Origin of the sequence: Frigoribacterium sp. MEB024 (assembly GCF_000878135.1) — a bacterium.
Taxonomy (GTDB): Bacteria; Actinomycetota; Actinomycetes; order Actinomycetales; family Microbacteriaceae; genus Frigoribacterium.
Genome location: NZ_JXQZ01000017.1, coordinates 1 through 57,671, shown reverse-complemented (window position 1 = coordinate 57,671; position 57,671 = coordinate 1). Strand labels below are relative to the sequence as shown.

At 71.3% G+C, this 57,671-nt stretch carries 50 protein-coding genes, 1 tRNA gene and 1 pseudogene (1 of these 52 running past the window's edge); 38 read left to right on the top strand and 14 right to left on the bottom strand.

Features of this window, described 5'->3' with window-relative positions:
- On the bottom strand, positions 1–551 hold the 5' portion of the coding sequence (locus SZ60_RS04360) for an alpha/beta hydrolase (protein WP_043593990.1). The gene continues 229 nt to the left of window position 1, outside the view; only the first 551 of its 780 coding nucleotides appear in the window; the start codon lies at positions 549–551; its stop codon lies beyond the left edge, outside the window.
- 97 nt (positions 552–648) lie between these two features.
- Here SZ60_RS04360 and SZ60_RS04355 point away from each other — a divergent pair, with 97 nt between their 5' ends.
- Positions 649–1,941 (top strand): mechanosensitive ion channel family protein, encoded by a 1,293-nt coding sequence (locus SZ60_RS04355; protein WP_082059870.1) that lies wholly within the window; start codon positions 649–651, stop codon positions 1,939–1,941.
- A gap of 69 nt (positions 1,942–2,010) precedes the next feature.
- On the opposite strand, the gene SZ60_RS04350 is transcribed toward SZ60_RS04355, so the two are convergent.
- Positions 2,011–2,190, bottom strand: a complete 180-nt coding sequence (locus tag SZ60_RS04350; protein ID WP_043593989.1) for a hypothetical protein — start codon at positions 2,188–2,190, stop codon at positions 2,011–2,013.
- A 122-nt stretch (positions 2,191–2,312) separates the two neighbouring features.
- Here SZ60_RS04350 and SZ60_RS04345 point away from each other — a divergent pair, with 122 nt between their 5' ends.
- Positions 2,313–3,467, top strand: coding sequence for an SLC13 family permease (locus SZ60_RS04345; RefSeq protein WP_043593987.1), 1,155 nt, complete (start codon positions 2,313–2,315; stop codon positions 3,465–3,467).
- A gap of 71 nt (positions 3,468–3,538) precedes the next feature.
- On the opposite strand, the pseudogene SZ60_RS16795 reads toward SZ60_RS04345, so the two are convergent.
- A pseudogene (locus SZ60_RS16795) lies at positions 3,539–4,267 on the bottom strand (sugar phosphate isomerase/epimerase family protein); the annotation flags it as partial.
- 83 nt (positions 4,268–4,350) lie between these two features.
- On the bottom strand, positions 4,351–5,391 hold the full coding sequence (locus tag SZ60_RS04340) for a magnesium transporter CorA family protein (RefSeq protein WP_082059869.1): 1,041 nt from the start codon (positions 5,389–5,391) through the stop codon (positions 4,351–4,353).
- Positions 5,392–5,409: 18 nt separating this feature from the next.
- Between SZ60_RS04340 and SZ60_RS04335 the strand changes: the two genes are divergently transcribed.
- From SZ60_RS04335 to serA, 17 genes are all read left to right on the top strand, one after another.
- A complete protein-coding gene (locus SZ60_RS04335; RefSeq protein ID WP_082059862.1) occupies positions 5,410–6,180 on the top strand; it encodes a fructosamine kinase family protein in 771 nt (256 codons plus the stop codon).
- A 108-nt stretch (positions 6,181–6,288) separates the two neighbouring features.
- Complete coding sequence (gene otsA, locus SZ60_RS04330) at positions 6,289–7,794, top strand: alpha,alpha-trehalose-phosphate synthase (UDP-forming) (RefSeq protein ID WP_052505148.1); 1,506 nt, start codon at positions 6,289–6,291, stop codon at positions 7,792–7,794.
- Complete coding sequence (gene otsB / locus SZ60_RS04325; protein ID WP_043593986.1) at positions 7,791–8,570, top strand: trehalose-phosphatase; 780 nt, start codon at positions 7,791–7,793, stop codon at positions 8,568–8,570. The genes otsA and otsB overlap by 4 nt, the downstream gene beginning before the upstream one ends.
- A gap of 141 nt (positions 8,571–8,711) precedes the next feature.
- Positions 8,712–11,714 carry a Na+/H+ antiporter subunit A gene (locus tag SZ60_RS04320; RefSeq protein ID WP_082059861.1) on the top strand — a complete coding sequence of 1,001 codons (3,003 nt, stop codon included), beginning with the start codon at positions 8,712–8,714 and terminating at the stop codon, positions 11,712–11,714.
- A complete protein-coding gene (locus SZ60_RS04315) occupies positions 11,711–12,241 on the top strand; it encodes a Na(+)/H(+) antiporter subunit C (protein WP_043593985.1) in 531 nt (176 codons plus the stop codon). The genes SZ60_RS04320 and SZ60_RS04315 overlap by 4 nt, the downstream gene beginning before the upstream one ends.
- The gene (locus SZ60_RS04310) at positions 12,238–13,875 is read left to right on the top strand and encodes a Na+/H+ antiporter subunit D (RefSeq protein WP_082059860.1); all 1,638 of its coding nucleotides are present in this window, start codon (positions 12,238–12,240) and stop codon (positions 13,873–13,875) included. Before SZ60_RS04315 ends, SZ60_RS04310 begins: the two co-directional genes overlap by 4 nt.
- Positions 13,872–14,492, top strand: a complete 621-nt coding sequence (locus SZ60_RS04305; protein ID WP_043593984.1) for a Na+/H+ antiporter subunit E — start codon at positions 13,872–13,874, stop codon at positions 14,490–14,492. The genes SZ60_RS04310 and SZ60_RS04305 overlap by 4 nt, the downstream gene beginning before the upstream one ends.
- Positions 14,489–14,752, top strand: coding sequence for a monovalent cation/H+ antiporter complex subunit F (locus tag SZ60_RS04300; protein ID WP_043593982.1), 264 nt, complete (start codon positions 14,489–14,491; stop codon positions 14,750–14,752). Before SZ60_RS04305 ends, SZ60_RS04300 begins: the two co-directional genes overlap by 4 nt.
- Positions 14,749–15,309 (top strand): monovalent cation/H(+) antiporter subunit G, encoded by a 561-nt coding sequence (gene mnhG, locus SZ60_RS16790; protein ID WP_231567047.1) that lies wholly within the window; start codon positions 14,749–14,751, stop codon positions 15,307–15,309. Before SZ60_RS04300 ends, mnhG begins: the two co-directional genes overlap by 4 nt.
- A gap of 53 nt (positions 15,310–15,362) precedes the next feature.
- Positions 15,363–17,075, top strand: coding sequence for a dihydroxy-acid dehydratase (ilvD, locus tag SZ60_RS04290; protein WP_043593981.1), 1,713 nt, complete (start codon positions 15,363–15,365; stop codon positions 17,073–17,075).
- 106 nt (positions 17,076–17,181) lie between these two features.
- On the top strand, positions 17,182–19,074 hold the full coding sequence (locus tag SZ60_RS04285) for an acetolactate synthase large subunit (RefSeq protein ID WP_082059859.1): 1,893 nt from the start codon (positions 17,182–17,184) through the stop codon (positions 19,072–19,074).
- Positions 19,071–19,577 carry an acetolactate synthase small subunit gene (ilvN, locus tag SZ60_RS04280; RefSeq protein ID WP_043593980.1) on the top strand — a complete coding sequence of 169 codons (507 nt, stop codon included), beginning with the start codon at positions 19,071–19,073 and terminating at the stop codon, positions 19,575–19,577. Before SZ60_RS04285 ends, ilvN begins: the two co-directional genes overlap by 4 nt.
- Before the next feature lie 72 nt (positions 19,578–19,649).
- Positions 19,650–20,675: a ketol-acid reductoisomerase gene (gene ilvC / locus SZ60_RS04275; RefSeq protein WP_043593978.1), complete on the top strand. Its 1,026-nt coding sequence runs from the start codon at positions 19,650–19,652 to the stop codon at positions 20,673–20,675.
- A gap of 101 nt (positions 20,676–20,776) precedes the next feature.
- Positions 20,777–21,916 (top strand): mannitol-1-phosphate 5-dehydrogenase, encoded by a 1,140-nt coding sequence (locus SZ60_RS04270; RefSeq protein ID WP_043593976.1) that lies wholly within the window; start codon positions 20,777–20,779, stop codon positions 21,914–21,916.
- Positions 21,913–22,413 (top strand): hypothetical protein, encoded by a 501-nt coding sequence (locus SZ60_RS04265; RefSeq protein ID WP_043593974.1) that lies wholly within the window; start codon positions 21,913–21,915, stop codon positions 22,411–22,413. The genes SZ60_RS04270 and SZ60_RS04265 overlap by 4 nt, the downstream gene beginning before the upstream one ends.
- Positions 22,410–22,805 carry a hypothetical protein gene (locus tag SZ60_RS04260; RefSeq protein ID WP_043593972.1) on the top strand — a complete coding sequence of 132 codons (396 nt, stop codon included), beginning with the start codon at positions 22,410–22,412 and terminating at the stop codon, positions 22,803–22,805. The genes SZ60_RS04265 and SZ60_RS04260 overlap by 4 nt, the downstream gene beginning before the upstream one ends.
- Positions 22,806–22,965: 160 nt before the next feature.
- Positions 22,966–24,555 carry a phosphoglycerate dehydrogenase gene (gene serA, locus SZ60_RS04255; protein WP_043593971.1) on the top strand — a complete coding sequence of 530 codons (1,590 nt, stop codon included), beginning with the start codon at positions 22,966–22,968 and terminating at the stop codon, positions 24,553–24,555.
- Between the two features lie 73 nt (positions 24,556–24,628).
- Here serA and SZ60_RS04250 read toward each other — a convergent pair whose 3' ends face one another.
- Positions 24,629–25,264: an MBL fold metallo-hydrolase gene (locus tag SZ60_RS04250; RefSeq protein ID WP_043593970.1), complete on the bottom strand. Its 636-nt coding sequence runs from the start codon at positions 25,262–25,264 to the stop codon at positions 24,629–24,631.
- Between the two features lie 102 nt (positions 25,265–25,366).
- Between SZ60_RS04250 and SZ60_RS04245 the strand changes: the two genes are divergently transcribed.
- Positions 25,367–25,442, top strand: a tRNA-Glu gene (locus SZ60_RS04245).
- 149 nt (positions 25,443–25,591) lie between these two features.
- On the opposite strand, the gene SZ60_RS04240 is transcribed toward SZ60_RS04245, so the two are convergent.
- The 7 genes from SZ60_RS04240 to SZ60_RS04210 form a co-directional block, all read right to left on the bottom strand.
- Positions 25,592–26,575 (bottom strand): carbohydrate ABC transporter permease, encoded by a 984-nt coding sequence (locus SZ60_RS04240; RefSeq protein WP_043593968.1) that lies wholly within the window; start codon positions 26,573–26,575, stop codon positions 25,592–25,594.
- The gene (locus SZ60_RS04235; RefSeq protein WP_043593966.1) at positions 26,572–27,711 is read right to left on the bottom strand and encodes a carbohydrate ABC transporter permease; all 1,140 of its coding nucleotides are present in this window, start codon (positions 27,709–27,711) and stop codon (positions 26,572–26,574) included. Before SZ60_RS04235 ends, SZ60_RS04240 begins: the two co-directional genes overlap by 4 nt.
- 128 nt (positions 27,712–27,839) lie before the next feature.
- A complete protein-coding gene (locus SZ60_RS04230) occupies positions 27,840–29,198 on the bottom strand; it encodes an ABC transporter substrate-binding protein (protein ID WP_043593965.1) in 1,359 nt (452 codons plus the stop codon).
- 129 nt (positions 29,199–29,327) lie between these two features.
- Positions 29,328–30,359, bottom strand: coding sequence for a LacI family DNA-binding transcriptional regulator (locus SZ60_RS04225; RefSeq protein WP_043593963.1), 1,032 nt, complete (start codon positions 30,357–30,359; stop codon positions 29,328–29,330).
- 87 nt (positions 30,360–30,446) lie between these two features.
- The gene (locus SZ60_RS04220) at positions 30,447–31,091 is read right to left on the bottom strand and encodes an alpha-ketoglutarate-dependent dioxygenase AlkB (protein WP_043593961.1); all 645 of its coding nucleotides are present in this window, start codon (positions 31,089–31,091) and stop codon (positions 30,447–30,449) included.
- A gap of 53 nt (positions 31,092–31,144) precedes the next feature.
- A complete protein-coding gene (locus SZ60_RS04215) occupies positions 31,145–32,590 on the bottom strand; it encodes a hypothetical protein (protein WP_156155482.1) in 1,446 nt (481 codons plus the stop codon).
- The gene (locus SZ60_RS04210) at positions 32,587–34,086 is read right to left on the bottom strand and encodes a PQQ-binding-like beta-propeller repeat protein (RefSeq protein WP_043593958.1); all 1,500 of its coding nucleotides are present in this window, start codon (positions 34,084–34,086) and stop codon (positions 32,587–32,589) included. Before SZ60_RS04210 ends, SZ60_RS04215 begins: the two co-directional genes overlap by 4 nt.
- 219 nt (positions 34,087–34,305) lie before the next feature.
- On the opposite strand from SZ60_RS04210, the gene leuC reads away from it, so the two are divergent.
- From leuC to SZ60_RS04180, 6 genes are all read left to right on the top strand, one after another.
- Positions 34,306–35,802, top strand: coding sequence for a 3-isopropylmalate dehydratase large subunit (leuC, locus tag SZ60_RS04205; protein ID WP_043593956.1), 1,497 nt, complete (start codon positions 34,306–34,308; stop codon positions 35,800–35,802).
- Positions 35,802–36,398: a 3-isopropylmalate dehydratase small subunit gene (leuD, locus tag SZ60_RS04200; RefSeq protein ID WP_043593955.1), complete on the top strand. Its 597-nt coding sequence runs from the start codon at positions 35,802–35,804 to the stop codon at positions 36,396–36,398. The genes leuC and leuD overlap by 1 nt, the downstream gene beginning before the upstream one ends.
- Entirely contained in the window at positions 36,399–37,766 is a 1,368-nt protein-coding gene (gene murA / locus SZ60_RS04195) for a UDP-N-acetylglucosamine 1-carboxyvinyltransferase (RefSeq protein WP_043593953.1), read from the top strand.
- 7 nt (positions 37,767–37,773) lie between these two features.
- Positions 37,774–38,556 carry a 1-acyl-sn-glycerol-3-phosphate acyltransferase gene (locus tag SZ60_RS04190; RefSeq protein WP_043593951.1) on the top strand — a complete coding sequence of 261 codons (783 nt, stop codon included), beginning with the start codon at positions 37,774–37,776 and terminating at the stop codon, positions 38,554–38,556.
- A 73-nt stretch (positions 38,557–38,629) separates the two neighbouring features.
- Positions 38,630–39,643 (top strand): NAD(P)H-dependent glycerol-3-phosphate dehydrogenase, encoded by a 1,014-nt coding sequence (locus SZ60_RS04185; protein WP_043594016.1) that lies wholly within the window; start codon positions 38,630–38,632, stop codon positions 39,641–39,643.
- A 91-nt stretch (positions 39,644–39,734) separates the two neighbouring features.
- A complete protein-coding gene (locus SZ60_RS04180) occupies positions 39,735–40,919 on the top strand; it encodes a D-alanine--D-alanine ligase family protein (RefSeq protein WP_082059857.1) in 1,185 nt (394 codons plus the stop codon).
- 28 nt (positions 40,920–40,947) lie between these two features.
- Here SZ60_RS04180 and SZ60_RS04175 read toward each other — a convergent pair whose 3' ends face one another.
- Positions 40,948–41,511, bottom strand: a complete 564-nt coding sequence (locus SZ60_RS04175) for a DUF3515 family protein (protein ID WP_043593950.1) — start codon at positions 41,509–41,511, stop codon at positions 40,948–40,950.
- A 24-nt stretch (positions 41,512–41,535) separates the two neighbouring features.
- Between SZ60_RS04175 and thiL the strand changes: the two genes are divergently transcribed.
- Positions 41,536–42,555, top strand: coding sequence for a thiamine-phosphate kinase (gene thiL / locus SZ60_RS04170; RefSeq protein WP_043593948.1), 1,020 nt, complete (start codon positions 41,536–41,538; stop codon positions 42,553–42,555).
- Positions 42,556–42,583: 28 nt separating this feature from the next.
- On the opposite strand, the gene rsmD is transcribed toward thiL, so the two are convergent.
- Positions 42,584–43,159, bottom strand: a complete 576-nt coding sequence (gene rsmD / locus SZ60_RS04165) for a 16S rRNA (guanine(966)-N(2))-methyltransferase RsmD (protein WP_043593946.1) — start codon at positions 43,157–43,159, stop codon at positions 42,584–42,586.
- Positions 43,160–43,330: 171 nt separating this feature from the next.
- Between rsmD and SZ60_RS04160 the strand changes: the two genes are divergently transcribed.
- The 11 genes from SZ60_RS04160 to SZ60_RS04110 form a co-directional block, all read left to right on the top strand.
- On the top strand, positions 43,331–45,037 hold the full coding sequence (locus tag SZ60_RS04160) for an acyl-CoA dehydrogenase family protein (protein WP_043594012.1): 1,707 nt from the start codon (positions 43,331–43,333) through the stop codon (positions 45,035–45,037).
- Between the two features lie 73 nt (positions 45,038–45,110).
- Entirely contained in the window at positions 45,111–47,321 is a 2,211-nt protein-coding gene (locus SZ60_RS04155; protein ID WP_156155481.1) for an ATP-dependent DNA helicase RecG, read from the top strand.
- Between the two features lie 81 nt (positions 47,322–47,402).
- Complete coding sequence (gene coaD, locus SZ60_RS04150) at positions 47,403–47,885, top strand: pantetheine-phosphate adenylyltransferase (protein ID WP_043593942.1); 483 nt, start codon at positions 47,403–47,405, stop codon at positions 47,883–47,885.
- Between the two features lie 29 nt (positions 47,886–47,914).
- Positions 47,915–48,946 carry an AAA family ATPase gene (locus SZ60_RS04145; RefSeq protein ID WP_369700689.1) on the top strand — a complete coding sequence of 344 codons (1,032 nt, stop codon included), beginning with the start codon at positions 47,915–47,917 and terminating at the stop codon, positions 48,944–48,946.
- A 47-nt stretch (positions 48,947–48,993) separates the two neighbouring features.
- Positions 48,994–50,277 carry a DUF58 domain-containing protein gene (locus SZ60_RS04140; RefSeq protein WP_043593941.1) on the top strand — a complete coding sequence of 428 codons (1,284 nt, stop codon included), beginning with the start codon at positions 48,994–48,996 and terminating at the stop codon, positions 50,275–50,277.
- A complete protein-coding gene (locus SZ60_RS04135) occupies positions 50,270–52,591 on the top strand; it encodes a transglutaminaseTgpA domain-containing protein (protein WP_043593939.1) in 2,322 nt (773 codons plus the stop codon). The genes SZ60_RS04140 and SZ60_RS04135 overlap by 8 nt, the downstream gene beginning before the upstream one ends.
- A 47-nt stretch (positions 52,592–52,638) precedes the next feature.
- Positions 52,639–53,190 (top strand): DUF177 domain-containing protein, encoded by a 552-nt coding sequence (locus SZ60_RS04130; RefSeq protein ID WP_369700688.1) that lies wholly within the window; start codon positions 52,639–52,641, stop codon positions 53,188–53,190.
- A gap of 71 nt (positions 53,191–53,261) precedes the next feature.
- A complete protein-coding gene (gene rpmF, locus SZ60_RS04125; RefSeq protein ID WP_043593937.1) occupies positions 53,262–53,465 on the top strand; it encodes a 50S ribosomal protein L32 in 204 nt (67 codons plus the stop codon).
- Positions 53,466–53,502: 37 nt separating this feature from the next.
- Positions 53,503–54,255: a ribonuclease III gene (gene rnc / locus SZ60_RS04120; protein WP_043593936.1), complete on the top strand. Its 753-nt coding sequence runs from the start codon at positions 53,503–53,505 to the stop codon at positions 54,253–54,255.
- A 2-nt stretch (positions 54,256–54,257) separates the two neighbouring features.
- Positions 54,258–55,274, top strand: a complete 1,017-nt coding sequence (locus tag SZ60_RS04115; RefSeq protein ID WP_043593934.1) for an Fpg/Nei family DNA glycosylase — start codon at positions 54,258–54,260, stop codon at positions 55,272–55,274.
- A gap of 140 nt (positions 55,275–55,414) precedes the next feature.
- Positions 55,415–57,671, top strand: a 2,257-nt coding sequence (locus tag SZ60_RS04110; RefSeq protein ID WP_043593932.1) for a chromosome segregation SMC family protein, incomplete at its 3' end; no start/stop codon positions are given.

Below are 57,671 nucleotides of genomic sequence, written 5' to 3'. Positions count from 1 at the left end.
AGGACCGCCAGCTCGTCGTCGTCCGAGAGGTCGGTGGTCGCGCAGTACGAGCCGAGGAGCACCAGCGCGTCCACCGCCCGGTCGTCGGCGGCGTACTGACAGGCGCGCACGCCGCCGAGCGAGTGGCCACCGACGGCCCACGTGTCGACCTCGGGGGCGAGGTCGGTGAAGGTCGACAGCGGACGGGGGTCGAGGATGCCGAACCCGAGAGTGGGTCGTTCGACGACGACGGTGACGCCGGTGGCGACGAGCCCCGCGAAGGTCTGCTCGTAGGCCTGCGGGTCGACCCGGGCGCCGGCGACGAAGACGAGACCCTGGCCGGTGGCGGTCGTCTCGGCCGGTCGCATCACGACCGTGTCGGGCCTGCTCGTCACCTCGACCCGGTCGTCGGCGGACACCGAGGCGAGCGAGGCGGCCGTCGCCGACATCGGCGTCTTGGCCCAGACGAAGAACCCCGTGGCGGCGAGCACCACGACCGCGAACAGCCCGAGGGCCACCCCCTTGAGCACGCGTCGTCGTCGTGACCGGTGACGCACGGGCGTCGACGGCATGGCGGACTCGTGACGGGAAGCTGTGGATCGTCTCACCGTTCCATCGTCCCAGGGTCGAGCCGGGACGGAGCCGTGCGTCATGCGTCAGGCTCGGGGGATGCCCTGGATACAACTCGTCATCTCGCTCGTCGCCGCCGTCGTCCTCACCTTCGTCGTCTCGGCCGTGGTCGGTGCGGTCGTCGGAGTGGTCGCGAAGCGCAAGGAGTGGGCGCAGGCGTTCGTGAAGCGCATGCGTCGCCCGTTCCGCGCGACGCTGCTCGTCGTGCTGCTCGTCATCGCCCTGACCACGTCGTTCGACTCGCTGCTGCCCGCGGACTACCCGGGGGAGGGCTGGGTCTCGCAGTCCTTCCGGTGCGCCATCATCGTCGTCGTGGCCTGGTTCGTGGGTGCCCTCGCGATCTTCTTCGAGGACCTCGGTCTGTCGCGCTACCGGGTCGACACCCCCGACAACCGGGTGGCCCGTCGCGTCCGGACGCAGGTGCTCATCCTGCGCCGGTTGACCGTGGCCCTGATCGTGATCCTCGCCGCGGGCACCGTGCTGCTCGGGTTCCCGGGCGTCGAGGCGGTGGGCGCGAGCGTCCTCGCCAGCGCGGGACTGGTCTCGGTCGTCGCGGGCCTCGCGGCTCAGTCGACGCTGGCCAACGTCTTCGCCGGCATCCAACTGGCCTTCAGCGACGCGATCCGCATCGACGACGTCGTCGTGGTCGAGGGGCAGTGGGGCCTGATCGAGGAGATCACGCTCTCGTACGTGGTCGTGCACGTCTGGGACGACCGCCGACTCGTGCTGCCGTCGACCTACTTCACGACCACGCCGTTCGAGAACTGGACGCGGCGCAACAGCGAGCTGCTCGGCGCGGTCGAGTTAGACCTGGACTGGCGGGTCGACCCGGGCGCCATGCGGAAGGAGCTCGACGTGATCCTCGCCGGCACCGACCTCTGGGACGGACGCACCAAGGTGCTGCAGGTCACGGACGCGCAGGCCGGCTACGTGCGCGTCCGCGTGCTGGTCACGGCGAAGGACGCCCCGACCCTGTTCGACCTGCGCTGCCTCGTGCGCGAGGACCTCATCGCCTGGCTGCACGCGAAGAGCCCGCAGTCGATCCCGCGGACGCGGGTGCAGATGGTCGAGGCCGAACCGGTGCCGACCGGGCGGGCTCCCCGCTCGACGTCGGACGCCTCCGGTCTGTTCAGCGGCGACAACGCGGACTCCGAGCGCACCGCGCTGTTCACGGCCGCCATCCCGATCCACGACATCGCCGAGTACGAGGCCTCGCTCGGTGCCGAGGCGGAACACGACCCGCACGTCGCGGGCCGGCCCGGGGGCCCGCCCGTCGGCCGTCCCGACGGCGACCCTGCCGGGCCGACGCCCGGCGTCGACGGGCGTCGCTGAAGCGACCACACGGACGAGGAGGCGCGCCCCGCCAGAGCGGGACGCGCCTCCTCGGTGTCTCGGCGGACGTCAGTCGTCGTCGTTCGCGGCCTCGATGACGTTGCCCACGGCGATCGCGGTGGACGCCGCCCAGCTGATCGCCATGAGGGCGAGGCGCCAGTCACGCGGCCCGGCGCTCAGGCTCTTGAGGAGGCTGATGCCGGAGAAGATCGCGCTGATGATCGCGCCGTTGAAGAGGAATTTGCGCACGGTGGGGCTCCCAGGGGTCGTTTCGACCACGGTACCGCGTGACGTCGCACGAGTCCGGGTGGGGGTAAGTTGAGCTGCCCGGCGTCCCGTGCCGGTGCGTCCCGCGGTCGAAGGAGAATGCCGTGCGCACTGCCGTGCTCGGAGGACTGTTCGTGGCGCTCGGCCTCGTGGCCGTCGTCACCGGAGTCCTGACCGGCGACGAACTCCTCGCCCTCGTCGAGCGGGTCGCGCCCGTGCTGGGGTTCGTCGTCGGCCTCACGATCGTCGCCGAGTTGGCAGCGGAGGCCGGCCTCTTCGCCTGGTTGGCGTCCGCCTCGGCCCGGCTCGCCGGAGGCCGGGTGTTCGTGTTGTGGCTCCTGGTCGTGGCGCTCGCCGTGCTCTGCACGGTGTTCCTCTCGCTCGACACGACGGCCGTGCTGCTCACGCCGGTGGTCGTGATCGTCGCTCGGCACGCGGGCCTGCCGCCGATGCCGTTCGCCCTGACCACGGTGTGGCTGGCGAACTGCGCCTCGATGCTGCTGCCGGTCTCGAACCTCACCAACCTGCTCGCCCTGCACGAGCTGGGGTCGCCGGCCCCCGTGCAGTTCGCCGCCCTCGTCGCGCCGGCCGCCGTGGTGGGCGTCGTCGTCCCGGTCGTGGCGATCGGACTGCGCTACCGCCGTCAGCTGGTCGGCCGGTTCGAGGCGCCGTCGTCCGAGCCCGTGGCCGATCGCGTGCTCTTCGGCGTCGCCGCGGTCGCGACGGGACTGCTCGTGCCGGCCCTGGTCTCGGGCGTCGAGGTGTGGATCCCCGCGGCCGTCGCGGCGCTCGTGCTCGTCGTGGCCACGGCCGTGCGGCGCCGGGGCGTCCTGCGGATCGGGCTGGTGCCGTGGGGCACCCTGCTCTTCGCCGGCGGGCTCTTCCTCGTCGTCGAGGCCGCCCATTCGCTCGGCCTCGCCGACCTGCTCGGTGCCGTGGTGGGCACGGGTGACCAGCTGCCCGACCTGCTGCGGCTCGCGGGCGGCAGCGCCGTCGCCGCGAACGTCGCGAACAACCTGCCGGCCTACCTCGCCCTCGAACCGGTCGCCGGATCACCGTTGCGGCTCGTGGCCGTGCTCGTCGGGGTGAACATCGGCTGCCTCGTCACGCCCTGGGCCTCGCTCGCGACGCTGCTCTGGCACTCCCGGTTGTCGTCGATGGGCGTCGAGGTCGCGTGGGGACGGTTCGTGCTCGCGGGGCTCGGGGTGGCGGCGGTCGCCGTGCCGCTCGCGGTCGTCGCGACGGTCCTGGTCGTCTGAGGGGGCCGGTCGACGGCGCCCGACGTGGGTGTGGTCGCCAGGTGACGACGCGCGAAGGCGAGCGTCCGCCTCAGCTGGCCGAGCCGCGCCTCCTCGTCCCCGGCGGTGTGCACCTCGGCGGCGACGACGCCGGACCAGCCCGACCGGGCCAGATGGGTCAGGACCTCGGCGACCGGCTGCGTGCCGTCGCCCGGTACGAGGTGCTGGTCGTGCAGCCCGCCCGGCCGGGACGACACGACGCCGTCGGTCAGGTGGACGTGGCGCAACCGGGGCCCGAGCGCCAGGGCGAGGTCGAGTGCGTCGCGACCGGCGACGGCGGCGTGCGAGAAGTCGAGGGTGGCCGCGTCGACGTCGGTCGCCACGGGGTCGGGCCCGGGGCGGTAGGCGTCGAACCCCACCGGCCCGAACCGGAGGGGGAACATGTTCTCGACCGCCAAGGTGACGCCCGTCTCCGCGGCGATCTCGCGGACGACGTCCACGAATCGGGCCGCGAACGACCTCTGCCAGACGAACGGCGGGTGGACGACGACGGTCGAGGCGCCCAGCTCGCGGGCCAGCTCGGCCGACCGGCGGAGCTTGTCGACGTGGTCCCGGCCGAAGGCGAAGTGCGCGACGGGCAGCACGGGGGCGTGCACCGAGAGCACGGGCAGGCCCCAGCGCGCGGTCGCCGCACGGAGCAGGTCGGCGCGCCGGGTCGTCCGGTCGGCCGTCACCATCACCTCGACCCCGTCGAAGCCGGTGAGCCGAGCGAGCCGGAAGGCCTCGTCGGTCGACAGCGGGAAGACGCAGGACGTGCTCATTCCGACCGTGATCACGCGGCCAGGCTACGACCGGTGCGGCAGAGCGGCGTCGACCCCGCGGTGAACAGTGCGGGAACGGCGGACTACAGCCAGTCGCGGCGCTTGAACTGCCACCAGAGCAGGCCGCCGATCGCCACGATCAGCACGCACGACGTGACGAAGCCCGCGGGGGACTGGAACCCCGGGTACGGCACGTTCTGCCCGTAGAACCCCGTGATCGCCGTGGGGACCGCGATGATGGCGGCCCAGCTCGTCACCTTCTTCATGATCAGGTTCATGCGGTTGGACTGCAGGTTGAGGTTCGTGTCGAGGATGGTCGAGACGAGGTCGCGCAGCGAGTCGTTCTGCTCGGCCACGCGCAGCACGTGGTCGTAGACGTCCTGGAAGTACGGCTGCATGTCGGCGTCGACCTCCTTCAGGTCTCGGCGCAGCAGGGTGTTCAGCACCTCGCGCATCGGCGACGCCACCCGCCGCAGCTGGACGAGGCTCTTGCGCAGGGCGAAAGAGCGCTTCTGCACGTCGATGGTGCGGGGCGCCGGGTCGAAGAGGTCGTCGGCGATGCCCTCGATCTCGTCGTCGAGCGCGTCCGTGGCGTCGAAGTGCCGGTCCACGACGCAGTCGAGCAGCCCCCAGAGGAAGTACGAGACGCCGTGCGACGCCAGGTCGCGGTTCTGGTCGAAGGTCGCCTGCAGCCGGGCGACGTCGAACTCGGGATGATGGATCGTCACGAGGGCGCGCTCGGTGATGAACGCCTTCACCTCGCTCGTGTCGAGCACGCCGCTGGCACGGTCGAAGCGCACGTCGTAGAGCGCCGTGAACAGATGGTTGTCGTAGCGGTCGATCTTGGGCCGCTGTCCGTCCTGCAGGGCGTCCTCGACGGCGAGCTCGTGCAGGCCGAGCTCGTCCTCGAGCGCGGCGAGGTCACCGGCGGTCGGGTCGGTGAGATCGATCCACACGTGGCAGCCGTCGGTCTCGAGGTGGTCGCTCACCTCGTGCAGCGGGAAGTCGTGGGCGATCAGCTCGCCCGCGCGATAGGCGCGCGTGACGATGGTCGTGTCGGACTGGTCGCCCTCGTCGGCGGTGCCGTGGGGCCCCTCGGTGCGCGGGGGACGGGTGTCGGTCATGAGGCGCATGCTATTCCCGTGACCTCGTACACGAAGCAGCGTGCCGACGCCCCCGCCGGGTTCTTCGAGGCCGAGGCGGCCGGGCTCGCCTGGCTCGCCGAGGCCACGCCCCGAGGAGGCGCGCGCACGGTGGGCGTGCAGTCCGCGTCGCCGGGGCGCATCGACCTCGATCCCGTGCACGAGGTCCGACCCACGGCCGAGGCCGCCCGGGCATTCGGCGAGGCGCTCGCGGTGACCCACGCGAGCGGCGCGGACGCGTTCGGCGCGCCTCCTCGGGGGTGGACGGGCCCGTGCTTCATCGGCAGCCGATCGATGACCGTGCGACCGAAGGCGACCTGGGGCGTCTTCTACGCCGAACAGCGGGTCCTGCCGTACGCCCGCGTCGCCGTCGAGGCGGGCAGCCTCGACCGGGCGGGCCTCGAGGTCGTCGAGCGGGCGTGCCGCGTCGTCGCCGACGGTGCCTTCGACGACGACGTCCCGCCGGCTCGCCTCCACGGCGACCTGTGGGCCGGCAACGTGCTCTTCGACGGCGGGGGAGTCGTGCTGATCGACCCGGCGGCCCACGGCGGGCACCCCGAGACCGACCTGGCGATGCTGGCGTTGTTCGGCTGCCCGCACCTCGACGACGTGCTGGCCGGCTACGAGACGCGCTCGCCGCTGGGGGAGGGATGGCAGGGTCGCGTGCCGCTGCACCAGCTGCATCCGCTGGCCGTGCACGCCGCCGGTCACGGGCCGAGCTACGGCGTGGCGCTGGTGCGGGCCGCCGAGGCGACCCTGCGCCTCGTCTGACCGGCGCCGCAGAGGGGTACGCCGGCCGCCAGGGGGCGTCTGGGCGCCGCTGATAATCTGGCCGTCCCGCGTCCGTGCGGGCGATCCGACAGGAGCTGACCCACCCCCATGCCTGACACCCCCGCACGCTACGGCTTCGTCGTCGTCTCCAACCGCCTCCCCGTCGACCGGGTCGTCGCCGACGACGGTTCGGCGTCCTGGCAGCACTCGCCCGGGGGTCTCGTCACCGCCCTCGAGCCGGTCATGAAGGCCAACGACGGTGCGTGGGTGGGCTGGGCGGGACAGCCCGACCTCGAGTTCGAGCCCTTCGAGGCGGACGGGATCGAGATCGTCCCCGTGCCGCTCAGCGCCGACGAGGTGCAGCGCTACTACGAGGGCTTCAGCAACGACACGCTGTGGCCGCTCTACCACGACGTCATCGCGGCACCGACCTACCACCGGGTCTGGTGGGAGTCCTACGTGCAGGTCAACCAGCGCTTCGCCGACCGGGCCGCCGAGATCACCGAAGAGGGCGGCACCATCTGGGTGCAGGACTACCAGCTGCAGCTCGTGCCGAAGATGCTGCGCGAGGCCCGACCCGACGTCACCATCGGGTTCTTCAACCACATCCCGTTCCCGCCGCTCGGCATCTTCTCGCAGCTGCCCTGGCGGCAGCAGATCGTCGAGGGCCTGCTCGGCGCCGACGTCATCGGCTTCCAGCGGGCCGACGACGCGTCGAACTTCTCGCGCGCCGTCCGACACCTGCTCGGCTACTCGACGACGCGCCCCTACATCGAGGTGCCGGTCGACGACGAGTCCGCGCCGGTGTCGCGCCGCGGCACGAAGGTGCGCCGGGTGCTGGCGAAGCACTTCCCGATCTCGATCGACGCCGCCAGCTACGAACAGCTCGCCGCCCGACCCGACGTCCAGGCCAGGGCCCGCGAGATCCGCGAGGGCCTCGGCAACCCCAAGACGATCATGCTCGGCGTCGACCGTCTCGACTACACCAAGGGCATCCGGCACCGCATGAAAGCCTTCGGCGAGCTGCTCGCCGACGGTCGGCTCAGCGTCGAGGACGCCACGCTCGTGCAGGTCGCGAGCCCGAGCCGCGAGCGGGTCGAGACGTACAAGCAGCTGCGCGACGAGATCGAGTTGACCGTCGGCCGCGTGAACGGCGACTACGGCACCATGAGCCACACGGCCATCAGCTACCACCACCACGGTTACCCCCGTGAAGAGATGGTGGCGCTGTACCTCGCCGCCGACATCATGCTGGTCACGGCGCTGCGCGACGGGATGAACCTGGTCGCGAAAGAGTACGTGGCGGTTCGTCGCGACAACGACGGCGTGCTCGTGCTCAGCGAGTTCGCCGGCGCGGCCGACGAGCTCAAGAGCGCCCTGCTGATCAACCCGCACGACATCGGCGGCCTCAAGAACACGATCATGCGTGCCGTCGAGATGCCCAAGCGGGACCGCACCACGCGCATGCGGGCTCTCCGCCGCCGCGTGCTCGAGAACGACGTGGCCAAGTGGTCGGCGTCCTTCCTCCAGGCCCTCGAGAACGTGCGACCGGGGCAGCAGATCACCCCGGCCCCGGCCTCGGCCTCGGACGCGACGGGCGGCGACGCCTCGTGACCGGTTCCGACTCCCTGGCGCTCAGCGACGCGCTCGGTCGCCTCGCGACGACCCCGCGCCTCCTCGTGGCCCTCGACTTCGACGGCACCCTCGCCCCCGAGGTCGACGCGCCCCTGCAGGCCCGGGCGCTGCCCGCGGCCCTGGACGCGATCACGCGCCTGTCGGCCCTCGACCAGACCACCGTGGCCCTGGTGTCCGGGCGCGACCTCGCCTCGCTGGTCGAGGTCAGCCAGACCCCCGACGAGGTGCTGCTGGTCGGCTCGCACGGCATCGAGGTCCGGATCGACGGTCACGAGACCTCCTTGAGCGACGACGAGCGGGCTGCCCGCGCGCGCCTGTCCGACGCCGTCCACGGTGCGGCCGAGGGGCGTGAGGGCGTCTTCGTCGAAGAGAAGCCCGCTGGCCTCGCCCTGCACACGCGGCTCGCGGACGCCGCGACGACCGAGGCCGTCCACGGTGCCGCCCGCGAGGCCGTCGGTGCGCTCGGCGGCATGCACGAGCGGATCGGCAAGAACGTGCTCGAGTTCGCCGTCCGGGCGACCGGCAAGAATGACGGCATCGACCGACTCCGTGAAGCCGTCGAGGCCACGGGCGTCCTCTACGCGGGGGACGACGTGACGGACGAGGACGGCTTCCGAGCGCTCGGCCAGGGCGACCTGTCGATCAAGGTCGGCCCGGGAGAGACAGGGGCGATGCACCGCGTCGCGGACCCCGCCGCGATGGCCGACCTGCTCGTCGAACTGGCCGGTCTGCGTGAGCACCTGGGGCATGCCTGACCCCGCATGTCTTGCACGGGTGTGATGATCCGGTCTGAGCATTCCCAGGCGACCGCAAGGTAGTCTGGACTCTCCGCCGCGACTCCCCGCCGCCGCTCAGCCGAGCCGGTTCGACGAGGTCGCCAGCCGACGGAGGTCGCCGTGATCGTAGTCCTGACAACGTTCGCCGTGGCGGCCGTCGTCGTGGCCTGCGTCGGAGGGCGACTCGGTCGATCGCTCTTCCTCTGGGCGTCCGTCGTGCCCTTCGTCGCCTTCGTCTTCACGGCGTTCCAGGGGCCCGCGGTGCTGTCGGGTGAGGTTCCCACCGAGGCCGTGCCCTGGATCCCGCAACTCGCCATCTCGCTCACGCTGCGCATGGACGTGCTCGCCTGGGTGCTCGCGCTGGTCGTGACCGGCGTCGGCGGCCTCGTGCTCGTCTACTGCGCCCGGTACTTCGAGCGCGACGAGGCCGGTCGAGCTCGGTTCGCGGCCGTGCTCGTGGCCTTCGCGGGGGCCATGTACGGCCTCGTGACGAGCGACGACGTCTTCGTCCTGTTCGTTTTCTGGGAGGCCACGAGCGTCTTCTCGTACCTGCTCATCGGGCACTACACGGCGAAGCAGGCGAGCCGCGGTGCCGCGTTGCAGGCCCTCATCGTCACGACCGCGGGCGGGCTGGCGATGCTCGTCGGCCTCGTGATCCTCGCCGTCCAGGGCGGCACCAGTTCGCTGTCGCAGCTCGTCGAGCAGCCGCCCACCGGCACGGTGGTCACGGTGGCCGTCGTGCTCGTGCTCGTCGGGGCCCTCTCGAAGTCGGCACTGGTGCCGTTCCACTTCTGGCTGCCGGCCGCCATGGCCGCACCGACGCCGGTCAGTGCTTACCTCCACGCCGCGGCGATGGTCAAGGCGGGCATCTACCTCGTCGCCCGGCTCGCGCCCGGCTACCACGACCAGCCCGGCTGGCAAGAGATCATCGTGACCGTCGGGGTCGTCACGATGGTCCTGGGCGGCTACCGCGCCCTCCGCCAGCACGACCTGAAACTCGTCCTGGCCTACGGCACGGTGAGCCAGCTGGGCTTCCTGACGATCGTGGTCGGTTTCGGCACCCGCGACGCGGCCCTCGCCGGGCTCGCCCTGCTGGTCGCCCATGCCCTGTTCAAGTCGACGCTCTTCCTCGTGGTGGGGGTCATCGACCACCGGGCGGGCACGCGAGACCTCCGCAAACTGTGCGGGCTGGGTCGCCAGGCGCCCGTCCTCCTCGTGGTGACCATTCTCGCCCTCGCGTCCATGGCCGGCGTGCCGCCCACCTTCGGCTTCGTCGCGAAGGAGGCCGTCTTGACGGCACTCTACGACGACGCCGTGACCGGCTCGGCCTGGGGCGTGATCGCGCTGGTGGGTGTGGTCGTCGGGTCGATCCTGACCACCGCGTACAGCCTGCGTTTCCTCTGGGGGGCCTTCGGGCGCAAGAAGGGCGTCGAACCGGTCGACTTCGTCCGCGAGCACGTGGACTTCCTCGCGTCGCCGATCGTCCTGGCCGTCGCCGGTGTGGTCCTCGGTCTGGTCTCGTACCAGGTCGGCCCGGTGTTCGCGCGCTACGCCGACACGCTCCCCGCCTCACCGGGCGAGCACGAGCCGTACTACCTGGCGCTGTGGCACGGAGTCGAGCCCGCGCTCGGTTTCACCGCGATCTCGCTCGTCGTCGGCGGCCTGCTGTTCTGGCAGCGTGACCGGGTGTCGCAGGTGCAGAAGGCCGTCTCGTTCCTGCCCCGCGCCTCCGACGGGTACGTGCGCATCATGGCGACCATCGACCGCACGGCGTCACGGACGACCGCGACGACGCAGCGCGGCTCGCTGCCGTTCTATCTCGCGACCATCCTCGTCGTGTTCATCGCCTCGTCGGCGGTGACGCTGGCGCTCAACAGCGACTGGCCGACCACCGCCGTGCTCTGGGACTACCCCGCGCAGCTCGCCATCGGCGGGTTGATGATCATCGGCGCCATCGCCTCGGCGCTGTCGAACAAGAGGTTCCAGGCCGTGGTCCTCGTCGGCGTGACCGGCTACGGCATGGCCGCGCTCTTCGCCCTGCACGGGGCCCCCGACCTGGCCTTGACGCAAGCCCTGATCGAGACCATCACCCTCATCGCGTTCGTCCTCGTGCTGCGTCGGCTGCCGGCCCGCCTGGGCGAGCGGAACGGGCGCACCCACCGCGCGATCCGGGCCGTCATCGGCGTCTCGGTCGGCTCCGTCATGGCCGCCATCGCCGTCGTCGCCCTCGGGGCGCGTTCGATCCCCACCATCTCCGGCGCCTTCCCCGATCTCGCCGTCGACGGTGGCCACGGCCGAAACGTCGTCAACGTGACGCTCGTCGACATCCGCGGGTGGGACACCATGGGCGAGATCGCCGTCCTCATCGTCGCTGCCACGGGCGTGGCGAGCCTCGTCTTCCTGACGTCCCGCGCCGACGTCCTGCCCCGGCCCGAGCGACGCACGCGCGCGCAGCGCTTCCTGGCACGGGTGCGACCCGTGCGCGAGCCGGCCCCGGTCGTGCCCGCCGGCGGGGCGACGGCACAGATCGGCGACAGCACCGAGGGCGACCGGCGCGCCTGGCTGTTGGCCGGGCGCAAACTCGCTCCGCAGAACCGGTCCATCCTGCTCGAGGTCGTCGTCCGGCTGATCTTCCACGCCATCATCGTCGTCTCGATCTACCTCCTCTTCGCCGGTCACAACCTGCCCGGCGGCGGCTTCGCCGGCGGTCTGGTCGCGGGCTTCGCCTTCGTGGCGCGGTACCTCGCCGGCGGGCGGTACGAACTCGGCGCGGCCGCACCCCTCGACGCCGGCAAGCTCTTGGGCGCCGGTCTGCTCACGGTCGCCGCGACGGCACTCGTCCCGCTCTTCTTCGGCGTCGACGCCCTCACGTCGACCTGGTTCGAGGCCGAGGTGCCGCTGCTCGGCCACGTCGAGTTCGTCACGTCGACGTTCTTCGACGTCGGCGTCTACCTCGTGGTCGTCGGACTGGTCCTCGACGTGCTCCGCAGTCTCGGAGCCGAGGTCGACCGTCAAGAAGAAGAGGACGCGTTCGGCCACCCGAGCGAGGTGTCCGAACCCGAAGAGGAGCCGCTCCCCGTGTCCGTCGCCGGTACGTCCCCGACCGAGCGGGGGCGCGCATGAGCGTCTCCCTCGTCCTGATCGTCGTCATGGCCGCGCTCTACGCCTGCGGCGTCTACCTGCTGCTCGAGCGCAGCATGACCCGGGTGCTGCTGGGCTTCCTGCTCGTCGGCAACGCCACGAACATCCTCATCCTGCTCATGTCCGGGCGACGCGGCGCGGCTCCCGTGGTCGACGGACAGGCCGATCCGGCCGACTTCGCCGACCCGCTGCCGCAGGCCTTCGTGCTGACGGCCATCGTCATCACCTTCGGCATCTCGGCCTTCATGCTCGCGCTGATCTACCGGTCGTGGCGACTCGCCCAGGGCGACACCCTCGCGGACGATGCCGAAGACCTCGAGATCGGACGTCGAGGCGTCCCGGCCGAAGAAGAGTCCGAGCAGGGCGACGGCGACGACGAGGCCGGTGGTGACAGCGAGTTCGGCAGCCGGGCCGAAGCGGCCGTCCCGGCCGACGATCGGCGGGCGAGCGACGACCGTCTGCCCCACGGCGACCGGCCCCACCACGACGAGAAAGGGCACCGAGCATGACCACCAGCTACCTCGTGCCGCTCGTCGTCCTGATCCCGCTGCTCGGTGCGGCGGCGGCACTGATCGCGGGTCGGCGGCCCCGGCTGCAGGCCGTCGTCTCGATCGTCGCCCTGGCCCTCGTCGTCGTGATCAGCCTCGTGCTGCTCGTCGTCGTGGACACGCAAGGAGCGATCGCCGTGCAGGTGGGCGGTTGGCAGGCGCCGTTCGGCATCACGCTCGTCGTCGACCGTCTCGCCTCGCTCATGCTCAGCATCTCGTCGATCGTCCTGCTGGCGGTGTTCGTGTTCTCGGTCGGGCAGGGCCAGGCCGACGGTGACGGCGAGGCCCCGGTCTCGATCTACAACCCGACCTACCTCATCCTCGCCACGGGCGTCTTCAACGCCTTCATCGCGGGTGACCTCTTCAACCTCTACGTGGGCTTCGAGATCCTCCTGGTGGCCAGCTACGTGCTGATCACCCTCGGCGGCACCGAGCAGCGCATCCGGGCCGGCGTGGTCTACATCGTCGTCAGCCTGGTCTCGTCCGTGCTGTTCCTCGCGTCCATCGCGATGATCTACGGCGCGCTCGGCACGGTCAACATCGCCGACATCGCCCAGAAGATGGACACCATCCCGCCCGACGTGCAGACGATCATCCACGTCATGCTGCTGACGGCGTTCGGCATCAAGGCCGCCATCTTCCCGCTGTCGTTCTGGCTGCCGGACTCGTACCCGACCGCTCCGGCCCCCGTGACCGCCGTGTTCGCCGGGTTGCTGACGAAGGTGGGCGTGTACGCCATCATCCGCACCGAGACGGTGTTGTTCGTCGAGAGCAACGTCAACGTCTACCTGTTGATCATCGCCTTGCTGACGATGATCGTGGGCATCCTCGGAGCGGTGGCCCAGGCCGACATCAAGCGTCTGCTCTCGTTCACGCTGGTCAGCCACATCGGCTACATGATCTTCGGGATCGCCCTCGGCACCGTCGAGGGTCTGGCAGCGACCATCTACTACGTCGTGCACCACATCACGGTGCAGACCACGCTCTTCCTCGGTGCGGGATTGATCGAACGGCGAGGCGGCACGGCGTCGATCACCCGGCTGGGTGGTCTGCTCAAGGCGGCGCCGATCGTGGCCGTCCTCTTCTTCATCCCGGCGCTCAACCTCGGCGGCATCCCGCCGTTCTCGGGTTTCATCGGCAAGGTGGCGCTCTTCGAGGCCGGCGCCCGGCTCGACGATCCGCTCGTGTACGTCCTCATCGGAGCCGGGGCGCTCACGTCCCTCCTCACGCTCTACGCCCTCATGCGTGCCTGGAACCTCGCGTTCTGGCGTCCCAAGGCCGACGTCGACGACCACGAGTCGCCCTTCACCGAGCATCTCGAGGAGGCCCCGGGGCGGGTGGCCGTCCAACAGCGTCGCACCAACCCCCGCACCATGGTGGGCGCGACCGCCGGCATGGTGCTCGTCTCGCTCGCCCTCACCTTCGCCGCCGGCCCGCTCTACGGCGTCGCCGAACGGGCGGCCGGTCGGGTGTACGGGTCGAACGACTACGTGCAGACGGTCTTCCCGGGCGGCCGGGGCGAGACGACGTCCGACCCGTCGTCGCCCGAGCCCGAACCGGCCTCGGACTCCGCCGACGAGGGGAGCACCCCGTGACCGGTCGTCCCACGCGCGGCGAGGTCGGCCGCAGCCTCGCCCGTCAGCTTCCCCTGCTCGTCGGGCTGGTCGTCCTCTGGATGGCCTTGTGGAACCAGTTCACCGTCCTGGCCTTCGTCACCGGCGTGGCCGTGGCTCTGCTCGTGACCCGGGTGTTCTTCCTGCCGCCGGTCGAACTGAGCGGCCGGTTCAACCTCTGGTACGCCGTGGTCTTCCTGGCGCACTTCGTGGTCGACCTGGTGCGCGCCTCCGTCATCGTCGCCTGGCAGGCCGTGCGTCCTCGTGGGGTGACCTCGAACGCCATCGTCGCCGTCCAGCTGCACACGAGGTCGGACTTCATCATGACCCTGGTCGCCGAGGCGATCTCGCTCGTTCCCGGGTCGCTCGTGGTCGAGGCCGACCGCGAACGGTCGATCCTCTACCTGCACGCCCTCGCCGTCGAGGACGTCGCCGGCGTCGAGGACGTCCGTGACGGCGTCCTGGTCGTCGAGGCCCGCCTCGTCCGGGTGCTCGGCAGCGACGACGACCGTCGTCGCATCGCCGACGGCACCCCGGCCGCCGCCGAGGTCCACGAACCGATCAGCCCGTCCTCGTCCCACGAAGGAGGTCCCTCGTGACCGTCGTCGCCTACGTCGTCGGTGCGCTGTTCGCGTTCGCCGGACTCGCGTCGGTCATCCGCATCGTGCGGGGGCCGTCGATCCTCGACCGCATGATCGCGTCCGACATGCTGCTGACCACCCTGATCTGCGTCCTCGCCGCCGACATGGTGTTCAACGGCCACACGCGGACCATCCCGGTCATCCTCGGCCTGGCGCTGACGGCAGTGCTCGGTTCGATCACGGTCGCGCGGTACGTCTCGAAGCAGGACCCGTCGTGATCCCCGAGATGGTCTACGAGGTCGCCGCCTCCGTCATGCTGATCGGTGGGGCGCTGCTGTCGGTCGCGGCAGGCATCGGGCTCCTGCGGTTCCCCGACGCCCTGTCGCGCATGCACGCCGCGACCAAGCCACAGATATTCGGCCTCATCCTCGTGCTGGCGGCGATCGCGCTCGATCAGCACACCGTCGGCACGATCGCGTCCCTGCTCGTCGTCCTCGTCTTCCAGATGCTCACCGCCCCCATCTCGGCGCACATGATCGGGCGGGCGGGGTACCGCAACGGCGACCTGTTGCGGGACCAGTTGGTCGTCGACGAACTCGACGACGCCGTGGCCCGGGCCGCCGGCGAGATCGCCGAGACCACCGAGGGCGACGTCGCCGATCTCGACGTGTCCGACCTGCCCGTCGGGTCGGCCGACGCCCTCGCCGTCGAGATGGACCGGGTGGGTGACTCCTCCGGGCTCGACGACAGTGAGGGCGACGACGAGGCCCGCGACCACGAGGGCCGGCGCACCCGCTCACGCGACGCCGCGGCGGGGGAGCCGGGCGAGCTCTGAGGCCTCCGGCCACGATGGACGGCACGGGCCCGGTCACGGCCTAAACTCGACCCATGCCAGAGAAGCCCACCCCGGACGGGATCGACATCAAACCCCGCAGCCGCGTCGTCACCGACGGCGTCGAGGCCACCACGTCGCGAGGCATGCTCCGTGCCGTCGGCATGGGCGACGAAGACTGGAGCAAGCCCCAGATCGGCATCGCCAGCAGCTGGAACGAGATCACCCCCTGCAACCTGTCGCTCGACCGACTGGCCCAGGGCGCCAAAGAGGGCGTCCACGCCGGCGGTGGTTACCCGCTGCAGTTCGGCACGGTCTCGGTGTCGGACGGCATCTCGATGGGCCACGAGGGCATGCACTTCTCGCTCGTCTCGCGCGAGGTGATCGCCGACAGCGTCGAGGTCGTCATGAACGCCGAACGTCTCGACGGGTCGGTGTTGCTCGCCGGCTGCGACAAGTCGCTGCCGGGCATGCTCATGGCCGCGGCCCGCCTCGACCTCGCCAGCGTCTTCCTCTACGCCGGCAGTGTCGCCCCCGGCTGGGTCAAGCTCAGCGACGGCACCGAGAAGAACGTCACGATCATCGACTCGTTCGAGGCGGTCGGTGCCTACAAGGCCGGCAACATGAGCGACGACGACCTCAAGGCGATCGAGTGCGCCATCGTTCCGGGCGAGGGTGCCTGCGGCGGCATGTACACCGCCAACACCATGGCCAGCGTCGCCGAGGCCCTCGGCATGAGCCTCCCCGGTTCCGCGGCCCCGCCGTCGGCCGACCGCCGCCGCGACTACTTCGCCCACCGTTCGGGCGAGGCCGTCGTCGAGATGCTCCGCCTGGGCATCACGACGCGCGACATCCTCACGAAGAAGGCTTTCGAGAACGCCATCGCCGTGGCGATGGCCTTCGGCGGCTCGACCAACGTCGTGTTGCACCTGCTCGCCATCGCGTACGAGGCCGAGGTCGACCTCACCATCGACGACTTCAACCGCATCGGTGACAAGGTGCCGCACATCGGCGACCTGAAGCCCTTCGGCAAGTACGTCATGAACGACGTCGACCGCATGGGCGGCGTGCCCGTCGTCATGAAGGCCTTGCTCGACGCGGGCCTGCTGCACGGTGACTGCCTGACCGTCACGGGCAAGACCGTGGCCGAGAACCTCGAGTCGATCAAGCCGAAGCCGCTCGACGGCAAGGTGCTGCGGACGCTCGACAACCCGATCCACGCGACCGGCGGTCTCACGGTCCTCAGCGGCTCGATGGCTCCCGAGGGCGCCGTCGTCAAGACGGCCGGCTTCGACGCCTCGGTCTTCGAGGGGCCTGCGAAGGTCTTCGAACGCGAGCGTGGCGCGATGGACGCACTCACCGAGGGGCGCATCGAGGCCGGCGACGTGGTCGTGATCCGCTACGAGGGCCCCAAGGGCGGCCCAGGCATGCGCGAGATGCTCGCCATCACCGCAGCCATCAAGGGCGCTGGGCTCGGCAAAGATGTACTACTCTTGACGGACGGACGATTCTCAGGCGGCACAACCGGCCTGTGCATCGGCCACATAGCACCCGAAGCGGTCGACTCCGGTCCGATCGCCTTCGTGCGCGATGGTGACTTGATTCGGGTCGACATCGCCGCTCGCTCGATCGACCTACTCGTCGACGCCGCAGAGCTGGACGCCCGCCGAGACGGCTGGGCACCGCTTCCTCCGCGCTACACCCGCGGTGTCCTCGCGAAGTACGCACGCCAGGTCCGTTCCGCGGCCGAGGGCGCCGTCACCTACTGACGCCTCCCGCCCTCGGGCCGAGCCGACCTGTCGTCGCACCCACGTGCACGGCGGCGTCCCGTACCGTCACCATCGATCACCGACCACGAACAGGGAACCGGCACTGATGCCTGCAGAGTCCACCCCCACGCCCGGCACCGCGACACGGACGGCCCGGCCGAGCGCCGGCGCGTCCGTCGGGGCGCCCCCCGCGCCTCCCGTTCTGACCGGATCGGGTGCCATCCTCAAGTCGCTCGAGCACCTCGGCGTGACCGACGTCTTCGGGTTGCCCGGCGGCGCCATCATCCCCTTCTACGACGAGTTGATGGCCTCGACCGCGATCCGGCACATCCTGGTCCGCCACGAGCAGGGTGCCGGCCACGCCGCCGAGGGCTACGCCGCCGCGTCCGGCCGCGTCGGCGTCGCGATCGCGACGTCCGGCCCCGGTGCGACCAACCTCGTCACGGCCATCGCGGACGCCTACATGGACAGCATGCCGCTGCTGGCCATCACCGGGCAGGTCTTCTCGACCCTCATGGGTACGGATGCCTTCCAGGAGGCCGACATCGTCGGCATCACGATGCCGATCACGAAGCACTCGTTCTTGGTGACCAAGCCCGAGGACATCCCGGCGACGCTCGCCGCGGCGTACCAGATCGCGAGTACGGGCCGTCCCGGCCCCGTGCTCGTCGACATCACGAAGGACGCGCAGCAGAACAGCGCCCCCTTCATCTGGCCGCCCGTCGTCGACCTGCCGGGCTACCGGCCGGTCACGAGGGCACACGGCAAGCAGATCACCGCTGCGGCCCAGATGATCGCCGATGCGAAGAAGCCGGTCTTCTACGTCGGCGGCGGCGTGATCCGCGCCGAGGCATCGGCCGAGCTCAGAGCCCTCGTCGAGTTGACCGGGGCTCCCGTCGTCACCACGCTGATGGCCCGCGGCGCGTTCCCCGACACCCACCCGCAGCACCTCGGCATGCCCGGCATGCACGGCACCGTCCCGGCCGTGCTCGGCCTGCAAGAGAGCGACCTCATCATCGCCCTCGGCGCGCGGTTCGACGACCGGGTGACGGGCAAGGCCGAACTGTTCGCGCCCGATGCCAAGGTCGTGCACGTCGACATCGACCCGGCCGAGATCTCGAAGATCCGCATCGCCGACGTCCCGATCGTGGGTGACGCCAAGATCGTCATCCCCGACCTCACGAGCGCCTTCGCCGAGGTCACGGGCGGCGTCAAGCCCGACATCGCCGCCTGGTGGGAGCACCTCGACGGGCTGCGCGAGCAGTTCCCGCTCGGCTACACCCAGCCCGACGACGGCCTGCTCTCGCCGCAGGCCATCATCCAGCGCATCGGTCAGCTCTCCGGCCCCGAGGCGATCTACGCCTCCGGCGTCGGCCAGCACCAGATGTGGGCGGCCCAGTTCATCGAGTACGAGCGACCGCACGCCTGGCTCAACTCGGGAGGCGCGGGCACCATGGGCTATTCGGTCCCGGCCGCCATGGGGGCCAAGGTCGCCCAGCCCGACCGGGTGGTGTGGGCGATCGACGGCGACGGTTGCTTCCAGATGACCAACCAAGAGCTGGCGACCTGCGTCATCAACGACATCCCGATCAAGGTCGCGATCATCAACAACTCGTCGCTCGGCATGGTGCGGCAGTGGCAGACGCTCTTCTACGAGGGGCGCCACTCGTTCACCGACCTCAACACCGGTCACGAGACGCGGATGGTGCCGGACTTCGTCAAGCTCGCCGACGCCTACGGCGCCCTCGGCATCCGGGTCCGCACCGAGGACGAGGTCGACGCGGCCATCGAGCTCGCCCTCGCGACGAACGACCGACCGGTCGTCATCGACTTCGTCGTCAGCCGCGACGCGATGGTCTGGCCGATGGTGCCGCAAGGGGTCTCGAACTCCGAGATCCAGCACGCCCGTGCCCTCGCTCCCGAGTGGGACGACGAGGCGCCCGGCACGAGCGCCTCCGACACCACCCGTGACGGCGACATGACCGGAGAACACGCATGAGCCACGTCCTGTCCCTGCTCGTCGAAGACAAGCCGGGTCTGCTGACCCGGGTGGCCGGGCTCTTCGCCCGCCGCGGGTTCAACATCGAGAGCCTCGCCGTCGGCAAGAGCGAGGTCGAGGGCCTGAGCCGCATCACGGTCGTCGTCGACGTCGAAGAACTGCCGCTCGAACAGGTCACCAAGCAGCTGAACAAGCTGATCAACGTGATCAAGATCGTCGAGCTCGACTACTCGCAGTCCGTGCAGCGCGAGCACCTGTTGATCAAGGTGCGCGTCGACAACACGACCCGCTCACAGGTGCTCGAGGCCGTCACCCTCTTCCGCGCCTCGGTCGTGGACGTGTCGACCGACGCCCTCGTCATCGAGGTCACGGGCGACACGGGCAAGACGACCGCGCTGCTCCGGGTGCTCGAGCCCTACGGCATCAAGGAGATCTCGCAGTCCGGCCTGCTGGCCATCGGCCGCGGTGCGAAGTCGATCACCGACCGCGTCTTCAAGAACTGAACCCGCGAGGGGTCGCGCACCGCGCCTCCTCGCCCGCACGCCCCACCGTCACCACCCAAGGAGAACCACACCGTGACTGAAATCGTCTACGACAACGACGCCGACCTGTCGATCATCCAGGGCAAGAAGGTCGCCGTCATCGGCTACGGCTCGCAGGGCCACGCCCACGCGCTGAACCTCCGCGACTCCGGCGTCGAGGTCGTCGTCGGGCTGAAGGAGGGCTCGAAGAGCCGCGCCAAGGCCGAGGAGGCCGGCTTCACCGTGCAGACGCCCGCGGAGGCCTCGGCCTGGGGCGACGTCATCGTCATCCTCGCTCCCGACCAGGTGCAGCGCCACGTGTACGCCGACGACATCGCCCCCAACCTCGCCGACGGCAAGGCCCTGGTCTTCGGACACGGCTTCAACATCCGCTTCGGCTACATCGAGGCGCCCGAGGGCGTCGACGTCGTCCTCGTCGCCCCCAAGGGCCCCGGACACACCGTCCGTCGCGAGTTCGAGGCGGGCCGCGGCGTCCCCGTGATCGTCGCCGTCGAGAAGGACGCCTCGGGTTCGGCCTGGGACCTCGCCTGGTCGTACTCCAAGGGCATCGGTGGCCTGCGTGCCGGCGGCATCAAGACGACCTTCACCGAAGAGACCGAGACCGACCTCTTCGGCGAGCAGGCTGTGCTCTGCGGCGGCACCTCGCAGCTGATCCAGTACGGGTTCGAGACCCTGACCGAGGCCGGTTACCAGCCGCAGATCGCCTACTTCGAGGTGCTCCACGAGCTGAAGCTGATCGTCGACCTGATCTGGGAGGGCGGCCTGGCCAAGCAGCGTTGGAGCGTCTCCGACACGGCCGAGTACGGCGACTACGTCTCGGGCCCCCGCGTCATCACCCCCGATGTCAAGGACAACATGAAGGCCGTCCTCGCCGACATCCAGTCGGGTGCCTTCGCGAAGCGCTTCATCGACGACCAGGACGCCGGCGCCCCCGAGTTCAAGGAACTCCGCAAGAAGGGCGAGGAGCACCCGATCGAGGCCACCGGCCAAGAGCTGCGTGCCCTGTTCGCCTGGAAGCAGCAGGACTCCGACTACGTCGACGGCAGCGCTGCGCGCTGACGCGAGGCGACACCGGAACCACCCGAGAGGGCCCCGCACCACCCGGTGCGGGGCCCTCTCGCCGTCCGTCGGCCAGGTGACGTCGTGGCATGATCTAAGGCATGGCTCAGAGCAAGAAAGCAGTGCACTTCGGCGCCGGCAACATCGGCCGCGGCTTCGTCGCCCAGTTCCTCCACGCGAGCGGCTACGAGGTCGTCTTCGCCGACGTGAACGACGACCTGATCGGGGCGCTGCAGTCGCAGTCGTCGTTCGAGGTCCACGAGGTCGGTGAAGACAGCCGCACGACGGTGGTCGACGGCTACCGAGCGATCAACAGCCGCACCGACGAGGCGGCCCTCGTCGCCGAGATCGCGACCGCCGACGTCGTGACCACCGCGGTCGGCGCCCGCATCCTGCCGTTCGTGGCACCGGTCATCGCCAAGGGGCTGGCCCAGCGGTCCGCCGACTTGGCGCCGCTCTCCGTCATCGCGTGCGAGAACGCCATCAACGCGACCGACTCGCTCGCGGCCGCCGTGCGTGAGCACGACCCTGCCGAGAACGCCGTCTTCGCGAACTGCGCCATCGACCGCATCGTACCCGAGCAGGCCGGTGGCACGCTCGACGTCACCATCGAGTCGTTCTTCGAGTGGGTCGTCGAGAGCACGCCGTTCGGCGAGCACCGCCCCGACATCGAGGGCGTCACCTGGGTCGCCGACCTCGAGCCCTTCATCGAGCGCAAGCTCTTCACGGTCAACACCGCCCACGCCGCGGCCGCCTACCACGGGTTCCGCAAGGGGCTCGCGAGCATCCGCGAGGCCCTCGACGACGCCGAGGTCATGGCCGAGGTCCGCGGCGTCCTCGCCGAGACCAAGGGACTGCTCGTGGCAAAGCACGAGCTCGACGCCGACGAGCAGCAGGCCTACATCGAGAAGAACCTGGTCCGCATCGCCAACCCGCATCTTCCCGACACCACCGAACGCGTCGGCCGCAATCCGCTCCGCAAGCTCAGCCGCCACGAGCGGTTCGTCGGACCGGCGGCGCAGGCCGCCGAGCGCGGGCTGCCCTACGACGCCCTCGTGCGCGCCGTGCGTGCCGCTCTCGACTTCTCGGTGCCCGACGACGTCGAGAGCGTCGAGCTGCAGTCGCTGCTGACCTCGGGCCTCGGGGCCGACGAGCTCACGCGCACGCTGACGGGCGTCGAGGACGACCACCCGCTGTTCCCCGCGTTGCTCGCGGCGGTCTCGTCCAAGCTCACCGCATGACGCCAGCCGAGCCGCAGGCGCCGGCCGGTGGCGACCCCGACGACGCCCTGACCTGGGGCGACGAGGCCGACAGCAGTCACGTCGAAGGGCCCACGCCGACGGGTCGTCCGCGTCGCGGCAGGCGGTTCGACTCCACCGACGACGAGCTCGGCGTCGACCTCGACGACGAGTCGGGCGACGCGGACGACGTCGACGACGGCCCGGCCGTGATGAGCTCGGCGTCGCTGGTCGTGCACGGCGTGCTCGGTGGCGTGTTCCTCCTCTGGGCCGCGGGCTGGATCGTCGCCGTGGGCGACTTCACCAACCCGTTCACCGACGCGATCTCGTCGCTCATGTGGAACCTCGGCGAGTTGTTCGCCGTGGCGGCTCCGATCGCGTGGTTCGTGGCGGTCATCGTGCTCGTCCCCGTCGACCGCACCGGGCGCCGTCTCGCCTGGATGGCCCTCGGGGCGCTTCTCGTGGCCCCCTGGCCCCTCGTGATCGGAGGCTCCGCATGAGCGACCACGAGCACGACGCCGTCTCGGTGACGGCCGGTGACGCGAGCGAACCGGGCCGCGCCTCCTTCTTCTTCTACCTCGCGGTGGCGATCGTCTTCGCCGTCTTCTTCGCCTTCGACCTGTTCGAGGCGATCTCCAACCTCGTTCTCGTGCCGCAGGTCTTCACGCAGAACAACGACTTCTACCGTGAGAACGGCCTCGACGGCCTCGTGGTGTCGCCGCCTTGGGTGCCGCTGATCGTCGGGGTCGTCGTGCCGCCCCTGGCGTTCGTGGCCGCGATCGTGGTGGGTCGCCGTCGCGAACTGTGGAAGTTCACGCTCGCGCTGTTCGCGGCCCTCGGTCTCGTGGCTGCCGTCTCGCTGACCCTCACGACGTACGTCACGACCGTCTGAGCGAGCCGAGGAGGCGCGGGTCGGGTCCTCGACGCCGCCCGTCGGGTCCAGCGTCATCCGGGCGTAACGATCCGCGCGAGTCGATAGAGTCGTCACCAGCCGCGCCCACGGCGCGTCGCGGCTCCTCACCGAACACCACCCAGAGAAGGACGTCCGCCCCGTGGCCAAGCCCGTCGTGTTGATCGCAGAAGAACTGTCACCCGCCACCGTCGACGCCCTCGGGCCCGACTTCGACGTGCGATCGGTGGACGGCACCGACCGCCCCGCCTTGCTGGCCGCCCTGGCCGACGCCGACGCGATCCTGGTGCGATCGGCGACGCAGGTCGACGCCGAGGCCATCGCCGCCGCTCCGTCGCTCAAGGTCGTCGCGCGCGCCGGTGTCGGGCTCGACAACGTCGACATCAAGGCGGCCACCACGGCCGGGGTCATGGTCGTCAACGCTCCGACGTCGAACATCATCTCGGCCGCCGAGCTCACGGTCGGCCACATCCTGAGCCTTGCGCGCCACATCCCGGCCGCGCACTCCGCCCTGGCACAGGGGCAGTGGAAACGGTCGAAGTACACCGGCGTCGAGCTGTACGAGAAGACGGTCGGCATCGTCGGCCTCGGGCGCATCGGCGCCCTGATCACGGCGCGCCTGCAGGCCTTCGGCGTGAACGTCGTGGCCTACGACCCCTACGTCACGCCGGCCCGCGCCCAGCAGCTCGGGGTCACGCTCCTGTCGCTCGACGAGCTGCTGGCCACGAGCGACTTCGTGACCATCCACATGCCCAAGACCCCCGAGACCACCGGCATGATCGGCCTCGAGCAGATGAAGGCCATGAAGAAGTCGGCATTCGTCGTCAACGTCGCCCGCGGCGGCCTCATCGACGAGGACGGCCTGTACGAGGCCCTCACCACCGGCGAGATCGCCGGCGCCGGGCTCGACGTGTTCGTGAAGGAACCCCCGGTCGACCAGAAGCTCCTGGGTCTCGAGAACGTCGTGGTGACCCCCCACCTCGGTGCCTCCACGGACGAGGCGCAAGAGAAAGCCGGCGTCTCGGTGGCCCGATCGGTGCGGCTCGCGCTCGGCGGCGAGCTCGTGCCCGACGCGGTCAACGTCGCCGGTGGCGTCATCGACCCCTACGTGCGTCCCGGCATCCCCCTGGTGGAGAAGATCGGCCAGGTGTTCTCGGGCCTCGCCGACAGCCCGTTGACGAGCGTCGACGTCGAGGTGCGCGGCGACCTGGTCGAGTACGACGTCAGCGTGCTGAAGCTGGCGGCCCTCAAGGGCATCTTCACGAACATCGTCAGCGAGTCGGTGAGCTACGTGAACGCCCCGTTGCTGGCCGAGCAGCGCGGGATCACCGTGCGTCTGCTCACCGACCCGACCAGCGACGAGTACCGCAACGTCATCACCCTGCGCGGCTCGCTCAGCGACGGTTCGCAGATCTCGGTCTCGGGCACCCTCACCGGGACGAAGCAGGTCGAGAAGATCGTCGAGATCAACGGCTACGACGTCGAGGTCCCCATCGCGGCCCACCACCTCGTCATGGTGTACACCGACCGCCCCGGCATCGTCGCGGTCTACGGTCGCGAGTTCGGCGACGCCGGCATCAACATCGCCGGCATGCAGATCGCCCGACAGAGTGCCGGCGGTCAGGCCCTCAGCGTCCTGACCATCGACAGCCCGGCCCCCGACGAGCTGGTCGAGAAGGTGCGCGTCGCCATCGACGCGAAGACGCTGCGCGAGATCGACGTCACGCTGTAGTCGTCACGGCGCCCGACGACGAACCGCCCCTCATCCGGTCAGACCGGAGAGGGGCGGTTCGTCGTCGGGGGACCTACAGGTCGAGTGACTCGTGGGCCTCGAGCTTCACCGCGTCACCACCGACCGATTGCGCGGAGGCCTTCATGCGGTCGAAGTGCATGGCGAGTCCGGGCGCGGAGAGGGTCTGCTCGTGGGTCGGGAACGCCAGTCGGGGCTTGACCGCCGCGACGTAGTCGATGACCTCGGACACCTTGAGCCACGGTGCTCCGACGGGGGTCGCGAGGACGTCCACCGGCACCGGCGGCACCGTGAACTGGTCGCCCGGGTAGAACAGCGAGCCGTCGACGAGCACGCCGACGTTGTCGATGACCGGGATGCTCTCGTGGATGACCGCGTGGCGCGAGCCGTGGAACGCGAGCGTGAAGGGGCCGACCTCGACGGTGTCGCCGTCGGCGACGACGTGCACGTCGAAGCCCTCGGCGGCCGTGGCCACGCCCGACGGACCGTAGACGGTCGCGTCGGGGTTCGTGGCGAGCAGGTGGGTCAGCTGGTCGGGGGTCCAGTGGTCGGCGTGCTCGTGGGTGACCACGACGGCGTCGACGTCGTGCAGGTCGACGAGGGGGGCCGTGAACGACCCGGGGTCGACGACGAGCTTGCGCCCGTCCTTCTCGAGGATCAGGCAGGCATGTTCGAGCTTCGTGAGGCGCATGAGAGCGACTGTACGCGTGTCGGGTGGCTCGATCTCGACGCGCCGGTGCCTCGATTTGTGACGGGCTCGCGGGGTGTGGCATACTCGACGAGTTGCAAATACGGCCCCATCGTATAGCGGCCTAGTACGTCGCCCTCTCACGGCGGTAACACGGGTTCGAATCCCGTTGGGGTCACCACCAGCACCGACAAGAAACCGTCAGGCTCTCGCCTGGCGGTTTTCTCGTTTCCGGGACGGCACGGGACGTCACGGCGCGGAACGGCACGACCCGAGACAGAACGAGACCGCCGGGCTCGCGCCGGGCGGTCTCGTTCCGTGCCTGCTGGCTCAGCCCTTCGTGGCACCTGCCAGCAGGCCGCGGACGAAGAACCGCTGCAGGGCGAAGAACACGATCAGCGGCACGATGATCGAGATGAACGCTCCGGCCGTCAGCAGCTCCCACGACTGGCCGTACGACCCCGAGAGGTCCTGCAGGGCCTTCGTGATCGGCAATCCCTGCCCGGAGGTGAAGACGGTGGCCACGAGCAGGTCGTTCCAGACCCACAAGAACTGGAAGATGCCGAACGAGGCGATCGCGGGCATCGACAGTGGCAGCACGATGCGGAAGAACACCTGTCCGTGACCGGCTCCGTCCATGCGGGCGGCCTCGATCACCTCGGCCGGGATCTCCGAGATGAAGTTGTGCAGCATGAAGATCGCCAGCGGCAGCGCGAAGATCGTGTGCGCGATCCAGACCTTCGCGAACGAACCGTCGAGGCCGTTCACGCCGAGCCCCGGCAGGATGTACAGGCCACCGATGCGCAGGCCGTCCGAGAACAGTCGAAGCAGCGGCACGAGAGCCATCTGGATCGGGACGATCTGCAGGGCGAACACCAGCACGAACATGGTGTTGCGTCCCTTGAAGTCGATCCAGGCGAACGCGTACGCCGCGAGGCTCGCGATCGTGATCGGGATCAGAGCGGCGGGCAGCGTGATGACCAGCGAGTTCAGGAACGCCTTGCCCAGCGTGAGGCTGTCACCCGAGTTCAGGGCGTTCACGTAGTTGTCGAGCGTGAACCCCGGGTTGGCGAAGACGGTCCACCATCCGGTGGTCTTGATGTCGTTCGCGGGCCGGAACGACGAGATGAAGAGGCCGGCCGTGGGCAGGGTCCAGATCACGGCGATGATCAGCGCGGCGATGGTGGCGCCGCGGCTGGTCGTGCCCTTCTTCAGCTTGCCGCTCGAGGTCTCGATCTTCGCGATTCCTCGCTTGAGCTGTCTCTCGGTGCCCGAGCCGACGGCGACCCCGACGGGGGTGGGTGTGGCAGTCATCGGATCTCCCTCTGCTTCTGGATCTGACGGGCGTTGTAGATCACGATCGGCAGCACCAGCACGAACAGGATGACGGCCAGTGCCGAGCTGTAGCCCGTGCGGCTGCCGAGCTGGAACTGCCGGACCATCTCGAACGCGAGGATGGTCGTGTCGTTGCGGCCCCCGGTCATGGCCGAGACGATGTCGTAGACCTTGAGGGACGCGATCGAGATGGTGGTGAGCACCACGATGATGGTCGTGCGGATGCCGGGGACGGTGATGTGCCGGAATGCCTGGAACCCGTTGGTGCCGTCGAGTGACGCCGCCTCGAGCTGCTCGGCGGGGACGCCCTTGATGGCGGCCGACAGCACCGTCATGGCGAACCCGGCCTGCGTCCAGATCAGCACGATCACGAGCAGGAGCGTGTTCCACGGCTCGAGCCCCAGCCAGTCCACGGGCTGGCCACCGAAGGCCACGAGGACACCGTTGAGCAGACCGATCTGCTCGCCCTGGCGGATGTCGTAGAAGAACTTGAAGATGATCGAGGCGCCCACGAACGAGATGGCCATCGGCATGAACACGAGCAACTTGAGGAACTTCTCGCCGCGGCTCTTGTCAATGAAGACGGCGTAGGCCAGACCGATCGCGGTCGCCGTGATCGGTGCCAGCAGCACCCAGACGAGCGTGTTGCCGAAGGCGGTGAGGCCGTCGGGGCTCGTGAACACCCAGACGAAGTTGTCGAGACCGGCGAAGCCGGAGCCGTCGTTCTTCATGAAGGCCTGGCCGGCGGTCGTGATGGTCGGGTAGATCAGCCCGATCAGGAGGAAGAACACGGCCGGGGTCATGAAGGCGATCAGCTGCAGCGAGTACCCGGCTCCGCGTTTCGAGCGGTAGTCGAGCAGGAACAGACCGCCGCCGAGGACGGCGGCGACGGCGGCGACCCAGATGACCGAGTTGTAGAGGCCGAACGCCAGCAGCACGACGACCGGGACGACCACGCAGACGGCCAGTCGGATGATCGTGTACTGCAGGCCTCGGCGGGGGGCGAACTCGACGAAGACGAGCACCACGGCCACGAGGGCGGTGAAGGCGACGAGGATCAGGGGGATCTGCGCCAGGGGCGGGATTCCCGCCAGCCACTGGAAGAAACTGGACATCTCTGTCCTTTCACGTTCGGGTCCGAGCAGGACGCGGCCGGACGCCGTCGCCCGGGGCGGCGAGCGGGGCGGCGAGCGGGCGCGGGGTCAGGGGCCACCGACGTGCGGTGGCCCCTGTGGCGCGGGTGTTACGAGGTGTAGCCGGCCTGGATCTCGTCGAGCACCGTGTCGGTGTCGGTGCCGTCGATCCAGTCGACCATGCCCTTCCAGAAGCTGTCGGAGCCGACCGACTTGGGCATCAGGTCGGAACCGTCGAAGCGGAAGGTGGTGTCGGTGCCCTGGAGGATCTCGACGGCGCCCTTGAGCAGGTCGCTGCCGGCGTTCTCGGGGTCGAGGCCCTTGTTCGCGGAGATGACGCCACCGAGGGAGACGCGGCTGTTGGCCCAGTCGGCACTGGCGAGGTACGCCTGCACCTTGGCGGTGTCGTCGTCGTTCGAGAACGCGGCGACGAACTCACCACCACCGGTGACGGCTGCCGGGTCGTCCTCCTTCATCGGCGGGGTGAGGAAGGCCCAGACGTCGCCGTCCTCGGCGACCGTCGCCGGCTGACCGCTCGCGTTGTTCGCGGCCGTCAGGAAGCCCTCGAAGAACGAGGCCTGGTGGGTCAGGGCGCAGCTGCCGTTCGCCACGTTCGTCGCGACGTCGCCGAAGGCGGTCGAGTTGATCGACTTGACGTCGCCGTAGCCGGCGTTCACGAGGCTCGGGTCGAGCAGGATGTCGCCCACCGAGTCGAACGCTGCCTTGATCTCGGGGTCGGTGAACTTCGTGTCACCCGCGACCCACGAGTCGTAGGCGTCGGGGCCGGCCTCGCGCAGGACGAGGTCCTCGACCCAGTCGGTGCCGGGCCAGCCCGAGGCCTCGCCCGAGTTGAAGCCGGCGCACCACGAGGGGCCGCCGGTCTTCTCCTGGATGGTCTTCGAGAGGGCGACGAGCTCGTCGTAGGTCTTGGGGACCTCGACGCCCCACTCCTCGAACTTGGCGGGGGAGTACCAGACGTAGCCCTTGACGCTGGCCATCAGGGGGGCGCCGTACTGCTTGCCGTCGACCTGACCGTACTTCTGCCAGTCCTCGGACCAGCCCTCCTTGACGTTGGCCAGCGCATCGGCGGGCAGTTCTTGCACCTTGCCGGACGCGACCGTGTCGGCCAGCAGGCCGGGCTGGGGGAAGATCGCCAGGTCGGGGGTGTCGCCACCCTGGACCTTGATGCCGATCTGCTTCTCGAACTCTTTGTCGCCCGTGTACTTGATCTCGATGTCGTTGGCCTTCTCCCAGTCGGCCCAGGACTGCTCGAGGAGCGTGGCCTCGTCGCCGTTGATCGTGCCGTAGACGTTGACGACGCCGTCGGCGGTTCCGACGTCGCCGGCACCCGCGCCTCCGGCGTTGGGGTCGTTGGGGTCGGCCGTGCCGGAGCAACCGGCCAACAGGAAGCTCGACGCCGCCAGGATGGCCAGGGGGCCCGTGAAGCGGCGGTGCAGGGATGCTCGCATTGGTGTCTCCTCATTGAGTCGCAAGAGCGGACGGCCCGTGCTGTCGGGATGATCGTCCGCCGCACGTCGTCGTCGACGCGCGTCGACGATGAGTGTCACATACTCGCAGGAGGCGCGCAACCGGATCTGCTAGGTCGTCCGCTCGGGGGGAGCAGGCGCCGAGGTGCCCCGCACGACGAGCCGTGGTGCCACGAGGACGTGGGGGGCGTCGTGGCGTCGACCCTCGATGCGGTCGACGAGATCGTCGACCGCGGCGGCGGCGATGTCGGCGCCGGGCGGGTTCACGGTGGTGAGCGGGGGTGAGGTCATCTCGGCGGCGAGGTCGCCGATGCTCAACGCGACGACCGTGAGATCGTCCGGGATCGACCGGCCGGCCGTCGCCGCGGCCTGCACGAAGCCGGCGAGCGCCATCTCGTTGAAGGCGAGCACCGCCGTCGGTCGGGCCGCCGAGGCGACGAAGGCGTCGAAGGCCCGGCGGCCCCCCGGGACGGAGTCGTCGGCCGAATGCGTCTCGAGCGTCAGGCCCCTCTCGCCGACGGGGCGGACCAGCGCCCTCGACGTCCGGTCGAGCGGACCGGACCCGCGCTCGGGGGTCCGGATGCTCTGCCCGAGGAAGAAGACGCGCCGGTGGCCGAGGTCGGCGAGGTGGTCGACCGCCTGACGGGCCAGCGAGTCGTAGTCGGCGTCGACGAACCAGAGCCCGTCGACGTCGTCGGGGCGCCCGATGTTCGTGAACGGCAGACGGGACCGCGACAGCACGGCCACGCGGTCGTCGCGTGCCGTGAGCTCCATCAGGATCACGCCGTCGACCAGGCCCTCGCTCACGAGGCTGCCGAGTCCCTCGACGTCGTCGATGGGGTTCGACCACAGCAGCAGGTGGTAACCCCGGCATCTCGCCCGGTCGGTGGCCGCCGCCACGTACTCGAACTCGGACGACGTGACGCCGCGGCGTCCGTACGGGTAGTGCAGGGCGAGGATGCCGCCACGTGCGCCGGCGAGACCCCGGGCGAACGCGTTGGGCGTGTAGTTCAACTCGGCCATCGCCGCTTCGACCCGGCGGCGGGTGGCGGCGGAGATGGTCCGTCGCCCGCTGATGGCGTACGACACGGTGCTCGACGAGACGCCTGCCAGACGCGCCACGTCGTCACGGGTTGCCGGCATTCTCGTCCACCTCGTCGTCGATCGTGTGCACAGCATACGAGCGACGGCCCGGTGGTCCGCGCGGCCGACCGGTCCGTCAGAGGCGGGTCAGGAGGGCCACACCGGTCGGAACTGCACGCTGATGCGAGGACCGACGGCCTTCTTGGTCTTGGCGATGGCGTGCTCGTGGGTCCGTTGGCAGCTTCCGCCCATCACCAGGAGGTCGCCGTGGCCGAGCGGGAACCGCCGGGTCGTGCCGGTCGAGCGGGACCGCACCGCGAGCGTGCGCGGTGCCCCGAGCGAGAGGATGCCCACCATCGTGTCGCGGTCGATCGTGCGCCCCACGTGGTCACCGTGCCAGGCGATGCTGTCGTCGCCCGTCCGGTAGAAACACAGCCCCGCCCGGTCGAAGCGCTGCTCGACGGGGGCACCGCGCTCGTGCGCGTAGTAGGCGTTGAGGTCGTCTCGAGCCTGGGCGAGCACGGGGTCCGGGAGTGCGTCGCCCACGTCGTAGGACGAGACGAGCCGGGGCACCTCGACCACCCGGTCGTACATCTGGCGGCGGTCGGCTCGCCACGGCACGTCGGTCACGAGACGCTCGAACAGGGCGTCGGAATTCGACGCCCAGCCCGGGACGACGTCCAGCCAGGCGCCCTCGTCGAGGTCGAGGTGGTCGACGCGCCCGACGAGCGGCGCGAGGTCGGGGCCGTCGGACAGGCCGTCGAGCAGAGAGGCGGTGAAGGGGAGGCTCATCCCGACACCCTACGCTCGATTCGAACACGTGTTCGAGCCGGGCGGACGAGGCGTCACCCTCCGGACGAGCCCGTCGGGACCGCGAGGCGATCGGGGGAGACCAGCACCCGCGCGACCCCGTCGACGTCCACGTCCACCAGCCGCCCCGCCCAGGCGTAGACCTGCAATTCCGCGGCGTGTTCCCAGAGGGCGCGCCCGCTCGAGAGGTCGAACGCCACGAGGGTCGACCGGCCGCCCGAGCTGCCGTACGCCAGGGCGTAGCCGACCGTCCGCCCCGCGGCCGCGAGGACGGCTCCGTCGGGCAGCGACACCCGTGCGCCGGCCGAGCCGGTGGACCCGTCGAGTGCGCGGACCACGACCGGGCCGGGGCCCGCGGCGGTCGCCGTCGCGAAGACGCGGTCGTCGGTCTGACCGGGCAGGCCCTCGAGGGCGGACGAGCTCGACGCCCGGTCGGTCCACCGCGCCTCTCCGGTCGCGAGGTCGAGGCACGTCACCGTCCGCGAACGCACGTCGGTGACGGCGAGGCACGACCGCGTCACCGAGTAGCCGCCCCGGACGTCGCGGTCCGAGCTCCAGAGACGCTCGCCGCCGGCGGTCAACGCGACGAAGCCCGCGTCCCCGCGTCCCGTGGCCGCGCCTCCTCGGGGGGCGTAGACGACGTCGTCGTGGACGACGTAACCGATCAGCCGGTCGAGCCGCGCACCCCAGGGGCGCTCGACGCCGGTGACGAGGTCGACCTGGACCGAGCCGTCCGCCCGGGCCACGACGAGCCGGTCGGTCAGGGCGAGGGCGACGCCCGTGGTCGAGGCGGGTCCACTCCACACCACCCGGTCGAGGTCGCGGGCGTCGCGCAGGTCGTAGCGGTAGACGCCTCCGACGCCCTGCTGTCGTCCGGTGACCACCACGGCTCCGACGGTCTGGAACTGGTCCCCGTCGCCGGCCGAGCCGGTCTCGACCACCTCGACGGGACGCCCGGTCTCGAGGGACAGCGTCGCCAGCACCTGTTCGCCGTCCACCGCCGCCCGGACGAGCACGAGTCCTGCCCCGGGCACCGTCGTCACGGACGACACGAGGGCGGGTCCGGTCAGGTCGAGCCCGGCGAGGTCGTCGGCGACGTCGTGCACCCAGCGGAAGGTGCCGCGGTCGACGTCGAGCGCACCGATCCGTGTGCCGACTCCCTGGGTCGGGGTGGCACAGTCGCCGTCGTTGGCGAAGCCGTAGGTCCAGGCCCCGGCGGCGCTCACGAGCGCGAGCCCCTGCTCGACGGGTGTGGCCCGGTAGCGGAGGCACTCGGCGGGGGCCTCGGGCGCGAGGGCGGCCCGCAGGTCGACCCGCCACCCGGTCGTGCCGGGTTCCTGCCGGAGGTCGTCGACCTCGACGCCCTGCCAGGGCGGGTCGGCCCCGTACTCGGGCTGCGTCGGTGCGACGAGGGCCGTCGTCGCGAGCGCGGCCAGGGCCACGACGGCGTAGGTCACGGCCAGCCGGCGTCCCGGCCTCACGACGTCGCCCCGACGCGGGCGGTGTCGACGAGCCGCCGGGCGACCCCCTGCTCGTCGATCCGCACGAGGTGACCGCCCCAGAACGCCACGCTGCCCGACGTCGAGGTCGTCCAGAGCGGCCGGCCGTCGTCCAGGTCGAGGGCCGCCACGTTCCGCCCCGACGAACGACCGTCGTCCGTCTGCAGGTAGAGCACCGACCGGCCCGCCGCGGCGAGGTCGTCGAGCAGTCCGACGGACGAGCTGAAGCGGGTGTGTCCGTCGGTGCCGTCGAGGGCGAGCAGGCGTGACCCACCCGATCGCTGCACGACGACGAACACGTCGGCCGCGCGCTGACCCGGCACGGCCTCGACCGCGAACGGGGCACCGAGGTCGGTCGTCCAGCGGACCGTGCCGTCGCGGGGGTCGAGGCACTCCGCCGCCGTGTCGCCGCCGGTGACGACGACCACGCACGACGGCGTGACCGCGAGCCGACGGCCGCTGGTCGGGCGGCTCCAGACGGCCTCACCGTCGTCGTCGAGGGCCTCGACGGTGCCGTTCGCACGGGTGCGCTCGATGCCGAAGGCGACGACGCGGCGCCCGTCCTCGGTCGTCACGGACGAGCCGACGGGCGGTACGGCGATCTCGTCCGGCGACGCCGCGAACGGTCGTTCCCGGCCCGTGGCGGCGTCGACGAACACGGTCTCGCCGCCCCGCGACACGAGGGCGCCGTCGTTCAGCAGCGCCGGCGAACTGCCCGAGTCGACCCCGCCCTCCCACACCGGGTCGGCGAGACGCGAGGCCTCCACCAGTTGGTAGCGGTCGCCCGACCCGGCGATGCCCGAGAACGTGCGCAGCTGCAGGGGTCCCCGCGAGTCGACGCTGACGCTGGGCAGGTCGCGCCGGCCGCGGGTCGACTCGACGAGCGAACCGTCGCGCAGGTCGAGGGCGGCCAGCACGGTCGCCCCCGTGGTCTGGGTCTGCACCAGCACGCGACCGGCCGACGGGACGACCTGCGTCGCGGGGATGCTCAGGGCGTCGGTGTCGGGGACGTCACGGGCCAGGTCGTGCACCCAGCGGACCGTGCCCGTCGCCGTCTCCACCAGCCCGATCAGGCTCGTGTCCGCCGCGGACGCGTACGACCGACAGGCCGGCGCGCCCAACGCGTCGCCGAAGTCGAGGTCGACCGAGGTGCCGACCGCCACGAGTCCGTCGACCGCCGGGGACGCCCAGAAGTTCAGGCACCGACGGGGTGCGTCCGGCGCGAGCGTCGCCGCCAGGTCGAGGGTCCAGCCGGTCGCGTCCGGCGACCGTCTGAGGTCGTCGACCGCGAGCCCCGTCCAGGGGCGGCCGTCGCCGTACCGCGGTGCCACCGAGACCGCCCCGGCGGCCACGAGCGTGCACGCCACGACCAGTGCGCCCAGCACGCCGACGAGGCGACGACCCGGGGAGGCGCGGCGCCAGCGGCCGGCGACCCGCGCCTCCCGGGGGTGGTCGCGTGCGCGCTCGGGGTGGCTCATGGTCGGCCTCCTCGTCGAGCGCAGCCGTCGTCCGCCCGACGGGTGTCGTCATGCTATTCGGAGCCCTCGCCCCGGGCGCTCGCCGCAGCCGTCGGGTGCGCCGGGAATGGCCGTCGTGGGGGCGGGGTTCACCCCAACGACCGTCGAGAAACCTGCCCGAAACACTGGCGTAGACTCCACGGATCATCTTGCCGTCGATACAGGAGAAGGGGCGTGCCCGTGGGTAGGACGCTGGCCGAGAAAGTATGGGACGACCACGTCGTCGTCAAGGGCGAAGACGGCGCCCCCGACCTTCTCTACATCGACCTCCACCTCGTGCACGAGGTCACCAGCCCCCAGGCCTTCGACGGACTGCGCCAGGCCGACCGGCCCCTGCGTCGCACCGACCTGACGATCGCGACCGAGGACCACAACACGCCGACCCTCGCGATCGACAAGCCGATCGCCGACCTGACGAGCCGCACGCAGATCGAGACGCTCCGCCGCAACACGGCCGAGTTCGGCGTCCGCCTGCACCCGTTGGGCGACGCCGAGCAGGGCATCGTGCACGTCGTCGGCCCCCAGCTGGGCCTGACGATGCCGGGCATCACGGTCGTCTGCGGCGACTCGCACACCTCGACCCACGGGGCGTTCGGGGCCATGGCGTTCGGCATCGGCACGAGTGAGGTCGAGCACGTCATGGCGACGCAGACGCTGCCGCTCAAGCCGTTCAAGACCATGGCGGTCACCGTCGAGGGCACGCTGCGCCCCGGCGTGACCGCGAAGGACATCATCCTCGCGGTCATCGCCCAGATCGGCACCGGCGGCGGGCAGGGCTACGTGCTCGAGTACCGCGGCAGTGCGATCCGCGCCCTCTCGATGGAGGGGCGCATGACGATCTGCAACATGTCGATCGAGGCGGGTGCCCGGGCGGGCATGGTCGCGCCCGACCAGACCACGTACGACTACCTGCAGGGTCGGCCGCACGCTCCCACGGGTGCCGACTGGGACGAAGCCGTCGCCTACTGGGACACCCTGCCGACCGACGACGACGCCGTGTTCGACGCCGAGATCTTCCTCGACGCCGACACTCTCGAGCCCTTCGTCACGTGGGGCACCAACCCGGGCCAGGGCGTGTCGCTCAGCGACTCCGTGCCCGACCCCGAGTCGGTCGTCGACCCCAACGAGAAGGCCGCGGCGACGCGCGCGCTCGAGTACATGGCCCTCGAGGCCGGCACGCCGATGAAGGCCATCCCGGTCGACGCCGTGTTCATGGGGTCGTGCACCAACAGCCGCATCGAAGACCTGCGTGCGTTCGCGTCGATCATCCGCGGCCGCAGCAAGGCCGAGGGCGTGCGCGTCATGGTCGTGCCGGGGTCGGCTCGCGTCCGGCTCGAGGCCGAGGCCGAGGGGCTCGACCAGGTCTTCATCGCGTTCGGCGCCGAGTGGCGCTTCGCCGGGTGCTCGATGTGCCTCGGCATGAACCCCGACCAGCTCGCACCGGGCGAGCGGTGTGCGTCGACGTCGAACCGCAACTTCGAGGGTCGGCAGGGCAAGGGCGGTCGCACGCACCTCGTGTCGCCCCTCGTCGCCGCCGCCACCGCGGTGCGCGGGACCCTGTCCTCGCCGTGGGACCTCCGGTCGGACGACGACCACGCCGCCGCGGCGGCCTCCGACGCCCGGGCGACCGACGAACCCGTCCTCGCCGACGGCACCGATCGAGCAAGGGCCCTCTGATGCAGAAGTTCACCACCGTCACCGGGGTCGCCGCGCCGCTGAAGCGCTCGAACGTCGACACCGACCAGATCATCCCGGCGCAGTTCCTGAAGCGGGTCACCAAGACGGGCTTCGAGGACGCCCTGTTCTTCGGGTGGCGCAACGACCCCGAGTTCGTGCTGAACCGGCCCGAGTTCCAGGGCGCGCGCGTCCTCGTCGCCGGGCCGGACTTCGGCACCGGTTCGAGTCGTGAGCACGCCGTGTGGGCGCTGCGCGACTTCGGCTTCGACGTCATCATCAGCTCGCGCTTCGGCGACATCTTCCGGGGCAACTCCGGCAAGCAGGGACTGCTCGCCGCGGCCGTCGCCGAAGACGACGTCGAGCGCATCTGGGCCGAGATCGACCGCCGGCCCGGCGTCGAGATCACGGTCGACCTCGTGGCCCAGACCGCCACGGTCGGCAGCCTCACCGTCGGATTCGAAGTCGATGCCTACACTAAGTGGCGTCTCCTCGAAGGCCTCGACGACATCGGCCTGACGCTCCGCGACGAAGCGGCCATCACAGAATTCGAATCCCGCCGCGCCGCCTGGCGCCCGAAGACATTGCCGGTGAAGTAAGTGAACTCTCTCGTCCAAGACGCAGCAGCAGCAGGTGCCCGTGTGGGGTTGACCTCCGATGAGATCGTCATCCGCGGCGGCAAGCCGCTGATCGGTCGCATCGAGGTGCGTGGTGCCAAGAACCTGGCCACGAAGGCCATGGTCGCGGCCCTCCTGGGCGACACCCCCAGCATCCTCAAGGACGTCCCCGACATCAGCGACGTCAACGTCGTCCGCGGCCTGCTCTCGGTGCACGGCGTGCGCATCACCGACCCGGCTCGCGGCGAGATGATCCTCGACCCCTCCAACGTCGAGTCGGCCCACTTCGCCGAGATCGACGCCCACGCCGGCTCGAGCCGCATCCCGATCCTCTTCTGCGGACCGCTGCTGCACCGCCTGGGCGAGGCGTTCATCCCCGACCTCGGCGGCTGCCGCATCGGCGACCGACCCATCGACTTCCACCTCGACGCCCTGCGGGCCTTCGGTGCCGTCGTCGACAAGTCGTACAACGGCATCCACCTCACCGCGCCCGACGGCCTCACCGGCGCCAACATCGAGCTGCCCTACCCGAGCGTCGGCGCCACCGAGCAGGTGCTGCTGACCGCGGTGCTCGCCAAGGGCGTCACCGAACTGCGCAACGCCGCGATCGAGCCCGAGATCATGGACCTCATCGCGATCCTGCAGAAGATGGGCGCCGTCGTCTCGGTCGAACCGAACCGCGTCATCTTCATCGAGGGCGTCGAGAAGCTCCGCGGCTACACGCACCGGGCGATCAACGACCGCAACGAGGCCGCGAGCTGGGCCTCGGCCGCACTCGCCACCAAGGGCGACATCTTCGTCGAGGGTGCCGACCAGAAAGACCTGATGACGTTCCTCAACGTCTTCCGCAAGGTCGGCGGCGACTTCGACGTCCACGAGGACGGCATCCGCTTCTTCCACCCCGGTGGCGAGCTCAAGCCCGTCGTCGTCGAGACCGACGTCCACCCCGGGTTCATGACCGACTGGCAGCAGCCGCTCATCGTCGCGCTCACGCAGGCGCAGGGCACCTCCGTCGTCCACGAGACGGTCTACGAGAACCGCTTCCAGTTCACCGAGGCCCTCAACGACATGGGCGCCGACATCACGGTCCACAAAGACGGACTGCCCGACCACGACCGCCGCGTCGCGCGTCGCGAGTTCGAGCAGGCCGCGGTCATCAACGGACCGACCGCCCTGCACGGAGCCGACATCCGCGTGCCCGACCTGCGCGGCGGGTTCAGCCACCTCATCGCGGCGCTGACCGCCGAGGGCGAGTCGAAGATCAGCAACGTCGGCATCATCAGCCGCGGCTACGAGCACTTCATCGCGAAGCTCCGCAAGCTGGGTGCCGACTTCGACTTCAAGGGCTGATCGACCGGTGTCGACAGCCGACCCCGACGCCCCTGTCGTCCCGGTCCCGGCGCGCAGGCGTCGCAAGGAGAAGGGCGCGTTCTTCCGAGTCCTCGCGACTCCTGCCGCGCCCCTCTTCGACCTCATGGCCCGGATCGACATCGTCGACGGCGACAAGCTGCCGGCCGAGGGTGCGTTCGTGCTGACCCCGAACCACTACACGAACATCGACCCGGTGGTCGTCGGTCGAGTGATGTGGTCACTCGGGCGGGTGCCGCGCTTCCTCGCGAAGGCGTCCCTGTTCCGGGTGCCGGTGTTCGGCCGCATGATGCACGCGATGGGGCACATCCCCGTCGAGCGGGCGGGTCGTACCCACGACCACGACCCCCTGGCGGCCGGGCGTCTGCTCGTCGCCCGGGGCGGTGGCGTGATCGTCTACCCCGAGGGCACCCTCACCCGCGACCCCGACCTCTGGCCCATGAAGGGCAAGAGCGGTGCCGTGCGCCTCGCCCTCGCCGCCGGGGTGCCGGTCGTCCCGATGGCGCACTGGGGCAGCCAGCACCTCATGGGTCGCTACTCGAGTCGGCTGCACGCCTTCCCGCGCAAGCGCATCGCCGTCGTGATCGGCGACCCCGTCGACCTCTCGGCCTTCCGCGATCGTCCCCTCGACCAGGCCTCGGTCACGGCCGCCACCGCCCTCGTGATGGACGCCGTCACCGAGCTGGTCGAGCGGCTGCGGGGCGAGAAGGCACCCGTCGAACGCTGGAACCCCACCAAGAACCACCAGAAGGAGACAGGCCGCTTTGAGTAGCTCCGAGTCACGCGAAGGCGCCATCGAGGCCCTCGGAGAAGGGGCGGTCACGACCGAGGCGATCTCGATCGTCATGCGCGACTCGATCCCGCGCCGGGTCGCCGTCCTGGGATCGGGCAGCTGGGGCACGACCTTCGCCAAGGTCCTCGCCGAGGGGGGCGCGGACGTCACGCTCTGGGCCCGTCGACCCGAGGTGGCCCGCGAGATCACCGAGAGCAAGCGCAACAGCGACTACCTGCCGGGCATCAACCTGCCCCGCACCCTCGTCGCGACCCCGTCGGTCGAGCAGGCCCTGGCGGGTGCCGAGCAGGTCTACCTGTCGGTCCCCAGCCAGACGCTCCGCGACAACCTGACCGCGATCCGCGGCATGGTCCCGTCCGGCGTGCCGGTCGTCAGCCTGATGAAGGGCGTCGAGAAGGCCACCGGGTTGCGCATGAGCGAGGTGATCGAGGCCGAGCTCGGCATCGACCGCGACCTGATCGCCGTCGCGTCGGGGCCCAACCTCGCCCTCGAGATCGCGAAGCGGCAGCCCACGGCCGCCGTCGTGTCGTCGTACAGCCTCGACACGGCGACCCTGGTGGCGGCCACCGCCACCAACCCGTACTTCCGGTCGTTCGTGAACACCGACGTGATCGGCACCGAGTTCGGCGGCGTCCTCAAGAACCTGATCGCCGTCGCGATCGGCATCGTCGACGGCGTCGGGTACGGCGAGAACACCAAAGCCTCGATCATCACGCGCGGACTGGCCGAGATGACCGCGTTCGCCGTGTCGTTCGGGGCCAAGGCCGAGACCCTCGCCGGTCTCGCCGGGTTGGGCGACCTCATCGCCACCTGCGAGTCGCCGCTCTCGCGCAACAACACGGCGGGTCGGCTGCTCGGGCAGGGTTACGCCTTCGGCGACGTCGTGCGCCAGATGAACCAGACCGCCGAGGGGCTGGCCTCCGTCGCTCCGATCCTCGAACTCGCCCGGTCGCGCGGTGTCGACATGCCCATCGTCCAGCAGGTGGCCGAGGTGCTCGCCGGTACACTCGACCCGCGCAACATCGCCCCGCACCTCACCGAGACGGACGAGCCGCAGGGCGAGTGACCGCCGGTCGTCCTCGCCGGGGGCGTGCGACGACCAGAGCCCGCCCACCGCGGGTCGGCCCGCGGGCCGTGACACCGACGAAAGGCCCCTCATGGCGAGCACCGAGCCCACCGCGACCACCCGCCTCGCCGCGGCCGACATCTCGTCGGTCGACGTCTCGTCGGTCGGGACCTCGGCACCCGGGGCGGCGAAGACCGTCGTGGTCGTCCTCTTCGGTGGCCGCTCCAGCGAGCACTCGATCAGCTGCGCCACGGCCGGGGGAGTCCTCTCGGCGATCGACCGCACCCGCTACGACGTGGTGCCCGTGGGCATCACCGTCGACGGGGCGTTCACCCTCCAGCCCGACGACGCGGCGAGCTTCGCGCTCGATGCCGAGACGCTGCCGACCGTCGTCGACAACGGCACGCGCGTGCACTGGCCCGAGTCGTCCACCACCCGTGAGCTGACCGTCACCGAGCCCGACGGCACGACGCGCCTGCTGGGCGAGGTCGACGTGGTGTTCCCGATCCTGCACGGTCCGTTCGGCGAGGACGGCACGGTGCAGGGCCTGCTCGAACTGACCGGGCTGCCCTACGTCGGGGCGGGCGTGCTCGCCTCGTCGCTCGGCATGGACAAGCACTTCACCAAGACGGTGCTGCAGGCGGCCGGCGTGGCCGTCGCCCCGTGGCGCACCGTCCGCCGTCGAGACTGGGATGCCGCGCCCGATCGTGTCGCCGGCGACGTCGAGGCGCTCGGCTACCCGATGTTCGTCAAGCCCGCCCGAGCCGGGTCGAGCGTCGGGGTGTCCCGCGTCGACTCGCCCGCCGATCTCGCCGCGGCCATGGCGAAGGCCTTCGCCGAGGACCACAAGGTGCTCGTCGAGTCCGCCGTCGTCGGTCGCGAGATCGAATGCGCCGTTCTCGGTGGACGCGACGGGGCGGCGCCCCGCACGTCGGTCGCGGGCGAGATCGTCCTCGCGGACGACACGTTCTACGACTTCGAGTCGAAGTACCTCGGTGCCCCCGGGGCCGACCTGGTCTGCCCCGCCGATCTCGCGCCGGGCGACCTGGCCGAGATGCAGCGGCTCGCCGCCCTGGCGTTCGAGGCGATCGACGGCACGGGCCTGGCCCGGGTCGACTTCTTCTTGACGGACGACGGGTGGGTGATCAACGAGGTCAACACGATGCCCGGCTTCACACCCATCTCGATGTTCCCCGCCTGCTGGCTGGCGAGCGGCCTCAGCTACCCCGAGCTGATCGACGAACTCATCGCTCTCGGCCTCGAGACCGAGCGCTGACGGAGCTCGTCCGCCCCCGAGACCGGCCCTAGGGCGTCGGCGTCGCGGTCGGCTCGTCGGCCGACCCGGCGGAGCCGGGCAGGTCGCCGGCTCCGACGCACTCCTTGCCGTCGTTCGGCAGGTAGCCGACCGCGTCGGCCAGGTCGCGCAGCACGTTGCCGCCGTTCGCCTTGGTGGTGTCGACGATCACCTGCACGCCCGGCTCGCGGCCGTACGTGGTGAGGATCGAGGTCTCGGCGTCGTCCGGGTCTTGATCGACGAGCCAGTCCACGCCCTGGATGTCGTAGCAGGGCAGGTCGGACACGGCGGGCGTCTCGACGCCGCAGTGCAGCAGCACGCTCGTCGGCGAACCCCAGGCGCCGGTCGCTTGGGCGTCCGTCTCGCGGCGGTCCTGTCCGTCGTCGACGACCTCGGGCAGGTGGACGGTGACCTGCGCGCAGGCCGGGTCGTTCGCCCCCGCGGCGGGCTGCATCGGGACGGCTTGCGAGCAGCCGACCAGCGTCGTCGCGAGACCGGCCCCGACGAGCACGAGGGCCGGGACGCGAAGACGGGGACGGAGGCGCGCGGAGAGGCGCGAGGACGGGTTCGACATCGCATCCAGGCTACCGTTCAGCACATGGAACGACGCTCCACGGACCCCTGCCCGGCCGACGCCGACACCGTCGAGGGCGTCGGCGAGCTCGCCACCCTCGCCCGCATCCTGCCCCGCCTGCCCCGCAGCGACGACACGCTGCTCGGTCCCGGTGACGACGCGGCCGTGGTCGCGGCACCCGACGGCCGGTTCGTCGTCACGACCGACCTCATGGTGCACGGCCCCGACTTCCGACGCGCGTGGTCGACGTCGTACGACCTCGGCTGGAAGGCCGCGGCGTCGAACCTGGCCGACGTGGCGGCGATGGGCGCTCGGCCCACGGCGCTGGTGGTCGCCCTCGCAGTGCCCGGCGACACCGGCGTGACCGAACTCGAGGCCTTCGCGGACGGTCTGCGTGCGGGTTGTTCCGTGATGGCTCCGGGCACGGGGGTCGTCGGCGGCGACCTCTCGGTGTCGCCGACCTTCACGGTCGCGGTGACGGCGTTCGGCGACCTCGAGGGGCGCCCGCCCGTGCGGCGGGACGGGGCGCGCGTCGGCGACGTCGTCGCGGTGTCCGGCGCGCTCGGCCGCTCGGCGCGCGGGCTCGACCTGCTGTTCCGCCTCGGCGTCGACCACGACGGGGTGCCCGACACCGCCGCGGCCGCCGCCCTGCGCGAGCGCGACCCGGACGTCGGCTGGCACCTCGCTCCGAGCCCGCCCGTGGCCGACGGCCGCTCGGCGGCGCTTGCCGGGGCGACCGCGATGCTCGACCTGTCGGACGGCCTCGCCCTCGACGCCGGCCGGGTGGCCCGCGCCTCCGGCGTCGTGGTCGACCTGTCGGCCCGGGCGCTGGGCGACGACCCGCGGCTCGCGCTCTCGGGCGGTGAGGACCACTCCCTGTTCGCCACGTTCCCGCCCGACGTCGCGCTGCCCGGTGGTTTCCGCGCCGTCGGCACGGTCCGTGATCCGGCAGGAGGTGCGCCCCGCGTCACCGTCGACGGTTCCGACCTCGGCGAGTCCGGCGGGTGGGACCCGTACCGCCTGTGGTCGGGGGAGCAGGGCTGACGAGCCGGCCCGCGCCTCCTGTCGGGGGTCAGTCGCGCAGCGCGAACCAGACCGTCGTGTCGCCGTACTGTTTCTTCACGTCGAGGGTGAGGCCCTCAGGCCAGCCCGGTTCGCCGTCGCGCGAGGCGCGCTCGACGACGACGAGGGCCTGTTCGTCGAGCGAGGGCAGCAGGGCCGTGAGGTCGGCGGTGAGGTCGGCGGCCGACAGCTCGTAGGGCGGGTCGAAGAAGACGAGGTCGACGAGCGCCGAGCCGCCCTCGAGGTACGACCGCACGGGCTGGGTGACCACGTCGACGCGCGGGGGAGTGCCGCGCGGCGGTCGGGGGGCCCGCGCCAGCACGGACTCGACGTTGCGGCGCAACACCTTCGCGGCGGCCGGGGCCTTCTCGACGAGGACGACCGAGGCGGCCCCTCGCGACGCCGCTTCGAGCCCGAGGCCCCCCGTGCCGGCGTAGAGGTCGAGCACGCGCCGGCCCCGGATCTCGTCGCGCGCGTCGAGCGACGAGAACAGCGCCTCGCGCACCCGGTCGCTCGTGGGCCGCGTCCCGACCTTGGGGACGACGAGCGAGAGGTTGTCGGCGAAGCCGGAGATGATGCGGGACATGGGGTCAACCATGCCAGGTCGACGCGCGACACCCGGCGCGCACCGGGCACGCACCCGGCACGCACGCGGTTCGAGCATCCCGACAACGCATCACCGTCGACCGCCCCGCCCAGTCGTCGGACCTGCACAACCGAGTTGGCGGTGCCCGCCGACGTCGGCAGCATCGGTGCCATGACCAGCGTCGATCGTACCGTCAGGCCCTCCTTCACGAAGTCGCTCTTCGCGGGGCGCATCGCCTCCGAACTCGTCTTCCCGTACCCGCAGATGACGGCGGCCGAGAAGGCCCGGGTCGAGACGGTCTCGGCGTCCGCCCGTGAGGTGCTCGCCGGCTACGAACCGCTGAAGGCCGAACGCGAGGGATGGATCGGCGACGACCTGGTGCGCGAGCTGGGCGAGCGGGGCCTGATGGGACTCTTCGTCTCCGAGGAGTACGGCGGACTCGGGCTCGGCCAGAGCGCCTACTGCCGCGTGTACGAGGAGTTCGGTCGGGTCGACGGCACCCTGGCCACGGTCATGGGGGTGCACCAGTCGATCGGCACCAAGCCGCTGCACCTCTTCGGCACCGACGACCAGAAGGCCCGTTGGCTGCCCGACCTGGCGAGCGGCCGCAAGCTCGCGGCGTTCGTGCTCACCGAGCCGAACGTCGGCAGCGACGCCTACGCGCTCGAGACCCGGGCCGAGCGGCAGAGCGACGGCAGCTGGCTGCTGAACGGCGAGAAGCGGTGGATCGGCAACGGCGACAAGGACGTCCTGACGGTCTTCGCGCAGAGCGACTTCGGGCACGTCGCGCTGATCGTCGAGAAGGGCATGGAGGGGCTGACCACCGGCCCGCGGTTCGAGACGCACGGACTCAAGGCCAACCACCTGCAGCGCGTGCACTTCAAGGACGTCCGGGTGCCCGCCGAGAACCTCCTCGGCGAGCCGGGCGACGGCTTCCGCATCGCGGTCAACACGCTCAACAACGGTCGCATGTCGATGGGCACGGCCATCGCGGGCGGCATGAAGAGGTTCCTCGAGCTGAGCCTCGACCACACGGAGGCGCGGCACCAGTTCGGCAGACCGCTCGCCGACTTCGAGATGGTCGGCGACAAACTCGCGTGGATGACCCAGCAGATCTACGGCGTCGAGTCGATGTCGTACCTGACAACGGGCCTCGTCGACCGCGGCGACACCGACTTCGCGCTCGAGTCCGCGCTGACCAAGGTCGCGGCGAGCGACACCGGCTGGTACGCCCTCAACCGGGCGGTGCAGCTGCACGGAGGCGAGGCGTACATGGAAGGTCACCCGCTCTCCAAGGCCCTGCGCGACTTCCGGATCTTCCCGATCTTCGAGGGGGCCAACGACGTCCTGCGCGCGTTCGTCGCCCTGAACGGCCTCAAGACGCTCAGCGAAGAGCTGCCCGACGTGGCGTCGCTCCGCATCGGTGAGCCCGGACGGGCGCTCGGGGTGCTCGCGCCGTACGTCGCGGGTCGCGTCCAGCGCCGCATCCGGCCCGAACGGCCGGTCGGGGTCCATCCCGCGCTCGCCAAGCAGGCCGCCGAGCTCGGAGACCAGGTCTCGCGGCTGCGCGAGCGCACCGAGGGGGCGCTCCGCAAGCACGGCAAGAAGGTGCAAGAGAAGCAGCTCGTGCAGAAGCGCCTCGCCGACGCGGCGAGCGGCATCTACGCGCAGACGGCCGTCCTGTCGCGGGCCTCGACGGCCCTCCAGGAGGCGCGGGCCGACTCCGACGCCGAGCGTCACCTGGCCGTCGGCTTCTGCAAGCAGTCCGCGCGCGGGGTGGGGCGACAGCTGCGGGCCCTCGAGGTGAACGACGACGGGCACGTGGCCGACCTCGCGAAGGCGACCCGCGCCTCCGGCGGGTACTCCTTCTCGCTCTGACCGCGGGTCGGCCCGACGGGGCCGGCGCCGTTCGGCGAGGGGGCTGTCGGGGGCGGGCACTAGCGTGGGGTCCGTGCCCGACTCACCCCTCGACGCGTCGCTGGCCGGGGCCCTCGGCGGCCGGACGGCCACCGCCCTGCAGAAGGCCTTCGGCCTGCGCACGGTCGGCGACCTGCTGACGCACTTCCCTCGGCGCTACGCCCGGCGGGGCGAGCTCACGGCGCTCGACCAGCTGCCGCTGGGCGAGTCCGTCACGATCGTGGCCCAGGTGCTGGACGTCCGCGAACGCACGATGCGCGCCCGGCGCGGGTCGATCCTCGAGGTGCGCATCGGCGACGGCCAGGGCATCCTCACGCTCACCTTCTTCAACCAGGCGTGGCGGGCCAAGGACCTGGTGCCGGGTGCCCGGGGCATCTTCGCCGGCAAGGTCGGCGACTACCGAGGGCTGCGCCAGCTGGCGCACCCCGACTACGAGCTGTTCGACGCCTCGCACGAGGCCGTCGCCGGGGTCGGCGACCAGCAGGCCCAGAAGTGGGCGAAGCAGCCCATCCCGATCTACCCGGCCAGCGCCTCCGTGGCGTCCTGGCAGGTGCAGAAGTCGGTCGAGGTGCTGCTCGACGGCCTGCCGCCGATCGACGACGCGGTGCCGGCGTCGGTCCGGTTCGAACTCGACCTGATGCCGGTGTCCGAGGCGTACGAGCGCATCCACCGTCCCGAGACCGATCGCGACCACCTCACGGCCCGCGACACCCTGCGGTTCGACGAGGCCTTCGTGCTGCAGAGCGCCCTGCTGCAGCAGCGAGCGCTCGTGCGTCGGTCGGCCGCGACCCCCCGTCGGACCGCACCCGACGGCCTGCTCGCCGCCTTCGACGCCGCCCTGCCCTTCGAGCGGACGGGCGACCAGCGCCTCGTCGGCGACGAGATCACCCGCGACCTCGAGGCCGAGGTGCCGATGAACCGCCTCGTGCAGGGCGAGGTCGGCTCGGGCAAGACCCTCGTCGCCCTGCGGGCCATGCTCGCGGTGGCCGAGAGCGGCGGCCAGTCGGCCCTGCTGGCCCCGACCGAGGTGCTCGCGGCTCAGCACCTGCGATCCATCACGGCCACCCTCGGTCCCGACCTGGCGGCCCGCCTCCGCCCGACCCTGCTGACCGGCCAGATGACGGTCGCCCAGCGCAAGAAGGCGCTGCTGTCCATCGTCAGCGGCCAGGCGCACGTCGTCGTGGGCACCCACGCCCTGATCAGCGAGGCCGTCGAGTTCTTCGACCTCGGCCTCGTCGTCGTCGACGAGCAGCACCGCTTCGGCGTCGACCAGCGTGAGGCGCTGCGTAAGAAAGGCACCACACCGCCGCACGTGCTCGTCCTGACCGCGACGCCGATCCCGCGCACCGTGGCCATGACGGTCTTCGGCGACCTCGACGTGTCCACCATCGCCGAGCTGCCGAAGGGGCGCCAGCCGATCGAGTCGTTCGTCGTGCCCCTCGCCGACCACCCGACCTGGGGCGGTCGCATCTGGCAGCGCTCGGCCGAAGAGGTGGCGAAGGGGCGACAGGTGTTCGTCGTCTGCCCGGCGATCGACGCGGTCACGGCCGAACCCGGCGACCCGCCCGATGCCGAGGTCGCACCCGGCGACGACGCGCACGGGGCAGACGTGGCCGAGGCGCCGGCACCCGAACGCGCGAGCGTCGAGGGGGTCATGGCCCGGGTGCCCACCATCCCCGTGTTGGCCGGGCTGCGCATCGAGCCCCTCCACGGACGCATGTCGTCCGACGAGAAGGACGACGTCATGCGTCGCTTCGCGGCCGGCGACATCGACGTGCTCGTGGCGACGACGGTCATCGAGGTGGGTGTCGACGTGCCGAACGCCTCGACCATGGTCGTTCTCGACGCCGACCGGTTCGGCGTCTCGCAACTGCACCAGTTGCGCGGTCGCGTGGGCCGCGGCGGTCACCCGGGGCTCTGTCTGCTCGTCACGCACGCGGCGGCCGACACGGTCGCGCGTGAGCGGGTGGACGCGGTCGCGGCCACGCTCGACGGCTTCGAGCTCGCGCAGGTCGACCTCGACCTGCGTCGCGAGGGCGACGTGCTCGGCAACCTCCAGTCGGGCGGCCGTTCGTCCCTGCGTCTGCTGCGGGTGGCCCGCGACGGCGACCTCATCGGCCTCGCCCGCGAGCACGCGGCCGAGGTCCTCGACGACGACCCGCGCCTGGTCGACCACCCCGCCCTCGCGGCGGCCATCGCGCGTCGACTCGACGACCGGAGCCGCGAGGCCATGGGCAAGAACTGAGCGCGCCGTGGTGCGTGACGCGTCCTCGACGCCGCCTTCGCCCTGGGTGTCCGTCCGGGGTCGGCGGGATACAGTGACCGGATGAGCAGGATCGCCGTCGTGCCGGGTTCGTTCGACCCCGTGACCCTCGGGCACGTGGACGTGATCGCCCGGGCCGCCAACATCTTCGACGAGGTCCACGTCCTCGTCGTCCACAACCCCGAGAAGAGTGCGCTGCTGCCCCTCGCGCAGCGCGTCTCCCTGCTCACCGAATCGCTCCGGGCGGCCGGGCTGCCCGAGACCGTCACGGTCCACAGCTGGAGCGTCGGGTTGCTCGTCGACTACTGCACCGAGGTCGGGGCGAGCGTGCTCGTCAAGGGCATCCGCTCGCAGGTCGACGTCGCCTACGAGACCCCGATGGCGATCATGAACCGCAGCCTCGCCGGTGTCGAGACCGTCTTCTTGCTCCCCGACCCGGCCCATGCCCACGTGTCGAGCTCGCTCGTGCGGCAGGTGGCCTCGCTCGGCGGGGACGTGTCGCCCTACGTGCCCGACGCCGTCGCCGCCTACCTCAGCACGACCTGACCCCGACCCCACCCGACGAGGACGCCGCGATGACCACGACCAACGACCCCACCGTCGAGCCCGCCGCCGTCCGCGCGACCGGCTCCGGGCCCACGATGTCGCTCGCCGAGGTCCAGCAGCGCGCGAGGGGCATCCTCGAGGCCGTGGCCACCGTGATCGACGGCAAGGACGGCGCCATCTCGACGGCGCTCACCGTCCTGCTCGCCGAGGGCCACCTGTTGATCGAGGACGTCCCGGGGGTCGGCAAGACCCAGCTGGCCCGGGCGCTCGCCAAGGCGGTCGACGCGACCGTCACCCGCATCCAGTTCACCCCCGACCTGCTGCCGAGCGACATCACGGGCGTCTCGGTCTACGACCGGCAGAGCGGCGGGTTCGAGTTCAAGCCCGGTCCCGTCTTCGCCAACGTCGTCATCGGCGACGAGATCAACCGCGCCTCGCCGAAGACGCAGTCGGCGTTGCTCGAGAGCCTCGAAGAGCGCCAGGTGACCGTCGACGGCATCACGCACCCGCTGCCCTCGCCGTTCCTCGTCGTGGCGACGCAGAACCCCGTCGAGATGGAGGGCACCTACAACCTGCCCGAGGCCCAGCGCGACCGGTTCATGGCCCGCATCTCGCTGGGCTACCCCGACGCCCGCAGCGAGTTGCGCATGCTGCAGCAGCGTGAGCGGGTCAGCCCCCTCGACACCCTGCGTCCGCTCGTCTCGCTCGACGAGCTCACGCGCATGATCGCCGCCGTCCGCACGGTCTACACCGCGCAGGCGGTCGAAGAATACGCCGTGCGGATCGTCCAGGCGACGCGCGTCCACCCCGACGTGCGTCTCGGGGCCAGCCCCCGCGCGACCCTGCAGCTCATGCGGGCGGCCAAGTCCTGGGCCGCCCTCAACGGCCGTGGCTACGTGGTCCCCGACGACGTCGACGCCCTCACCGGTCCCGTCCTCGGCCACCGGGTCATCCTCGCCGGTCGAGCCGGTGCGGGGGCGGTCTCCGCGGCCTATGACCTCGTCGCCGAGGTCGTCGAACAGACCCCCGTCCCGCTCGGCGACGCGACCGACGCGCGCTGACCGTGAGACGGGGTGGGGTCCCCAGGCCGACCGGCCGAGGCGTCGGCGTGCTCGCCGCCGGGGTGCTCGTCGTGCTCGTGGGCTGGCTGCTGCAGGCCCCGGCCCTCGTGTTCGCCGGCTCGACGCTCGTCGTGCTGATCGTGGCCGTCACGGTGTCGCTGCTCTTCCGCACGGCCGACGTGCGGGTCGCCCGCCGTTTCACCCCCGACCGCGGCGTCGCGGGGTGGTCCGCCGTCGAGACGGTCACGGTCCTTCCCCGAGGGGGGAGGACCTCCGGCACGGTGCGGGTCCGCGAGCAGCTGCCGTTCGGGCGACTGTCCGACTCCGAGGCCGCGGCCGTCCTGCTCGTGCCGGGCCGCGCCTCCTCGGCGGTCTTCCGTCACCACGACCTGCCGCGCGGTCGGCACCGCATCGGCCCCCTGCACGTCGACCTCGTCGAGTCGTACGGCGTCGCCCGGCGACGGGTCGTGGCGGCCGGCGTGGCCGAGTTCGTCGTCGTGCCCGACGTCGTCGAGGTGGGGCTCGGGCGCGAGTCCCGTGCCCTGGGTGACGGGTCGAGACGGCAGCGCGAGCACAGCCTGGCCGGTGGCGAGGACGATCCGGTCACGCGCGAGTACCGCCGGGGTGACCCGATGCGTCGGGTGCACTGGAAGGCGACGGCCCGGCACGGTGAGCTCATGGTCCGACAAGAAGAGCAGCACGGCCTGCCCAGCGCGCGGGTCGTCATCGCCGTCGCGGCCGAGGGATGGTCCGACGCGCGTCCGACGGTGCCGCCGACGAGCGGCGTCCGGGTGAGGCCGGCGACCGCCTCGATCCCGCTCGTCAGCGACGCGTTCGAGTGGGCGGTCTCGTTCGCCGCGACCATCGCGGTCGAGATCGGCCACGCGGGGTCCGCGACCGTGCTGACGACACCCGGCGGCACGCTCGTCGCCCGGCACGACCCGGAGTCGACCACGGGGTTCCTCGACGACCTCGCCGACCTGCGGCTCGACGACGCGCTCGGGGCACCGGCTCCCGCCCCGTCGCCCCGGGAGCCCGTCGTGGCGGTCGTCTCGGGCCTGGGCCGGCTCGACCTCGAGCTGCTCGTCGCCTCGAGGGCTCCCGGGTCGTCGGCGATCGCCGTCGTCGTCACGGCCGCCCTGCCCCTCGGCGCCGGCCTGACCTCACGACCCGCGCGCCTCGCCGACGGTCCGGGCCGGGGCGACGACCGCGTGCTCGCCCCCGACGAGGTCGCCGGCGCCCTGCGTGACTCCGGCTGGCGGGTCGTCGAGACCGACTCGAGCGTCGACGTCGGCCGCCTGATCACGACCTCGGGGGTCCTCGATGACTGACTCGTCGACGCGCGTGGGGTTCTTCGGGGCCGAGCCCACGGGCGCGGCCCGCTGGCAGACCACGGCTCTGCTCTGGCTCGTGCTCGTCCTCTCGCTCGCGAGCCTGCATCCCGTCTTCGTCGGGGTGGGCTGGTGGATCGCCGGTGCCGTCGTGGCCGCCGTGGTGCTGGGGGGTTCCCTCGCCGTCCGGGCGCTCGGAGGAGCCTCCTGGGCGGGCGTGGTCGGCGGGGCGGTCCTCGGCGCGCTCGTCACGACGGCCTTCGCCTCGGGGGGGACGGCCCTGCTCGGCGTCGTGCCGACGGGTGCCACCTTCGCGCGCGTCCCGGAGCTCTCGGCTCAGGCCAACGCGGCCATCGTCGAGGGATCGGCCCCCGTCGAGGTCAACGACGGCCTGCTGGTCACGGTGGCACTCTCGGTCCTCGTCGTCGCCGTCGTCACCGACTTGTTGTCGTCGGTGGGGCAACTGCCGGTCGTGACCGGGGTCTTCCCGGCCCTCGTCCTGGCCGTGCCGACCTTCGTCCCGGGCGTCGTGACGAGCTGGCCCTGGGTGGTGGCGACCGTGCTGGCCTACCTCGTGCTGCTGATGGTCTCCACGGGGCGACGACCCTCGCGCGCCGGTCTCGTCGGTGCCGCCGCGTCGGTCGCCGTGGCCGGGCTCCTGACCGCCGTCGTTCCCCTCACGGGCGTGGCGCCGTTGACCGGTTCGGGCACCGGTGCCGGCCTCGCGACCGGCGTGAACCCCATCATCGACCTCGGCGACGACCTGCGGCGGGGTGCCCCGGTCACCGTCCTGTCGTACCGGACCGACGATCCGCAGGGCACCTACCTCAAGCTCGTCGACCTCGTCGACTTCTCGGGCCGCACCTGGAGTCCGGCCGACGTGCCGCTCGACCCGCTCAACACGCTCGACACCCTGCCCGACGCTCCCGGCATCGACCCGGGCACCGCACGACGCGACGTCACGACGGACGTCACGATCGGGGCGCTCCGCAGTCCGTACCTGCCCGTCCCGGTGCCGCCGACCACCATCGAGGGGCTCGACGACGGGTGGCGGTTCGTCGACGAGAGCGGCGTCACCGTCCGCAGCGACTCCGAGGGCACGCAGGGCCTCGAGTACGAGGTGACGAGTCGGCCCGTCGACCCGAGCCCCGAGCAGGTCGTCGCCTCGCTCGACGACACGGGGCCCGACATGGCGCCCTACCTCTCGGTCGACGAGGTGCCGCAGGCCGTCACCGACCTCGCCGCCGAGGTGACCGGCGGCTCGGCCAACCCGTTCGACGCGGCCGTCGAGCTGCAGGACTTCTTCCGCGACGGCGACTTCACGTACTCGGAGGACACCCCTGTCCAGCGCGGCTACGACGGCAGCGGCCTCGACGCGATCGAGACGTTCCTGCAGGTCCGCAGCGGGTACTGCGTCCACTTCGCCTCGGCGATGGCGGTCATGGCCCGGACGCTGGGCATCCCCTCGCGGGTGGCCGTGGGCTTCCTGCCGGGCGACCTGCAGGGCGTCGGTGACGACGCCGCGTTCCGGGTGAGCAGCGACGACCTGCACACCTGGCCCGAGCTGTACTTCGCCGGGCTCGGCTGGGTCCCCTTCGAGCCGACCGTCGGCCTCGGCGCGCCTCAGCAGTACCTGCAGCAGACCGGCGTCGAGCCGAGCGACGTCCCCAGCGACGACGCGAGCACCGCGCCCGACGCGAGCACGGCCCCGTCGGCCTCGACCGCGCCGACCGGTGCGGCTCCGAGCGCGAGCGCCACGCCGACGTCCGCCGCCTCGGGGCCGGGCTCCGGCGTCGGGCCGGTCCCGTCGATCGCCCTGTCGGTGCTCGCGGCGCTCGTGCTCGCCGCCCTCGTCGTCCCCTCGGGTCTGCGCGCGGGCCGCCGACGTCGCCGATTGTCGGCGTCCCCGCCCGACCTGGCGCTGCACGCCTGGCACGAGGTGGTCGACACCGCTCGAGACCTGGGTGTCCCGGTGACGGCCACGATGACCCCGCCGGCCGTCGCCGGCCTGCTGGCGCAGCGACTCGGGGTGGGGGGCGTCGGCCACGATGCCGTGACCGGCACGGCGACGGCACCGTCCTCCGGCCGGACGAGCAGGGCCGAGGAGGCGCGGGTCGCCTCGGTCGCGCTGCTGGACGCCCTGCAGGCCGAGCGCTTCGGGGCCGAGCCGGCCGCTCGGCAGGTGCAGGCGGACGCACGCCGCGTGATCGACGGGCTCCGCGCCTCCTCGTCCGTGGGGCAGCGCGTCGTGGCGACCATCGCGCCGCGATCGCTCGTCGGGGGCACGGAGGCGGCGTCCGGCTCGACGGCGTAAACTCTCTCTTCGTGCCTCATTTCAGCCAGACCCCCTACACCGTCCCGGTGTTCGACCTCGTGCACCGTCCGGGCGAGATGCGCGAGCACGAACTCGACGTCGTCGTGCCCGAGAAGCTCGGCGAGGGACAGATCTCGGTGCCGAAGGGTGCCGAGATCGCGATCGACGTCAAGCTCGAGGGGCTGCACGACGGCATCCTGGTGTCCGCGCACGTCTCGGGCACGGCGGTCGGTGAGTGCAGCCGATGCCTCCGTGACATCTCCGAGCCCGTCGAAGTCGATTTCGCCGAGCTTTTCGCGTACGATGTCGACGAAGCTTTTGACTATCAGGTTCAAGACGATCACGTGGATCTTGAACCCGTGGTCAGAGACGCAGTGGTTCTGTCACTGCCCTTCCAGCCGGTCTGTCGGCCGGATTGTCCGGGCCTCGACCCCGAAACGGGCGAGCGCGTGGACGACATCCCCGGCTACCAGCCCCGCGAGATCGCCGACCCCCGCTGGTCGGCCCTGGCAGGGTTCCAGGCTGAATCGGCACCCGCCGACGGCACGTCACAGGGAACCGGTCACGACGACCAGCGCCCGGCCGACGAGCAGCACTGAACACCACCGCGTCACCCACCATCGTCAGACCCAGGCACCCGTGAGGGTGCCGACAGAGAGAAGAGAAACCCATGGCCGTCCCGAAGCGCAAGCAGTCACGCTCCAACACGCACGCTCGTCGTTCGCAGTGGAAGGCCACGCCGGTCCAGCTCGTCAAGACGATCGAGAACGGCAAGGTCACCTACAGCCTGCCGCACCGTGCCAAGGTCGTCGAGGACAGCGCCGGCACCGCCCTGTACATGGAGTACAAGGGCCGCAAGGTCGCCGACGTCTGATCACCGACGTGAACCCGTCCACCCTCGCGGTGAGCGCATGAGTCAGCCCGAGTCGAGCCCTGGTGCCGACCGGGCTGTTCTCTTGTCCCGACTGCAGATCGAGCTCAGCGACGACCTGATCGACCAGGCGCTCACGCACCGGTCGTACTCGTACGAGCACGGCGGCGTCGGCAACAACGAGCGCCTCGAGTTCCTCGGCGACTCCATCCTGGGCCAGGCCGTCACGGTCATGCTCTTCACCGAGAACCCCGACCTCGACGAGGGCGACCTCGCGAAGCGTCGGGCCAGTCTCGTCAGCACCGTCGCCCTGGCCGAGGTCGCGCGGATCATCGGTCTCGGCCCGTACCTGCGCCTCGGTCGCGGCGAAGAGTTGACCGGCGGTCGGGACAAGCACTCGATCCTGGCCGACACCGTCGAGGCCATCATCGGTGCGACGTACCTCGAGGCCGGGGGCGAGGCTGCCACGGCACTCGTGCTGCGTCTCGTGGCGCCGCTGCTCGTCGACCCCGATCGTTTCGGTGCCGCGATGGACCCCAAGACCAGCCTGCAAGAACTGGCTGCGACCCTGGGTCGGGGCATGCCTTCGTACTCGGTCACCGACAGTGGTCCCGATCACGACAAGCGTTTCCACGCGGTCGTCGCCCTGGGTGACGAGCAGGGCGTCGCCGAGGGGTCGGGCAGCAGCAAGAAGCAGGCCGAGATGGCCGCCGCCCTCGGGGCCTGGACGTCGCTCAACGCGTCGGCCGCCGGGGTGGCCGCCGCCCGTCGGGCCGCCGCCTCCACCGCCTGACCGTGCCCGAACTGCCCGAGGTCGAGGTCGTCCGGGCCGGTCTGCACCCCGTGGTGGCCGGTGCCGTGGTGACGGCGGTCGACGTCCTCGACCAGCGGTCGCTCAAGCGGCACCGCGGTCCGAGCGACGACTTCGTCGACCGGTTGGTCGGTGGCACGATCGACTCGGCCGTCCGCCGGGGCAAGTTCCTCTGGTTCCCCTTCGAGCCGGCCGAGCCGCACGAGCAGCCCCTGGCCCTCGTGGCTCACCTCGGCATGAGCGGTCAGGTCCTGCTCCGCAGCCGGGACGCCGAGCCCGACCGTCTGATGCGCATCCGGCTCGAGGTCGAGAGCCCGTCGCTCGGCCCCGTGCGACTCGCCTTCGTCGACCAGCGCATCTTCGGCTCGATGGCCCTCGACGAGACCGTGCCCACGCTGGACGGGCGGGCGGCGGGGTTCGCCGGCCCGCGCCTCCTGGGGTCCGACGCCGACGCCGAGGCCGCGGTCGAGGCCGGGACGGACGCCCGGCCGACCACCACCGACGGCACCGACGCCGATCCGGCCGCCTGGGTGCGCCGGGTCCCGCAGCAGGTCTCGCACATCGCGCGCGACCCGCTCGACCCGGCCTTCGACGAGCCGCGGGTGATCACCCGCCTGCTGGCCCGACGCACCGGTGTCAAGCGCGCGCTGCTCGACCAGGGTCTGCTGAGCGGGGTGGGCAACATCTACGCCGACGAGAGCCTCTGGGCCGCGCGGGTGCACCCAGAGCAGCCGACCGAGTCGTTGTCGAGGGCGCGGGCCCGCGTGCTGCTGGCCGAGGTGCGGGTCGTGCTGCTCAAGGCCCTCGGCGAGGGCGGGACGAGCTTCGACGCCCAGTACGTCAACGTCAACGGCCAGTCGGGTTACTTCAGCCACAGCCTCGCCGCGTACGGGCAGCAAGGTCGCCCCTGCCCGCGGTGCGGCACCCCCATCGTGCGCGAGGCGTTCATGAACCGCTCGAGCCACTTCTGCCCTCGCTGCCAGCGGGTGCGCACGCGCTGACCCCCGCCTCGTCCGGCGCCGCCCGCCTCCCCGGACGGCGGGGCCTCCACCCGTATCCTTGAGAACGGGTCACGACCTGCCGTCGACGCCCCGGTCCGCCCGGTCCACCACCCGTCACGAGCCCCGAGGAGGCGCGGCGCATGTACCTGAAGAGCCTCACGCTCAAGGGCTTCAAGTCGTTCGCCTCGGCGACCACGTTCGCCTTCGAGCCGGGGGTCACCTGCGTCGTCGGCCCGAACGGTTCGGGCAAGAGCAACGTCGTCGACGCCCTCGCCTGGGTGATGGGCGAGCAGGGGGCGAAGAACCTCCGCGGCGGCAAGATGGAGGACGTCATCTTCGCCGGCACCTCGACCCGCGGCCCGCTCGGTCGGGCGCAGGTGGTGTTGACCATCGACAACTCCGACGGGGCCCTGCCGATCGACTACACCGAGGTGACGATCAGCCGTACCCTCTTCCGCAACGGTGGCAGCGAGTACGCCATCAACGGCGAGGGGTGCCGGCTGCTCGACGTCCAAGAGCTGCTCAGCGACTCCGGCCTCGGCCGCGAGATGCACGTCATCGTGGGGCAGGGGCAGCTCGACGCCGTGCTGCGCGCCACCCCGGAGGACCGCCGGGGCTTCGTCGAGGAGGCCGCCGGCATCCTCAAACACCGTCGTCGCAAGGAGAAGACCCTCCGCAAGCTCGAGGCCATGCAGACGAACCTCACGCGGCTCAGCGACCTCGCGGGCGAGCTCCGCCGTCAACTCAAACCGCTCGGGCGCCAGGCCGAGATCGCCCGCGAGGCGCAGACCATCGCCGCGGTCGTCCGGGACGCCCGCGCCCGTCTCCTGGCGGACGAGGTCGTCGCCCTGCGGGAGTCGCTCACGGCCCGGTCGAGCACCGAGGCCGAGCGCAAGAGCGAGCGCCTCGTGCTGCAGGACCGCCTCGACGAGAACAAGCAGCGTGAGCACCGCCTCGAGCAGGCCATGGTCGGCGACGCCGTCGACGACGCCCGCCGGGTGGTCTTCGGCCTCGAGTCGGTCCACGAGCGCCTGCGCAGCCTGTCGAGCCTCGCGCAGCAGCGGCTCCAGCTGCTCGCCCAGCAGGCGGACCAGCCCGCCGTGGCGACCACCGTCAGCGCGGGCATGGTCGCCGACGCCCGCGACGAGGCCGAGCGCCTGCGCGGCGACGTCTCGCAGGCCGAGGCGGCGGTGGGGGCGGCCGGGGCCGAGCTGGCCACGGTCCGTGCGTCCCTCGACGCCCTCGACGTCGAGATCCAGGCGCAGAGCGTCGTCGTCTCGCAACACGACCTCGAGGCCACCCGCCTGCGTGGCGCCCTCGAGACGGCGCGGTCGGGGCTCGCCGCCGTCCGGGGCGAGCAGCTGCGTCAACGCGCCGCGCTCGAGGCTGCCGAGGCGCGTCGGGACGCCGGACGGGTCGAGTACGCCGAGCTCGAGCAGCGGTCGCCGCGTGCCGACGCCGACGGGGTCGATCACGCCGCCGTCCAGGCCGAGGCCGAAGAGCAGCTGACGGCTCTCACGGCGAGCGTCGACGAGCTGCGCGACCGCCTGCACGCGGCCGAACGCGAGCGCGACGCCCTCGCGGCCCGGCGGAGCGCCCTGTCGCTCGCCCTCGACCAGAACGACGCCACGGCCGCTCTCGTGGCCGCGGGCCGACCGGGCATCCGCGGCTTGGTGGCCGAGCACGTGCAGGTGCGTCCCGGTTACGAGGCCGCCGTCGCCGCGGCGCTCGGCAGCGTGGTCGACTCGGTGCTGGCCGACGACGTCGAGGCCGCGGTCGACGCCGTCGCGCACGCCACCGAGGCCGAGCTCGGCCGGGTCGAGGTCGTCGTGGCCGAGCCCGTGCGTCCCCTGTCGACGCTCGACGTCGACCTCCCGACCGGAGCCGTCGCCGCCACGGCCGTCGTCACCGCGCCTCCCGGGGTGCTCGGGCTGCTGGCCGCCACCGTCGTGGCCGACGACCTCGTGGTCGCGCGCTCGGCCTGGCAGGCACTCGCCGGCCACCCGGTCCCCGTGACCGTCATCACACGGGCGGGCGAGGTGCTGACCGACTACGTGCTGCGCGGCGGGTCGGGTGCCGAGCGGTCGCGCCTCGAGCTCGTCGCCGAGCGCGACGCGGCCGCCGACCGGCTCACCGGCGTGGCCACCGAGATCGAGCGCCTCGCCCCCGAACTCGCCGAGCTGCGGGACCGCCTCGCCGCGACGCGCACCCGTGCGAAAGAGGCAGCGGCAGCCGCCCGGGACGAGGAGGCGCGGGTCACCTCCCACGGGCAACAGCTCGGTCGTCTGCGTGCCCGGGTCGAGGCCGCCGAGGCAGAGGTAGACCGTCTCTCCGACGCCCTCGACGCGTCGGTCGAGGCCGTCGACGCCGCGAGCCGTGCCGTCGACGCGGCGTCGG

Excerpts from the sequence above, each read along its gene's own strand:
- SZ60_RS04355 (WP_082059870.1), top strand. The coding sequence starts at position 649 with ATGCCCTGGATACAACTCGTCATCTCGCTCGTCGCCGCCGTCGTCCTC.
- SZ60_RS04340 (WP_082059869.1), bottom strand. The coding sequence starts at position 5,391 with ATGACCGACACCCGTCCCCCGCGCACCGAGGGGCCCCACGGCACCGCC.
- otsA (WP_052505148.1), top strand. The coding sequence starts at position 6,289 with ATGCCTGACACCCCCGCACGCTACGGCTTCGTCGTCGTCTCCAACCGC.
- SZ60_RS04315 (WP_043593985.1), top strand. The coding sequence starts at position 11,711 with ATGAGCGTCTCCCTCGTCCTGATCGTCGTCATGGCCGCGCTCTACGCC.
- SZ60_RS04310 (WP_082059860.1), top strand. The coding sequence starts at position 12,238 with ATGACCACCAGCTACCTCGTGCCGCTCGTCGTCCTGATCCCGCTGCTC.
- ilvD (WP_043593981.1), top strand. The coding sequence starts at position 15,363 with ATGCCAGAGAAGCCCACCCCGGACGGGATCGACATCAAACCCCGCAGC.
- SZ60_RS04285 (WP_082059859.1), top strand. The coding sequence starts at position 17,182 with ATGCCTGCAGAGTCCACCCCCACGCCCGGCACCGCGACACGGACGGCC.
- ilvN (WP_043593980.1), top strand. The coding sequence starts at position 19,071 with ATGAGCCACGTCCTGTCCCTGCTCGTCGAAGACAAGCCGGGTCTGCTG.
- SZ60_RS04270 (WP_043593976.1), top strand. The coding sequence starts at position 20,777 with ATGGCTCAGAGCAAGAAAGCAGTGCACTTCGGCGCCGGCAACATCGGC.
- SZ60_RS04265 (WP_043593974.1), top strand. The coding sequence starts at position 21,913 with ATGACGCCAGCCGAGCCGCAGGCGCCGGCCGGTGGCGACCCCGACGAC.
- SZ60_RS04260 (WP_043593972.1), top strand. The coding sequence starts at position 22,410 with ATGAGCGACCACGAGCACGACGCCGTCTCGGTGACGGCCGGTGACGCG.
- SZ60_RS04250 (WP_043593970.1), bottom strand. The coding sequence starts at position 25,264 with ATGCGCCTCACGAAGCTCGAACATGCCTGCCTGATCCTCGAGAAGGAC.
- SZ60_RS04240 (WP_043593968.1), bottom strand. The coding sequence starts at position 26,575 with ATGACTGCCACACCCACCCCCGTCGGGGTCGCCGTCGGCTCGGGCACC.
- SZ60_RS04235 (WP_043593966.1), bottom strand. The coding sequence starts at position 27,711 with ATGTCCAGTTTCTTCCAGTGGCTGGCGGGAATCCCGCCCCTGGCGCAG.
- SZ60_RS04230 (WP_043593965.1), bottom strand. The coding sequence starts at position 29,198 with ATGCGAGCATCCCTGCACCGCCGCTTCACGGGCCCCCTGGCCATCCTG.
- SZ60_RS04225 (WP_043593963.1), bottom strand. The coding sequence starts at position 30,359 with ATGCCGGCAACCCGTGACGACGTGGCGCGTCTGGCAGGCGTCTCGTCG.
- SZ60_RS04220 (WP_043593961.1), bottom strand. The coding sequence starts at position 31,091 with ATGAGCCTCCCCTTCACCGCCTCTCTGCTCGACGGCCTGTCCGACGGC.
- SZ60_RS04210 (WP_043593958.1), bottom strand. The coding sequence starts at position 34,086 with ATGAGCCACCCCGAGCGCGCACGCGACCACCCCCGGGAGGCGCGGGTC.
- leuD (WP_043593955.1), top strand. The coding sequence starts at position 35,802 with ATGCAGAAGTTCACCACCGTCACCGGGGTCGCCGCGCCGCTGAAGCGC.
- SZ60_RS04185 (WP_043594016.1), top strand. The coding sequence starts at position 38,630 with ATGCGCGACTCGATCCCGCGCCGGGTCGCCGTCCTGGGATCGGGCAGC.
- SZ60_RS04180 (WP_082059857.1), top strand. The coding sequence starts at position 39,735 with ATGGCGAGCACCGAGCCCACCGCGACCACCCGCCTCGCCGCGGCCGAC.
- SZ60_RS04175 (WP_043593950.1), bottom strand. The coding sequence starts at position 41,511 with ATGTCGAACCCGTCCTCGCGCCTCTCCGCGCGCCTCCGTCCCCGTCTT.
- thiL (WP_043593948.1), top strand. The coding sequence starts at position 41,536 with ATGGAACGACGCTCCACGGACCCCTGCCCGGCCGACGCCGACACCGTC.
- rsmD (WP_043593946.1), bottom strand. The coding sequence starts at position 43,159 with ATGTCCCGCATCATCTCCGGCTTCGCCGACAACCTCTCGCTCGTCGTC.
- SZ60_RS04160 (WP_043594012.1), top strand. The coding sequence starts at position 43,331 with ATGACCAGCGTCGATCGTACCGTCAGGCCCTCCTTCACGAAGTCGCTC.
- coaD (WP_043593942.1), top strand. The coding sequence starts at position 47,403 with ATGAGCAGGATCGCCGTCGTGCCGGGTTCGTTCGACCCCGTGACCCTC.
- SZ60_RS04145 (WP_369700689.1), top strand. The coding sequence starts at position 47,915 with ATGACCACGACCAACGACCCCACCGTCGAGCCCGCCGCCGTCCGCGCG.
- SZ60_RS04135 (WP_043593939.1), top strand. The coding sequence starts at position 50,270 with ATGACTGACTCGTCGACGCGCGTGGGGTTCTTCGGGGCCGAGCCCACG.
- rpmF (WP_043593937.1), top strand. The coding sequence starts at position 53,262 with ATGGCCGTCCCGAAGCGCAAGCAGTCACGCTCCAACACGCACGCTCGT.
- rnc (WP_043593936.1), top strand. The coding sequence starts at position 53,503 with ATGAGTCAGCCCGAGTCGAGCCCTGGTGCCGACCGGGCTGTTCTCTTG.